The 55,085-nt window shown below is 41.8% G+C and carries 66 protein-coding genes (1 of these 66 only partly in view); 34 read left to right on the top strand and 32 right to left on the bottom strand.

Translation table 11 applies throughout. From position 1 onward, the window contains the following. Positions 1 to 5: 5 nt before the first annotated feature. The gene (gene purE / locus GSY63_RS06355) at positions 6 to 527 is read left to right on the top strand and encodes a 5-(carboxyamino)imidazole ribonucleotide mutase (RefSeq protein ID WP_166584951.1); all 522 of its coding nucleotides are present in this window, start codon (positions 6 to 8) and stop codon (positions 525 to 527) included. Between the two features lie 98 nt (positions 528 to 625). On the opposite strand, the gene GSY63_RS06350 is transcribed toward purE, so the two are convergent. After that, on the bottom strand, positions 626 to 1,189 hold the full coding sequence (locus tag GSY63_RS06350) for a YqgE/AlgH family protein (RefSeq protein ID WP_166584950.1): 564 nt from the start codon (positions 1,187 to 1,189) through the stop codon (positions 626 to 628). Between the two features lie 117 nt (positions 1,190 to 1,306). Here GSY63_RS06350 and pdxH point away from each other — a divergent pair, with 117 nt between their 5' ends. The 4 genes from pdxH to GSY63_RS06330 all read left to right on the top strand — a co-directional run bounded on the left by pdxH (position 1,307) and on the right by GSY63_RS06330 (position 4,114). Further along, the gene (gene pdxH / locus GSY63_RS06345) at positions 1,307 to 1,954 is read left to right on the top strand and encodes a pyridoxamine 5'-phosphate oxidase (protein ID WP_166584949.1); all 648 of its coding nucleotides are present in this window, start codon (positions 1,307 to 1,309) and stop codon (positions 1,952 to 1,954) included. Then, positions 1,951 to 2,448, top strand: coding sequence for an NADH-quinone oxidoreductase subunit C (locus GSY63_RS06340; RefSeq protein ID WP_166584948.1), 498 nt, complete (start codon positions 1,951 to 1,953; stop codon positions 2,446 to 2,448). Before pdxH ends, GSY63_RS06340 begins: the two co-directional genes overlap by 4 nt. Before the next feature lie 72 nt (positions 2,449 to 2,520). After that, a complete protein-coding gene (locus GSY63_RS06335) occupies positions 2,521 to 2,901 on the top strand; it encodes a four helix bundle protein (protein WP_166584947.1) in 381 nt (126 codons plus the stop codon). Positions 2,902 to 2,929: 28 nt separating this feature from the next. Beyond that, positions 2,930 to 4,114 (top strand): NADH-quinone oxidoreductase subunit D, encoded by a 1,185-nt coding sequence (locus GSY63_RS06330; RefSeq protein WP_166584946.1) that lies wholly within the window; start codon positions 2,930 to 2,932, stop codon positions 4,112 to 4,114. Positions 4,115 to 4,348: 234 nt separating this feature from the next. Here GSY63_RS06330 and GSY63_RS06325 read toward each other — a convergent pair whose 3' ends face one another. Both GSY63_RS06325 and GSY63_RS06320 read right to left on the bottom strand, forming a co-directional pair. Beyond that, entirely contained in the window at positions 4,349 to 5,455 is a 1,107-nt protein-coding gene (locus GSY63_RS06325; protein WP_166584945.1) for a trypsin-like peptidase domain-containing protein, read from the bottom strand. A 16-nt stretch (positions 5,456 to 5,471) separates the two neighbouring features. Then, entirely contained in the window at positions 5,472 to 6,041 is a 570-nt protein-coding gene (locus GSY63_RS06320; RefSeq protein ID WP_166584944.1) for an RNA polymerase sigma factor, read from the bottom strand. Positions 6,042 to 6,308: 267 nt separating this feature from the next. Here GSY63_RS06320 and GSY63_RS06315 point away from each other — a divergent pair, with 267 nt between their 5' ends. The 3 genes from GSY63_RS06315 to GSY63_RS06305 all read left to right on the top strand — a co-directional run bounded on the left by GSY63_RS06315 (position 6,309) and on the right by GSY63_RS06305 (position 7,191). Further along, positions 6,309 to 6,509, top strand: a complete 201-nt coding sequence (locus GSY63_RS06315; RefSeq protein WP_166584943.1) for a hypothetical protein — start codon at positions 6,309 to 6,311, stop codon at positions 6,507 to 6,509. A 98-nt stretch (positions 6,510 to 6,607) separates the two neighbouring features. Then, positions 6,608 to 6,871, top strand: coding sequence for a hypothetical protein (locus GSY63_RS06310; RefSeq protein ID WP_166584942.1), 264 nt, complete (start codon positions 6,608 to 6,610; stop codon positions 6,869 to 6,871). Positions 6,872 to 6,987: 116 nt separating this feature from the next. Next, the gene (locus tag GSY63_RS06305) at positions 6,988 to 7,191 is read left to right on the top strand and encodes a hypothetical protein (RefSeq protein WP_166584941.1); all 204 of its coding nucleotides are present in this window, start codon (positions 6,988 to 6,990) and stop codon (positions 7,189 to 7,191) included. 73 nt (positions 7,192 to 7,264) lie between these two features. Here the strand turns inward: GSY63_RS06305 and GSY63_RS06300 are convergent, their stop codons facing one another. The 3 genes from GSY63_RS06300 to GSY63_RS06290 all read right to left on the bottom strand — a co-directional run bounded on the left by GSY63_RS06300 (position 7,265) and on the right by GSY63_RS06290 (position 8,381). After that, entirely contained in the window at positions 7,265 to 7,570 is a 306-nt protein-coding gene (locus tag GSY63_RS06300; protein WP_166584940.1) for a hypothetical protein, read from the bottom strand. A gap of 97 nt (positions 7,571 to 7,667) precedes the next feature. Next, a complete protein-coding gene (locus GSY63_RS06295; protein ID WP_166584939.1) occupies positions 7,668 to 8,129 on the bottom strand; it encodes a PA2169 family four-helix-bundle protein in 462 nt (153 codons plus the stop codon). 72 nt (positions 8,130 to 8,201) lie between these two features. After that, positions 8,202 to 8,381: a hypothetical protein gene (locus GSY63_RS06290; RefSeq protein WP_166584938.1), complete on the bottom strand. Its 180-nt coding sequence runs from the start codon at positions 8,379 to 8,381 to the stop codon at positions 8,202 to 8,204. A gap of 247 nt (positions 8,382 to 8,628) precedes the next feature. Here GSY63_RS06290 and GSY63_RS06285 point away from each other — a divergent pair, with 247 nt between their 5' ends. From GSY63_RS06285 to GSY63_RS06275, 3 genes are read left to right on the top strand one after another with little or no spacing between them, the layout of a single operon-like run. Further along, complete coding sequence (locus GSY63_RS06285) at positions 8,629 to 8,907, top strand: PLD nuclease N-terminal domain-containing protein (RefSeq protein ID WP_166584937.1); 279 nt, start codon at positions 8,629 to 8,631, stop codon at positions 8,905 to 8,907. Between the two features lie 53 nt (positions 8,908 to 8,960). Then, positions 8,961 to 10,472, top strand: coding sequence for an ATP-binding cassette domain-containing protein (locus GSY63_RS06280; protein WP_166584936.1), 1,512 nt, complete (start codon positions 8,961 to 8,963; stop codon positions 10,470 to 10,472). A gap of 54 nt (positions 10,473 to 10,526) precedes the next feature. Then, on the top strand, positions 10,527 to 11,651 hold the full coding sequence (locus GSY63_RS06275; RefSeq protein ID WP_166584935.1) for a CofH family radical SAM protein: 1,125 nt from the start codon (positions 10,527 to 10,529) through the stop codon (positions 11,649 to 11,651). A 475-nt stretch (positions 11,652 to 12,126) separates the two neighbouring features. Here the strand turns inward: GSY63_RS06275 and GSY63_RS06270 are convergent, their stop codons facing one another. The 4 genes from GSY63_RS06270 to GSY63_RS06255 form a co-directional block, all read right to left on the bottom strand. Beyond that, positions 12,127 to 12,954 (bottom strand): ferritin-like domain-containing protein, encoded by an 828-nt coding sequence (locus GSY63_RS06270; RefSeq protein ID WP_166584934.1) that lies wholly within the window; start codon positions 12,952 to 12,954, stop codon positions 12,127 to 12,129. A gap of 23 nt (positions 12,955 to 12,977) precedes the next feature. Then, positions 12,978 to 13,673, bottom strand: coding sequence for a ferritin-like domain-containing protein (locus tag GSY63_RS06265; protein WP_166584933.1), 696 nt, complete (start codon positions 13,671 to 13,673; stop codon positions 12,978 to 12,980). A 452-nt stretch (positions 13,674 to 14,125) separates the two neighbouring features. After that, positions 14,126 to 14,950: a ferritin-like domain-containing protein gene (locus GSY63_RS06260; RefSeq protein WP_166584932.1), complete on the bottom strand. Its 825-nt coding sequence runs from the start codon at positions 14,948 to 14,950 to the stop codon at positions 14,126 to 14,128. A 9-nt stretch (positions 14,951 to 14,959) separates the two neighbouring features. Then, positions 14,960 to 15,646 (bottom strand): ferritin-like domain-containing protein, encoded by a 687-nt coding sequence (locus GSY63_RS06255; RefSeq protein WP_166584931.1) that lies wholly within the window; start codon positions 15,644 to 15,646, stop codon positions 14,960 to 14,962. A gap of 126 nt (positions 15,647 to 15,772) precedes the next feature. Here GSY63_RS06255 and scpB point away from each other — a divergent pair, with 126 nt between their 5' ends. The 3 genes from scpB (at position 15,773) to GSY63_RS06240 (ending at position 17,860) form a co-directional block, all read left to right on the top strand. Continuing rightward, positions 15,773 to 16,324 carry an SMC-Scp complex subunit ScpB gene (scpB, locus tag GSY63_RS06250; protein WP_317168548.1) on the top strand — a complete coding sequence of 184 codons (552 nt, stop codon included), beginning with the start codon at positions 15,773 to 15,775 and terminating at the stop codon, positions 16,322 to 16,324. 162 nt (positions 16,325 to 16,486) lie between these two features. After that, on the top strand, positions 16,487 to 16,642 hold the full coding sequence (locus tag GSY63_RS06245; RefSeq protein WP_166584929.1) for a hypothetical protein: 156 nt from the start codon (positions 16,487 to 16,489) through the stop codon (positions 16,640 to 16,642). 51 nt (positions 16,643 to 16,693) lie between these two features. Next, the gene (locus tag GSY63_RS06240) at positions 16,694 to 17,860 is read left to right on the top strand and encodes a GNAT family N-acetyltransferase (RefSeq protein WP_243749167.1); all 1,167 of its coding nucleotides are present in this window, start codon (positions 16,694 to 16,696) and stop codon (positions 17,858 to 17,860) included. Between the two features lie 78 nt (positions 17,861 to 17,938). On the opposite strand, the gene GSY63_RS06235 is transcribed toward GSY63_RS06240, so the two are convergent. Beyond that, a complete protein-coding gene (locus GSY63_RS06235; RefSeq protein WP_166584928.1) occupies positions 17,939 to 18,280 on the bottom strand; it encodes a helix-turn-helix domain-containing protein in 342 nt (113 codons plus the stop codon). A gap of 81 nt (positions 18,281 to 18,361) precedes the next feature. Further along, positions 18,362 to 19,729 carry a UDP-N-acetylmuramate--L-alanine ligase gene (locus tag GSY63_RS06230; protein WP_166584927.1) on the bottom strand — a complete coding sequence of 456 codons (1,368 nt, stop codon included), beginning with the start codon at positions 19,727 to 19,729 and terminating at the stop codon, positions 18,362 to 18,364. A gap of 157 nt (positions 19,730 to 19,886) precedes the next feature. On the opposite strand from GSY63_RS06230, the gene GSY63_RS06225 reads away from it, so the two are divergent. Next, positions 19,887 to 20,294: an RrF2 family transcriptional regulator gene (locus tag GSY63_RS06225; protein ID WP_166584926.1), complete on the top strand. Its 408-nt coding sequence runs from the start codon at positions 19,887 to 19,889 to the stop codon at positions 20,292 to 20,294. A gap of 53 nt (positions 20,295 to 20,347) precedes the next feature. Then, positions 20,348 to 20,986: an NAD(P)-dependent oxidoreductase gene (locus tag GSY63_RS06220; RefSeq protein WP_208094475.1), complete on the top strand. Its 639-nt coding sequence runs from the start codon at positions 20,348 to 20,350 to the stop codon at positions 20,984 to 20,986. Positions 20,987 to 21,170: 184 nt separating this feature from the next. On the opposite strand, the gene GSY63_RS24975 is transcribed toward GSY63_RS06220, so the two are convergent. Beyond that, a complete protein-coding gene (locus GSY63_RS24975; RefSeq protein ID WP_262887340.1) occupies positions 21,171 to 21,299 on the bottom strand; it encodes a hypothetical protein in 129 nt (42 codons plus the stop codon). A gap of 197 nt (positions 21,300 to 21,496) precedes the next feature. Here GSY63_RS24975 and GSY63_RS06215 point away from each other — a divergent pair, with 197 nt between their 5' ends. Continuing rightward, positions 21,497 to 21,673 carry a hypothetical protein gene (locus tag GSY63_RS06215; protein WP_166584925.1) on the top strand — a complete coding sequence of 59 codons (177 nt, stop codon included), beginning with the start codon at positions 21,497 to 21,499 and terminating at the stop codon, positions 21,671 to 21,673. A 34-nt stretch (positions 21,674 to 21,707) separates the two neighbouring features. Here GSY63_RS06215 and prmA read toward each other — a convergent pair whose 3' ends face one another. The 5 genes from prmA to mce form a co-directional block, all read right to left on the bottom strand. Next, positions 21,708 to 22,547: a 50S ribosomal protein L11 methyltransferase gene (gene prmA / locus GSY63_RS06210; protein ID WP_166584924.1), complete on the bottom strand. Its 840-nt coding sequence runs from the start codon at positions 22,545 to 22,547 to the stop codon at positions 21,708 to 21,710. A gap of 91 nt (positions 22,548 to 22,638) precedes the next feature. After that, positions 22,639 to 23,403 (bottom strand): triose-phosphate isomerase, encoded by a 765-nt coding sequence (gene tpiA, locus GSY63_RS06205; RefSeq protein WP_166584923.1) that lies wholly within the window; start codon positions 23,401 to 23,403, stop codon positions 22,639 to 22,641. Between the two features lie 47 nt (positions 23,404 to 23,450). After that, the gene (locus tag GSY63_RS06200) at positions 23,451 to 24,644 is read right to left on the bottom strand and encodes a GlmU family protein (protein ID WP_166584922.1); all 1,194 of its coding nucleotides are present in this window, start codon (positions 24,642 to 24,644) and stop codon (positions 23,451 to 23,453) included. 68 nt (positions 24,645 to 24,712) lie between these two features. After that, positions 24,713 to 24,961, bottom strand: coding sequence for a type B 50S ribosomal protein L31 (locus GSY63_RS06195; protein WP_166584921.1), 249 nt, complete (start codon positions 24,959 to 24,961; stop codon positions 24,713 to 24,715). 410 nt (positions 24,962 to 25,371) lie between these two features. Then, positions 25,372 to 25,800, bottom strand: coding sequence for a methylmalonyl-CoA epimerase (gene mce, locus GSY63_RS06190; protein WP_166584920.1), 429 nt, complete (start codon positions 25,798 to 25,800; stop codon positions 25,372 to 25,374). Between the two features lie 104 nt (positions 25,801 to 25,904). Here mce and GSY63_RS06185 point away from each other — a divergent pair, with 104 nt between their 5' ends. The 4 genes from GSY63_RS06185 to GSY63_RS06170 all read left to right on the top strand — a co-directional run bounded on the left by GSY63_RS06185 (position 25,905) and on the right by GSY63_RS06170 (position 28,907). Further along, a complete protein-coding gene (locus tag GSY63_RS06185) occupies positions 25,905 to 27,116 on the top strand; it encodes an IscS subfamily cysteine desulfurase (protein WP_166584919.1) in 1,212 nt (403 codons plus the stop codon). Positions 27,117 to 27,242: 126 nt separating this feature from the next. After that, complete coding sequence (iscU, locus tag GSY63_RS06180; protein ID WP_166584918.1) at positions 27,243 to 27,656, top strand: Fe-S cluster assembly scaffold IscU; 414 nt, start codon at positions 27,243 to 27,245, stop codon at positions 27,654 to 27,656. A 95-nt stretch (positions 27,657 to 27,751) separates the two neighbouring features. After that, on the top strand, positions 27,752 to 28,078 hold the full coding sequence (locus tag GSY63_RS06175; protein WP_166584917.1) for a HesB/IscA family protein: 327 nt from the start codon (positions 27,752 to 27,754) through the stop codon (positions 28,076 to 28,078). A gap of 70 nt (positions 28,079 to 28,148) precedes the next feature. Continuing rightward, positions 28,149 to 28,907 (top strand): DUF2625 domain-containing protein, encoded by a 759-nt coding sequence (locus GSY63_RS06170; RefSeq protein WP_166584916.1) that lies wholly within the window; start codon positions 28,149 to 28,151, stop codon positions 28,905 to 28,907. A 312-nt stretch (positions 28,908 to 29,219) separates the two neighbouring features. Here GSY63_RS06170 and GSY63_RS06165 read toward each other — a convergent pair whose 3' ends face one another. Continuing rightward, positions 29,220 to 29,816: a short chain dehydrogenase gene (locus GSY63_RS06165; protein ID WP_166584915.1), complete on the bottom strand. Its 597-nt coding sequence runs from the start codon at positions 29,814 to 29,816 to the stop codon at positions 29,220 to 29,222. A 122-nt stretch (positions 29,817 to 29,938) separates the two neighbouring features. Beyond that, on the bottom strand, positions 29,939 to 31,555 hold the full coding sequence (locus GSY63_RS06160; protein WP_208094474.1) for a hypothetical protein: 1,617 nt from the start codon (positions 31,553 to 31,555) through the stop codon (positions 29,939 to 29,941). 322 nt (positions 31,556 to 31,877) lie between these two features. Between GSY63_RS06160 and GSY63_RS06155 the strand changes: the two genes are divergently transcribed. From GSY63_RS06155 to GSY63_RS06145, 3 genes are all read left to right on the top strand, one after another. Next, positions 31,878 to 33,785 (top strand): AMP-dependent synthetase/ligase, encoded by a 1,908-nt coding sequence (locus tag GSY63_RS06155; protein ID WP_166584914.1) that lies wholly within the window; start codon positions 31,878 to 31,880, stop codon positions 33,783 to 33,785. A 200-nt stretch (positions 33,786 to 33,985) separates the two neighbouring features. Beyond that, positions 33,986 to 34,537 carry a sugar O-acetyltransferase gene (locus tag GSY63_RS06150; RefSeq protein WP_166584913.1) on the top strand — a complete coding sequence of 184 codons (552 nt, stop codon included), beginning with the start codon at positions 33,986 to 33,988 and terminating at the stop codon, positions 34,535 to 34,537. Position 34,538: 1 nt separating this feature from the next. Then, positions 34,539 to 34,853: a hypothetical protein gene (locus tag GSY63_RS06145; RefSeq protein ID WP_243749166.1), complete on the top strand. Its 315-nt coding sequence runs from the start codon at positions 34,539 to 34,541 to the stop codon at positions 34,851 to 34,853. Between the two features lie 104 nt (positions 34,854 to 34,957). Here GSY63_RS06145 and GSY63_RS06140 read toward each other — a convergent pair whose 3' ends face one another. Next, positions 34,958 to 35,695, bottom strand: a complete 738-nt coding sequence (locus GSY63_RS06140) for an SDR family oxidoreductase (protein WP_166584912.1) — start codon at positions 35,693 to 35,695, stop codon at positions 34,958 to 34,960. Between the two features lie 181 nt (positions 35,696 to 35,876). Between GSY63_RS06140 and lysS the strand changes: the two genes are divergently transcribed. Together lysS and GSY63_RS06130 are read left to right on the top strand one after the other, a co-directional pair. Further along, positions 35,877 to 37,601, top strand: coding sequence for a lysine--tRNA ligase (lysS, locus tag GSY63_RS06135; protein ID WP_208094473.1), 1,725 nt, complete (start codon positions 35,877 to 35,879; stop codon positions 37,599 to 37,601). A gap of 140 nt (positions 37,602 to 37,741) precedes the next feature. Further along, positions 37,742 to 37,972, top strand: coding sequence for a hypothetical protein (locus GSY63_RS06130; protein WP_166584911.1), 231 nt, complete (start codon positions 37,742 to 37,744; stop codon positions 37,970 to 37,972). Between the two features lie 54 nt (positions 37,973 to 38,026). On the opposite strand, the gene GSY63_RS06125 is transcribed toward GSY63_RS06130, so the two are convergent. Then, positions 38,027 to 38,572, bottom strand: a complete 546-nt coding sequence (locus GSY63_RS06125) for a DUF2892 domain-containing protein (protein ID WP_166584910.1) — start codon at positions 38,570 to 38,572, stop codon at positions 38,027 to 38,029. Between the two features lie 72 nt (positions 38,573 to 38,644). On the opposite strand from GSY63_RS06125, the gene ung reads away from it, so the two are divergent. After that, positions 38,645 to 39,322, top strand: coding sequence for a uracil-DNA glycosylase (gene ung / locus GSY63_RS06120; RefSeq protein ID WP_166584909.1), 678 nt, complete (start codon positions 38,645 to 38,647; stop codon positions 39,320 to 39,322). Between the two features lie 86 nt (positions 39,323 to 39,408). Here ung and GSY63_RS06115 read toward each other — a convergent pair whose 3' ends face one another. Continuing rightward, the gene (locus GSY63_RS06115; protein ID WP_166584908.1) at positions 39,409 to 39,879 is read right to left on the bottom strand and encodes an Lrp/AsnC family transcriptional regulator; all 471 of its coding nucleotides are present in this window, start codon (positions 39,877 to 39,879) and stop codon (positions 39,409 to 39,411) included. 121 nt (positions 39,880 to 40,000) lie between these two features. On the opposite strand from GSY63_RS06115, the gene GSY63_RS06110 reads away from it, so the two are divergent. Genes GSY63_RS06110 through smpB form a run of 3 tightly spaced genes read left to right on the top strand, consistent with a single transcriptional unit; the run spans position 40,001 to position 42,998 of the window. Then, positions 40,001 to 40,657 (top strand): metal-dependent transcriptional regulator, encoded by a 657-nt coding sequence (locus tag GSY63_RS06110; protein WP_166584907.1) that lies wholly within the window; start codon positions 40,001 to 40,003, stop codon positions 40,655 to 40,657. Next, positions 40,654 to 42,528, top strand: coding sequence for an Nramp family divalent metal transporter (locus GSY63_RS06105; protein WP_166584906.1), 1,875 nt, complete (start codon positions 40,654 to 40,656; stop codon positions 42,526 to 42,528). Before GSY63_RS06110 ends, GSY63_RS06105 begins: the two co-directional genes overlap by 4 nt. Before the next feature lie 20 nt (positions 42,529 to 42,548). Continuing rightward, a complete protein-coding gene (gene smpB / locus GSY63_RS06100) occupies positions 42,549 to 42,998 on the top strand; it encodes an SsrA-binding protein SmpB (protein ID WP_166584905.1) in 450 nt (149 codons plus the stop codon). Positions 42,999 to 43,138: 140 nt separating this feature from the next. Here the strand turns inward: smpB and GSY63_RS06095 are convergent, their stop codons facing one another. The 3 genes from GSY63_RS06095 to GSY63_RS06085 all read right to left on the bottom strand — a co-directional run bounded on the left by GSY63_RS06095 (position 43,139) and on the right by GSY63_RS06085 (position 46,795). Further along, positions 43,139 to 43,795 (bottom strand): protein-L-isoaspartate(D-aspartate) O-methyltransferase, encoded by a 657-nt coding sequence (locus tag GSY63_RS06095; RefSeq protein WP_166584904.1) that lies wholly within the window; start codon positions 43,793 to 43,795, stop codon positions 43,139 to 43,141. Between the two features lie 112 nt (positions 43,796 to 43,907). Further along, positions 43,908 to 46,394, bottom strand: coding sequence for a replication restart helicase PriA (priA, locus tag GSY63_RS06090; RefSeq protein ID WP_166584903.1), 2,487 nt, complete (start codon positions 46,392 to 46,394; stop codon positions 43,908 to 43,910). Between the two features lie 14 nt (positions 46,395 to 46,408). After that, entirely contained in the window at positions 46,409 to 46,795 is a 387-nt protein-coding gene (locus tag GSY63_RS06085) for a DUF423 domain-containing protein (RefSeq protein ID WP_166584902.1), read from the bottom strand. A gap of 84 nt (positions 46,796 to 46,879) precedes the next feature. Here GSY63_RS06085 and GSY63_RS06080 point away from each other — a divergent pair, with 84 nt between their 5' ends. Together GSY63_RS06080 and GSY63_RS06075 are read left to right on the top strand one after the other, a co-directional pair. Next, the gene (locus tag GSY63_RS06080) at positions 46,880 to 48,463 is read left to right on the top strand and encodes a hypothetical protein (RefSeq protein ID WP_166584901.1); all 1,584 of its coding nucleotides are present in this window, start codon (positions 46,880 to 46,882) and stop codon (positions 48,461 to 48,463) included. Between the two features lie 186 nt (positions 48,464 to 48,649). Next, complete coding sequence (locus GSY63_RS06075) at positions 48,650 to 50,077, top strand: DUF5723 family protein (RefSeq protein ID WP_166584900.1); 1,428 nt, start codon at positions 48,650 to 48,652, stop codon at positions 50,075 to 50,077. Positions 50,078 to 50,081: 4 nt separating this feature from the next. Here GSY63_RS06075 and tsaB read toward each other — a convergent pair whose 3' ends face one another. The 5 genes from tsaB to mscL all read right to left on the bottom strand — a co-directional run bounded on the left by tsaB (position 50,082) and on the right by mscL (position 52,184). Then, positions 50,082 to 50,774 (bottom strand): tRNA (adenosine(37)-N6)-threonylcarbamoyltransferase complex dimerization subunit type 1 TsaB, encoded by a 693-nt coding sequence (gene tsaB, locus GSY63_RS06070; protein WP_166584899.1) that lies wholly within the window; start codon positions 50,772 to 50,774, stop codon positions 50,082 to 50,084. A 15-nt stretch (positions 50,775 to 50,789) separates the two neighbouring features. Continuing rightward, positions 50,790 to 51,032, bottom strand: coding sequence for a membrane protein insertion efficiency factor YidD (gene yidD / locus GSY63_RS06065; RefSeq protein ID WP_166584898.1), 243 nt, complete (start codon positions 51,030 to 51,032; stop codon positions 50,790 to 50,792). After that, positions 51,007 to 51,411, bottom strand: a complete 405-nt coding sequence (locus GSY63_RS06060) for a ribonuclease P protein component (RefSeq protein WP_166584897.1) — start codon at positions 51,409 to 51,411, stop codon at positions 51,007 to 51,009. Before GSY63_RS06060 ends, yidD begins: the two co-directional genes overlap by 26 nt. 74 nt (positions 51,412 to 51,485) lie before the next feature. After that, complete coding sequence (gene rpmH / locus GSY63_RS06055; protein WP_074489881.1) at positions 51,486 to 51,644, bottom strand: 50S ribosomal protein L34; 159 nt, start codon at positions 51,642 to 51,644, stop codon at positions 51,486 to 51,488. Positions 51,645 to 51,791: 147 nt separating this feature from the next. Next, a complete protein-coding gene (mscL, locus tag GSY63_RS06050) occupies positions 51,792 to 52,184 on the bottom strand; it encodes a large-conductance mechanosensitive channel protein MscL (protein ID WP_166584896.1) in 393 nt (130 codons plus the stop codon). Between the two features lie 173 nt (positions 52,185 to 52,357). Here mscL and rpoN point away from each other — a divergent pair, with 173 nt between their 5' ends. Further along, positions 52,358 to 53,833 carry an RNA polymerase factor sigma-54 gene (gene rpoN, locus GSY63_RS06045; protein ID WP_166584895.1) on the top strand — a complete coding sequence of 492 codons (1,476 nt, stop codon included), beginning with the start codon at positions 52,358 to 52,360 and terminating at the stop codon, positions 53,831 to 53,833. Positions 53,834 to 53,955: 122 nt separating this feature from the next. Here rpoN and GSY63_RS06040 read toward each other — a convergent pair whose 3' ends face one another. Next, on the bottom strand, positions 53,956 to 54,402 hold the full coding sequence (locus GSY63_RS06040) for a response regulator (RefSeq protein ID WP_166584894.1): 447 nt from the start codon (positions 54,400 to 54,402) through the stop codon (positions 53,956 to 53,958). A gap of 121 nt (positions 54,403 to 54,523) precedes the next feature. Here GSY63_RS06040 and GSY63_RS06035 point away from each other — a divergent pair, with 121 nt between their 5' ends. After that, positions 54,524 to 55,085 carry the 5' portion of a sensor histidine kinase gene (locus tag GSY63_RS06035; protein WP_166584893.1) on the top strand. Its footprint extends 1,574 nt past the window's final position, so 562 of the gene's 2,136 nt are visible here — the first part of the coding sequence; its start codon is at positions 54,524 to 54,526; its stop codon lies beyond the right edge, outside the window.

The raw sequence follows: 55,085 nt of genomic DNA, 5'->3' as shown, positions 1-55,085 counted from the left end.
TCACCATGAGCATACAACCTAAAGTAGCCATTATTATGGGCAGCAAGTCTGATTTGAATATTATGCAGGACGCTGCTGATGTATTAAAAGAATTAGGCGTTGATTACGAAATTACCGTGGTATCGGCCCACCGCACTCCCGATCGTATGTTTAGCTACGCAAAATCAGCCGCAGACCGTGGTTTGAAAGTAATTATTGCCGGGGCCGGTGGTGCAGCGCATTTGCCAGGCATGGTGGCTTCGTTAACTCACTTGCCGGTGATCGGTGTTCCGGTAAAATCGAGCAATTCTATTGATGGTTGGGATTCGTTGTTGTCTATTCTGCAAATGCCTAATGGCATCCCGGTGGCCACCGTTGCTTTAAACGCAGCTAAAAATGCGGGCATACTTGCTGCACAGATTTTATCTACCGGCGACGAATACATCACCCAAAACCTCATTAAATACAAAGCTGATTTGGCAAGTAAAGTAGAAGAATCAGCTAAAGGGATGAAAGATGAGGGGTATCCGAGCAATTACGACGCGTGATGTTTTGCGTGTGCCCCATGCTGTCGCAAGTTTAGCGCAGCGTAACTTGTGACTAGTCTTATGTAAGCTTACTTACGTCTTACAACCGGCAACCGAACTCAATTCAACGCAGGATTCTCCGGAAAATTAGCGATATGTGCGTAACGCTGGCCCAAGCTTATCACCACTTCTTTCCAGAGGTTCTGCTCGTCGTGCGTAAAAACAACATCGCTATTAAATTTATTGGCTACTATCCAGGTATCTTCGGTTAATTCATTTTCCAACTGACCAGGTGTCCAACCCGAATATCCGGCGAAAAATTTAATCTCGTCGTCTTTTAATTGATAGGTGTTGATCAGCTCTTTTACCTGTTCAAAATCACCACTCCAATATATACCATCCGATATTTCTGTACCACCAGAAATCTTTTCCGGGCAACGATGGATAAAATGTAAGGTATTATTGGCTACCGGGCCACCTACATAAACCGGCAATTCGGAATAAGAAATATCCGGCAGCAGGTCCCCTATCATATATTCACTCTGGTGATTAAGCACAAAACCCATTGCGCCAAGCTCTGAATATTCGGTTAGCAGAATAACCGACCTCTTAAAATTCGGATCGGCCATAAATGGTTCCGAAATCAATAATCGACCTGCCGCGGCAGAAATGGTGCTAAGCATACAGTTTAAGTTTGATAATATAACACAACTGTTAAATTAATGTTCTTTTTAATAACGTTATACACAAGGTAACGGATTTATAAGATATTACTAAACCGTATTTGTAGATTTGCATTGATGAGCCAAAAAGACATACAAGATCTAAGACAAGAATACCTTGCTGCATCTTTATCAGAAAAAGACGTAAAGCAAGATCCATTCATCCAGTTTGATAGCTGGTTTAACCAGGCGCGCGCATCTGAGATGCACGAGCCCAATGCCATGAATTTGGCTACTGCCACTACCGACGGGCGTCCATCTTCGCGCATAGTGTTGCTAAAAGGCTATAATGCCGAAGGCTTCGTATTCTATACCAATTACTTAAGTCGCAAGGGAAAAGAAATTTCTAAAAACCCGTTGGGTGCTATCACTTTTTGGTGGGGGCCGTTGGAAAGACAGATCCGCATTGAGGGTACTATTGAAAAAGTAAGCAAGCAAGATTCTGAAGCTTATTTTATGTCGCGCCCTAAAGGCAGCCAAATCGGCGCTGTGGTGTCGCCACAAAGCCAGGAAATTGATGGACGCGATACGCTCGAAGAAAAGTGGCAGAAACTGGAGAAAGAATATGCCGATAAAGACGTTCCTAAGCCGGCTCATTGGGGTGGCTATATTTTAAAGCCCCGTATGTTTGAGTTTTGGCAGGGCCGCAGCAGCCGCTTGCACGATCGTATCGTTTACAAAAAGGCTGACAAAAACACCTGGAAAATCGTTCGTGTTGCGCCATGACGTTTGAAGAAATCAAGAATTTACTTATTGAAAAATTCGGCGCCGAGGTTATTGCAGGTGAAGAGGCCGGTGTTTTACAGCCTGCTCTACTTATAGCGCCAGCGTATATTGTTGGCGTTTGCCGTGAGCTAAGAGATAATGCCGGTACTTATTTCGACTTTCTATCGTGCCTTACTGGTGTCGATTACGGAGTCGAAGCAGGTAAATTCGGTGTGGTGTATAACCTGTCGTCTATCCCATACCAAACGCAGTTAACACTTAAAGTGATTAAAGAACATGGCCGTGATGTTAACGACCTTCCAGTATTTCCGAGCCTTGTAGAAGTTTATCGCACGGCCGACTGGCACGAGCGCGAGGCATATGACCTGGTAGGGATTTTCTTTGAAAACCATCCCGATTTGCGACGCATACTTTTGCCCGACGACTGGGAAGGCTTCCCGATGAGAAAAGACTACCAGGCAGCTGAATATTATAAGGGGATAAAGATTGATTAATTTCGGATTTCGGATGTTCAATTTCGGATTTTGTAAATGGAAGCCTATTTTCGATCATCATAATATCCGAAAATGAATAAGGAAGAACTTAAAAACAGAACTAAACTATTCGCTGTTCACATTATTAAATTCATCGAATCTCAGCCCGATAGTAGATCATTTCGAGTATTATCCAATCAACTAATAAGGAGTGCGACTTCAATTGGGGCGAATTATCGTTCGGCTTGCAAAGGAAAATCAACAGCCGACTTTATCAACAAGATCATCATAGTCGAAGAAGAAGCAGACGAATCATTTTATTGGCTTGAATTAATAGAAGAATCTGGATTAGGAAATAATACGGCAGTAGCCTACCTGAAAAAAGAAGCAAACGAATTAACAGCCATCTTTACTTCAATAGGCAAAACAGCTAAATTAAATCAACAAATTTCAAAGAATTCGAAATCAAACTAAATCCGAAATCGAACATCCGAAATCCGAAATGATAAATACCGCTTTCGATACATATCAAAAAAAGATTGCCACCGCCGCTACGCAAGACATGGTGCTTAACATGGGCCCACAGCACCCCTCTACGCATGGGGTTTTGCGCCTGGAGTTAATCACTGACGGAGAGATAGTTAAAGAGGCGATTCCTCATCTTGGTTATCTACACCGTTGTTTTGAGAAACATGCCGAAGCATTAACCTATCAGCAAACCATTCCGTTTACCGACAGGATGGATTACCTGGCTTCTATGAATAACAGCCACGCATGGGTTATGGGCGTAGAGCGTATGCTCGGTATCGATAAAGATATTCCGAAACGTGTTGAATACATTCGCGTGCTGGTTTGCGAGCTTAATCGCATTGCGTCGCATCTGATAGCAATTGGTACTTACGGTATCGATATTGGCGCCTTTACGCCTTTTCTGTGGTGTTTCCGCGATCGTGAGCATATCATGGGCATGTTAGAATGGGCTTCCGGCTCGAGGTTATTGTATAACTACATCTGGATAGGTGGTTTATTTTATGATCTGCCAGTAGGTTTCGAAGAACGCTGTGCCGAGTTTGTAACTTATTTTAAGCCCAAATTAAAAGAGCTTAACGAATTGCTAACCGATAACCAGATCTTTATTAAACGTACCGCCAATGTAGGTGTATTGCCTTTAGACGTAGCGATTAACTACGGTTGCTCCGGCCCTGTTTTGCGGGGCTCGGGCGTTAAGTGGGATCTACGCCGTATAGATAATTACTCTGCCTATCCGGAGCTTGATTTCGATATACCTGTAGGTAAAGGCGAAATGGGCACGGTTGGCGATTGCTGGGATCGTTACAAGGTTCGTGTGGATGAGGTTACCGAATCACTTAAAATAATAGAACAATGCGTTGAGCGCCTGCAAAAGGACCTGAAACGTACTTCCGACTTCGACCCGCGTGCTAAAATGCCGCGCAAGATTACCCCTAAAGCACAAGACTACTACATCCGCGCTGAAGGTGCACGCGGCGAACTGGGCTTTTACTTTATAGCCGATGGCCGCACCGAGATACCTTTCCGTGTAAAAGCACGTGGCCCAAGTTTCAACAATCTTTCTGTAATATCCGAAATGTCGAAAGGTGTAATGATAGCAGATCTTATTGCTATCCTCGGTTCTATCGATATTGTATTGGGGGAAGTAGACAGATAAAAAGAATCAGGAATCGAGATCCAAGAATCAAGATAATACCGTAGCGACACAATACTTTGTGTCGCTTTTTTTATTCCAAATCAAAACCGAGCGAGACACAAAGTATTGAACCTCTACTGCGTTTACTGCGTTGCTCATCAATTATAGAAAGTGATCAAACTAAAAAAGCCCCTGAATAAGGGGCTTTTCTGTATATAATTTATAATAGAGGGTTGCTTAGTAAGCGCGTACCGATTATTTAGAATATACTTTAATCTGGTACACGTAATTCTGTACTTTTTTAATTTGCTGCGCACGGCTCAGGCTAGCCAAGGTATTTTTACTGTTAAGTACAATCTTTTTATTTACCGAATCAGACGGCATGTTTTTTATTGCCTTTAGTAAGTATTCAGATTTTACAGCAAATGCAGCACCTTCCATTAACGATTGCTTTCCGCTGATGATACCGATGATATTACCCTTGTTATCTAACAACGGCCCGCCGCTATTGCCTGGATTAACCGGGATTGAAACCTGATATGCCGTAGTATCGTCGTGGAAACCGGTAGCTGATGATAAGTAACCTTTACCATATACTACATCGTTACGTGGATAACCAATAGTGTATACATCCTCGCCTAAATCGCTCTGGGCGCGTTTAAGTGTATAAGGTAAAGGATTTTGCGCTTTAAAAGTAGAATCATCTATTCTTAAAAGGGCCACATCGTACCCTGGCTCTGTGTATACAATACGAGCATGGTAAGAGTCGCCGGTTTCGTTTTGTACGTAAACAGAATCGGCATCTTTTACCACATGGTAATTAGTTACTATATAACCGTTAGCAGTAAGAGCAAAACCAGTACCGCCAAATTTAGCAGGCTCGATAATTCTTTTACTTGCTTTAATATCATGTATAAGCGCGTTGGTTGAATTGTTGAGCTTTTCTGTCGAGCGTTTGTAGCTCTCCATCTGCATCCTTAATTGCGTATAATTAGAATCGTGGCCTTTAAAATAACCTGTAAAGAATAAGGTAGCCAACATAGCAAATATAGCTATGGATGCTGCTACAGATATTTTAGAGTGATGATTACGCCACAGTTGTACAATCCACGACGGATGAACAGTTAATTCCTCTTTAAGTGAATGTACATCAATTTCATTATGGATAGCATTTAAGCGTTGCTCCAGCTCGCGGCGCTCGTTAAATTGTTTAAGCATACCGATAAACTGGCGATGTTCATTAACCTGGCGCTCAATATCGGCATTGTCCTTACGCAGTGCATCAAAGGCAGCGCGTTCTTCGCGGCTCATTTCGCCACTCAGGTAACGCTCTATCTCGTCGTGTAATTGCCTGTCGTTCATAATCTAGTCCCCCTATTTAATTGTGCTGAAAGAATAACTTTTTCAGCCTTTGCAAACATTTATATTTCTGCGTTTTGGCATTGTCTGCATTGGTATACCCAAAACGCTCACAGATATCCTGCATGGATCTGTCGTGCATGTAAAAATCTTCTATAATGGTTTTACAAGGTTCGCCCAGCAAAGCAAGTGCACTTTCCATCTTGGTATATTGCAAATCGCGGTCTGTCTGTTTCTCAACCTCATCCTCAACCGGCAAATAATCCTGAAAGTCTTTAATGTCGCCATCAAACCTGCTCATCTGGTTTAGCCGCTTAAGCCAAAGCCTGCGGCAAACCGAGTAAATAAATGTTTTAAGCTTACTGCTTAATTCAAAATCCCCACTCTTAATTTTATTATAAAGAACAATGATGGCTTCCTGGTAAATGTCCTTCGCATCATCGGCAGAGCCATTATTATTGATGATAAGCTGCATCACCATCGGGAAATATGCAACGTACAATCTTTCTAATACAACTTCCGAATTATTGAGGATACCTAAGATAACCTCGCTATCTGTTGGCGCTGAACCTTTTAACACTTTACTCACTATTAATACCTTTTAACGGGAATAGTAACCCATCTCCGCCAAAAATAATTATTTTTAATTCCGCAATTTGTTAATTAGCTAATTCGGCTATTTGCCGATGCATTATTACTATTGATCAACAATTTTAACTGATTGATTCTTTTGCCGTTAGCAAATTATCGAACTAGCTAATTAACAAATTAAAAATATTTTCACTTGCGAGGGTTACCTTTTAAAGTTTCCGGTATTAACAGATGGTAACTTTAAAAAACTTTTAAAATTTCAATTATGAAAAACATCGCAAAATTAGCTATCGCAGCAGTAGTAACTTTATCATTCGCAGCTTGTTCAGGTAGCAAAACTACTTCAACTACAGATTCAACTAAAGTTGATTCTACAGCTACTACTACTACTGTTGATACTACTGCTAAAGTTGATTCAACTGTTAAAGCTGATACAACTGTTAAGGATACTACTAAAAAAATGTAATTCCTTAAGGATCAGACGATCTTTGAAAAAGGTAACCCTCACAAGGGGTTACCTTTTTCTTTTTAGGGTATTAACATCAAATAAAAAATAATAATACCATGAAAAACTTAGTTAAAAACACCCTTGTAGTTCTAGCCGTATCGGCATCACTAGTAGCTTGTAAAGGTAACGGCTCTGCCAGCGGCAGCGACACTGCGAAAGCAGATTCGTCTGTATCAACAACAGCAGATACAACTGTTAAAGTTGACAGCATTAAAAAAGACAGCGTTTTGGCTGATACTTCAAAAAAAGCGGTTGACACCGTTTCTAAGAAAACTACTGTAAAAACTACCGAGAAAAAAGAGACAACTAAAAAACAATAATTTGCTTATTACAATAAAAGCAAACAATTGTTAATTTTTTTTCGATCAGCACGGTTACCTTTTTGGTTTACCGGTATTAAAGAGAAACTATTAATCACTTTTTTAAAAAATTCACAATGAAAAATTCATTAAAATTCGGTGCTTTAGCTTTAGCTATCTCTGTTTCTATGGTTGCTTGCAAAGGTAGCAGCTCAACTACTACTACTGACTCAACTAAAAAAGACACTACTGTAGTTGATTCAACTGTTAAAGTTGATTCAGTAAAAAAAGATAGCGCTGCTGTTGACACTACTAAAAAAGACACTACTAAGAAAATGTAATTTCCATTTCTTAGGAAAACAAAAAAGGCCCCTGATAATAATCGGGGGCCTTTTTTGTTTATAGCTAATTTGCTTATTTCTTCTTGGTAGTATCAGCTGGTGCAGGAGCAGCCGCGGGTGCGCTTGGCGCAACAGCAACCGACCTAACTTTCATGTGGGTAGTATCTTTAGCCACATCTACGCCACCAGATCCATCGTTAGAAACCTGAGTACCGTTGCTCATTTGGCTGGTTACTGCAGATGTATCCACATTTAACTGTCTGAAAGCTGCATTATCGGTAGTTGAATCCGGAGTGCTGTTTGGGCTATGATCTGCGCTGCAGGCACTGAAAGCGCAGGTTGCAACCGCTGCCAGTAATATAAGTTTGTAATTTTTCATCAATGTTGCTTGAATTATTAATCCTGCACAATATTAAGCACTTTTAACAAAAAAAAAGCATACTGGTTACCCAATATGCTTTTTAAACTTCATATTATTAAGCATTTTGATATTGATCGCGCAATTCTTTGATCTTATCGTGAGCAGCATCAATTGCCGCCTTCTCTTTGGTAAGGATATCTTTAATATAAGCTGGAATATGTTCTTGCTCTAAAGCATCTTTGTAAGCTTTTTTGATAGCATCTTCGCCAAACTCACATTCTTCCAGCACGCTTTTAGTGCTGCCGCTAGTGAAAGCAGCTTTAACCTGTAGCCAGGTGCGATGCAGCGCCCCGCTAGTACTGGTAGTATCTTCAATATCGGCGCCCAGCACTTCTATCTCCGTGCCCAGTTCCATTTTGTTTTGGTGGCTTTCGCCAATGAGGCTGGTAAAAAGCACTTTCAGATCACCTTGGTCGCCTTCCAGATCTTTAGTCGCTTTTTCATATCCTTCTATACGGTCATTATTGATCTTTACCAGATCATTTAATGTTTCGATTGTTGCTTTTGTATTTTCCATGGTTTAATAATGTTGTAAAAAAAATAACGGCAGGCTACTCTAATTGTTTATTAATAATTAATAAAATTTCGATTAAGATTTTCCCCTGAATAATGAGATCAACCAAACGATAATTAATATAACAACAACAACTGCAATAACGCCAACGGCCGCGCCTGCTTTAAATATGCCGCCGACAACTGCGCAACTTCCCAAAAACATCATTGTAAATGAGAACATGATTGCAAACAGTAATATAGGTAAACGTTTCATAGGTATTTTTATATAAAATGTAATAGATATGCATATACAAATACAATAATTATACCTGCGTTAATATTTGCACCTTTACATGCGTTATCATACTCTCTTTTCTATTCAAAACGTATTATTAAACCCAGTTTGGGCTCATATTAAGGCTGTTGAAAAATTCCTCAAACATATTTATGTAAGTTATTTAGGACAAACGCCTATAATCTTCCTTTATCAAACATATCGATGTTCGTAATGTATAGTTAATATGAGCGATACATCATCAACATTATTCAATATCATTGTCGTTTTATTTTTAGTGTGGCTGGTGGTGCTCATCGTCGCCATTATTACACTCTTAAACCGAAAGGATATTTCGACACTAGAAAAAGCATTTTGGGCAGCCGTCATTTTCTTTGCGCCGGTTGTGGGCCTTATATTTTATATTATCTACGGCATCAAAAAAAGTGACCGGAGTAGCGACCTGATTAAACATAAAACCGACCGACTTTACAAATCCATTTTTACAAAACATCCCCGCACATAGTAAAAAAGCCTTTTTTATGCAATTGTTAATATAGGTTTTGTAATTTGCCGGCAATGAATACTCCATTAGTCGACATCAATCGTATCAGTGCCGTTATACAGGGACAACAGGTTTTAAGTGATATTTCTATACAAATTAACACGGGCGGTCACTGGGCCGTAATCGGTAAAAGCGGCTCGGGTAAAAGTGTTTTGCTTAAAGCCATTGCTGGTAAACAGGGCATTACTGCAGGCTCTATCACCAATAATTTTAAGCCGTCGGCGGATAAACATACTGCAGAGCCATTAACCTCGCAGCGCGTTGCTCTCATTGAGTCGCGACATCATTTCAAGAATTTCTCAAACACCTCTGACTTTTATTATCAGCAACGCTATAACTCATCTGATTCGGAGGATGCTATGACGGTTGAGCAATACCTAAGCGCAATACTAGCTCATATAACCGAAGATCATTACTGGACATTGGAGAAAGCTGTAGACCGTCTGCGTTTAACGGATCTATACCAGAAACAACTCATCAAACTGTCCAATGGTGAAACCAAGCGGCTGCGTATTGCGGCCGCTTTGGTGAAAAATCCATCGCTACTATTGTTAGATCAGCCATTAACTGGTCTTGATGTTAATTCGCGCCAGTATTTTAATACACTATTGCAAGAAATCGCAGATTCGGGCATTACCATCGTGATGGCAACTTCGCCGCACGAGATACCTGACATGATACAAACCGTGGCTGTATTGCAAGACGGTAAACTGGTGCAAACCCTCAACCCGGCAGAAATTAAAGCGCACGAATTTGAGTGGGCCAGCAGCGTTCCGGATGTTGACGAGGCGGAAATAGAATCGCTGTTAAGCTTAACCGAGAACCCAACGTTTGAGTGGATCATTAAAATGAATAATGTAAACGTGCGATATGGCGACATACAGGTATTGCACAACGTTAACTGGCAGGTAAAACAGGGCGAGCGCTGGGCTTTATTGGGCCACAACGGTGCCGGCAAATCAACCCTGTTGAGCTTGGCGTATGGCGACAACCCGCAGGCATATGCTAATGATATAATTCTATTCGATAAAAAACGAGGCACCGGCGAAAGTATCTGGGACATAAAGCGCAAATGTGGCTTTGTATCGCCAGAGCTGTATCAGTTTTTCCCGATGGACAACAGCTGTTTGCAGGTGATAGAATCTGGCTTTTATGATACGTTAGGACTATTTCGCATGAGCGAGCCAAGCCGTGCAGCGATTGCTCTGCGTTGGATGAAGGTATTTAACATTGAGAAATACGCACGGCATTTACTTAAAAACATACCTGCAAGCGCACAACGCTTATGCCTTTTGGCGCGGGCCTTGGTTAAAAACCCCACCCTGCTTATATTAGATGAACCCTGCCAAGGCATGGATGACCAGCAACAGCAGTTATTTAAGCATTTGGTGGATACCATTTGTAGCAAAAGCAACATCACACTTATTTATGTAACGCACTATCAACATGAGATACCGAACGCGGTAGATCATTACATCCACTTGAAAAAAGGTGAAGTTGCGCAGGTAGAGAGCATATCAAGATAGTATCATATTTTGATCCGGATTGAATATTAAAGTAATTGCCCCTATCTTTGCTATATGAATACATCCGATCTGTTACAACGCGCACTGCAGTTTGATTTTTTGAGCCAGGAAGAAGGCGTTTATCTATACAACCATGCCTCTACACCCGACCTCATGTACACTGCCAACGAATTGCGCAAAATACAGGTACCTCATGGCAAAGTAACCTGGCAGATCGACCGTAATGTTAACACCACTAACGTTTGTATTGCCAACTGTAAGTTTTGCAATTTCTTCCGTCGCCCCGGGCACGAGGACAGCTACATTACAGATATTGAAACCTACAAACGCAAAATTGAAGAAACCTTTAAATACGGCGGCGATCAGCTCCTACTGCAAGGTGGGCACCACCCCGATTTAGGCCTTTCTTTTTATACCGATCTGTTTAAACAGCTAAAAGAGCTATATCCAACACTTAAACTGCATTCATTAGGTCCACCCGAAATTGCGCACGTATCTAAACTGGAAGGCATGAGCCATTACGATGTGCTAAGTGCCATGAAGGATGCAGGCCTCGATTCGTTACCAGGCGCAGGTGCCGAGATTTTGAATGACCGTGTACGTCGCTTGATTTCTAAAGGTAAATGCGGCGGTAAAGAATGGCTTGATGTAATGCGTGCTGCCCATAAACTAAATCTGCCGTCATCCGCTACGATGATGTTTGGCCATGTGGAAACTATAGAAGAGCGTTTTGAGCACCTGGTATGGATCCGCGAGGTACAGTCAGAAAAACCGGAAGGCCATTATGGTTTTACCGCGTTTATTCCATGGCCTTTCCAGGACGACGGAACCTTGCTGCGTAAAGTTCGTGGCATTACCAACAATGTAACCGGCGACGAATACATTCGCATGATTGCCTTGAGCCGCATTATGTTGCCTAACGTTAAAAACATCCAGGCATCATGGTTAACGGTAGGTAAACAGGTTGCACAAATTTGTTTACATGCAGGTGCTAACGATTTTGGTTCTATCATGATCGAAGAGAATGTAGTATCTGCCGCGGGTGCACCTCACCGTTTTACCGCTAAGGGCATACAGACTGCTATTGAGGAAGCCGGTTTCGAATCGCAATTACGCAACCAGAAATACGAGTGGCGTGAAATGCCTGCCGAGTTAGAAGAACAGGTTATTGATTATTAAGACCTCTCCCCAACCCTCTCCAAAGGAGCGGGAACTATATACCATAAATCGTCATGCTGAACTTGTTTCAGCACCCCACATGCCAGGTAGCCGATCTAAAAAGTTTACTACCTGTCCTGTGAGATCCCGAAACAAGTTCGGGAAGACGAGCGTGTAATTATAACTGAAATAACTTGTCGGTAATAAAAAAGGTCGGCTTCACTCTCGCAGTTAAACCGACCCTACATCTACCTATGAAAAACAGTCCTTTTGGAAGGACATATAGATATAGGCAAAACTTGCGCCAATCTGCCAAACATTGCGTAAAAGGCAACAGAACACACTTTTGTAGTTAACAAAATAATTACTGTGGAAATACCACCACTAAAATCGAGATAAATATTCCACAATTGGGTAAATCTCCTAATTTGATACAACATAAAAAAAGGGTCCCGATAAATCGAGACCCTTTTGCATTTATTAGTATAATATAGAATTAAGAAACTATAAAAGGACTAACTATAGCCAACACAGATGCTTTATCAAGCGGCTCGTCGAAAGCCTCAACAGCTGCGGCATAAGTAGTTTTGCCACTAACGGCATTAAGGCTGGTAATATCCACACCACCTTGAGATATGTTATTTTCGCCAAAGTACGATGCATTTACGGCAGAGATACCTGTATCATTATAAACAGTTGCGCTACCTGTAATCCATGGTTTAATGGTTGCGCCTTTGCTGGCACGCAGGTAACGGATAGCCGACGCATGGCGTGCCTCTACCGAGTGAATTTGCAAGGCAGCAGTTAACACAATCTGATTACCTAATAAGTTACCAGCCTGGCCTTTGTAAGCACGCACACCGGTATCTTCAAAAGTTTCCGCAACTGCTAAATATGTGTTGTAGTTGGTTAATACATCTGCAAAAGCGCCTTTTGCAGTAAGATCAAATGTTGGCGAAGATACTGCGTTACTACCCAAAACAGACTTTAGGAATGCTACGTGTGCATTTTCGTGGCCTGCTACAGTGGTAAAGTAACCTTTATCTGCAGACGGTATTAACGCACCTTGAGCTAAACCTTGATTGTAGAAATAAGCTTCCAGATACTCCAGCGTTAAAGCAAAGTTTAATACGTCATTCACGCTCGAAGTAGTTTGTCCATACGCTTTTTTAAATAAAGCACTAAAGGCGAAGGGCAAAGCAGCAGCTGCCAGTTTAGTACCAAAGCCGGTCATGTTTTTTATGGCGTCGCGGCGCGGGCTGATCCTTTCCTGAAACTCAGGATCAACATTTTGTATTTCGTCTATTATGTTAAATAAGTTCATGATTTTTCTGTTTTAGAGATAGATTAATAAATACCTAATGCTGGTGCAAGAATCTTTTTACCTGATAAAAAAGTATTGGCAATAGGCACAACATCTTTTGGCGACTTTGCGCCATCCAAGCCATTGGCGTCAACAGCAGTACTGTCAGCAAATGATCCCGGAGAAATCAGATTGCGGATCAAGGCTGCATGGCGTGCTTCAACCGAAACAATTTTACCTGCAAGCGCCAAATAATCTACCTTCTGAATCATGTAACCTGCACCATTATAAGCAGATACTCCTAAATCTTCAAATGCCTTCGCAGCAGCTAAAACGCTGGTACGGTCCGAAAAATTAATGGTACTAAAGTTTGGAGTTAAGCCTTCAATAGCAGCGGTTCCCAACGCTGCCTTAAAGAACTCGCGGTGTGCAACCTCATGATCACGGATGTCGGTAAATAAAGATTTCTCGTAAGTACTTTGATTTGCGTATGGTGATGCAGCTACCTGGATATAAAAAGCAGCTTCCAGTTGTTCCAAAGCATAAGCATAATTTAAAATTGCGATATCACCAGAGCCTAAGTCAACGTGATCATTGGTTACGGTGGCTGAGTGATCTTTTGAGCATGATGCGATGGTTAATACACCTGCAGCCATTGCTGCCCCAGTGCCGGCATAACGCAAAAACTGACGTCGTGCCATCCCTTGTTGCAAGGGACTTTCTTGTCCTAATGTTTTCATGGAGGAGTTAATAATAGAGGATAAATATTAAACTAATAAATAATTTTATTTACCTTAATATACGGGATGCCAGAACTATAGTTTTTGACGCGGACTATATATCGCATAGCAAAAAGCGCTAAGAATTATATATTATTATAAAACAAAAGAGAGACAATTGAATAGTTTAACGCATAAAAAAAGCCGGATCAACTCTCGCAGTTCATCCGACTCTACATCTACCTATGAAAAACATATCCTTTTGGAAGGATATTAATATATAGACAAAGCATATGCCATTGTGCCAAACATTGCTTTCTACGCAAAAAATACGCTTTTCTGGGTTTTATATTTTCTTGATTGGGGAATTTATTTCCCGACAGTGGTTATTTTTTCCACATTCCCGTTTTTTTTCCACACTATAGAAAAAACTTACAAGCAAATATTATTAGAAAAAATTAAATTACAGGATATCAGGCTGTGAAAAGGCTTAAAATATTTAAAACTGAGGCCTTATCCATGGGTTCGTCAAAGGCTTCTACAGCAGTAGAGCTGGAAACTGTGCCATTTAGGCCTTTTAACGTAGTGATGTCAATACCGGCCTGCACCAGGTTGTTTTCGCCGATATAATTTGCGTTAAATGCGGCAATGCCTGTATCATTAAATACAGTGGCGCTGCCTGTTATCCATGGGCTGATATTAACGCCGCGGTTCATACGCAAATAACGTATTGCAGAAGCATGGCGTGCCTCTACAGAATGGATTTGCATAGCGGCAGTTAAAATAATCTGATTCCCCATAAGTTTAACCAACTGCCCCTTGTAAGCGCGTACGCCGGTATCCTCTAAAGCATTAGCTACGGCAAGGTATGTATCGTAGTTTGAAAGCACGTCTTCAAAAACGCCCTTAGCAGTAAGGTCAAATTTGGGCGATGGAACAGCATTAGAACCGAGAGCCGATTTCAGAAAGCTTACATGCTCATTTTCATGGGCGGCAATGGCTGTAAAATAGGCTTTATCTGCATTGGGTATCAAATTGGCTTGCAGCAAGCCCTGGTTATAAAACCATGCTTCGAGATATTCGAAAGTAAGGGCAAAGTTAAGCACATCATTAACATCGGCTTCAGTTTGGCCGTAGGCTTTGTTCAATAACGATCCGAAAGCTAGAGGCAATGCAGCGAGGGCAACGTTTGCACCCATTTGCGCCATATTTTTAATTACGCTGCGCCGCGGACTTATCCTATCCTCAAATTCAGGATCAACGTTTTGTATATCTGCTATCAGTTTGGCTAAATTCATTTGTAGTGGTTAATAAATACCAAGGTCTGGCGCAATAACTTTTGTATCCTTCAACATGCTATTAATAAGAGGCACAACCTCCTGAGGCGATTTAGCTGCATCCAACCCATTATTATTAATCATCAGACTATCTGCAAATGAGGCAGGACTAATAAGATTGTCGATAAGCGCCGCATGCCTTGCTTCAACAGAAACAATTTTCCCTGCTAATAATAAATAATCGGATTTCTTAAACAGGTAAGCCGAACCGTTATACGCTGTTAAGCCAAGGTCTTCAAATGATTTTGCAGCCGCCAAAACACTGCCACGATCGGCAAAATTAATTGTACCGAAATTTGGCGTTAAAGCGCCTACCGCGTTGCCATTAAGCGCCGATTTAAAAAATTCGCGGTGTGCAACTTCGTGGTCGCGGATATCTGTTAACAATACCCTTTCCGTATTGCTCATATTAGCATATGGGCTGGCTACAACCCGTGTGTAAAAGGCAGCTTCGAGTTGTTCTATTACATACGCTAAATTAAGTATGGCAATATCTCCTACACCAAGGTCCACGTGGTCGTTATAAACAATACGGGTTGGATCTTTAGTACAGGAATTAAAGCCAACAGCACTTATAGCGGCCCCGGCTGCTATAAACCCTAAAAATTTTCGTCGTGCTATTCCCCCGGGAGGGGTTTCTGGTTTTTGTTTATACATTTATTCTATGCCGACACAAAATAAACAATCTAAATAAATATTCAACCTTTGTTTATTACTAAAGTTATTGATCCTTTATTTTCATAATGTTATCGCGCAAATAATATATTTGGGGAGATGGAAAACATGGATCAATACTTAGAGGCACTCATATTTGCCTCAGAACAAAGCATCAGGGTAGAAGAGTTACAGTATTGCTTGCAAAGCGTTTTTAATGAAGACTTTAGCGCCGAAACCATTAACACGTCAATCAACGCCATTAAGGAGAAATATGCAGATAGCCGCTTTGCCATCGAATTGATTAAAACGGGTAACGGCTACCAGTTTCTGACTAAAAAAGATTATCACCTTGCCATAAATCAGCTTCAATTGCAGCGTTCAAAAAAAAAATTAAGCCAGGCTGCAATAGAAACCATGGCTATTATAGCCTATAGGCAGCCTATCACCAAGGTAGAAATAGAACAAATACGCGGGGTAAACTGTGATTATACCGTGCAAAAATTGCTCGAGAAGGAGCTGATCAGCATAGCCGGAAAATCGGACTCGGTAGGTAAGCCTATACTATATGGTACTAGCCCACTGTTTATGGATTATTTCGGCATTAATGATATTAAAGAACTACCGCAAATAAAGGAACTAATAGCCGATAGCGACTCTATAGGTGAACAAACGGAATAATTTTTTTGATATTTTTATGCTGATCAATTTTAGTTATTTTTGAGAAACACTAAATTTGTGCTGTACGCAAAACACATAAAAATTAGTTTATTTGCTTATACATTTTCACATTAAGTTTTAAGTGCAATGGCAACGCCAAAAAAACCAACGAACAAAAAACCTGTGTCAAAAAACACAGTACAGAAGAAAGCCGACAAGCCGGGAGATTTAAAACCTAAAAAAAGGCCGATCGATGACGACGATGATGACTTTGATGCATCATATGATGATATTGATTACGATCAGCTGCAAGATTTTGATGAGGACGACGATTATTAAAGAGATTTAGTACATACTCATTTACAGGCATTCAGTTTTTTAACAAGCTGAATGCTTTTTTATTTTTATAGCCCCATCTACATCCAGCAAATGACCATTACTGAAGTTAATAATAAACAAACCCGTAACGCATTTTTAGATATCGCCAGGCAGATCTATAAGGACGACCCTAACTGGGTTTGCCCGCTTGATAATGATGTAGAGGCAATATTTGATCCTAAAAAGAACAGTTTCCATCAGCATGGAAAAGTTACGCGCTGGGTGCTGACCGATGATAATGGTAAATGTATTGGCCGAATAGCTGCTTTTATTAATGACAAGAAAGCTAATCACGATGGTGAACTCATAGGCGGTATGGGTTTTTTTGAGTGCATTAACGACAAGAACGCAGCCTTTCTACTATTCGACACTGCTAAAAACTGGCTTAAAGCAAACGGAATGCAGGCCATGGAAGGCCCTATTAATTTCGGCGAAAACGATACCAACTGGGGCCTGCTGATAGAAGGATTTGTGCCGCCATCATACGGCATGAATTATCACCTACCCTACTACAAGTCGCTGTTTGACGCCTATGGTTTTAAAACCGAATACGAGCAGATCACCAATAAACTGATTGTTTATGATGAGTTTCCGGAGCGTTTTACCAAAATAGCTAACTGGGTTGCCAAAAAACCGGGGTATGAATTTAAGCACCTCGAAATGGACAAAATAGACCAGTTTGCTGCCGACTTTATGGAAATCTACAATGATGCCTGGCGCGATTTTGAAAATTTTGTTCCCATAACCCGTGATGCCATTATGGACAGTTTTAGGCAAATGAAACAAATTGCAGATCCGAACCTGATATGGTTTGCCTACATCAACGGCGAACCCGCTGCGGCTGTGGTTATTTTGCCAGACGCCAACCAAATGATTAAAGGACTTAACGGCAAGCTGGACCTGATAGGCAAATTGAAATTTGTTTACAAGCGTTGGAAAGGCGTTGACCGCATGCGCGCTGTAGTAATGGGCACCAAGCAAAAGTATCAGAACCACGGGCTCGAGTCGGCCATATTTATTAAGTTGAAACAGTACGTTTACCCGCTAAACCAGTATCACGAACTAGAACTATCGTGGGTGGGCGATTTTAATGAGAAAATGCTGGCGATGCATCACGCTATGGGTGGTGTATTTAGTAAAAGGCACGCAACCATGAAATACAAATTTAACTCAAAGTAAAATTTTAAGAAATAAAAAAGCCCGTTATGCAATGTAACGGGCTCGTATTTTACTATGTAGAAAGGCGCTACGCGAAAATTAAGCAGTCGCTTTACTTTGACGCAGCTCTTCAAATAATTCGATAACTTTCTTTTGTAAATCGATAACCTCGGTTTCCCGATCCATCAACTTCTTGTTCACCGATTCAAGTTCGTTTGCATACTTCAATTCCCCCTCTGCATCATTAAACGTTAATAACTGAACCACTGACATTTCAAATAAATCAGCTATTTGCTCCAATCGAGACAGGTTGATATCTGTAATACCGGTTTCGATTTTAGAAAAAGCAGGTATTGAAATATCTAATCGTTTCGCAACATCTTCCTGACTCCAACCTTTTTGGTGGCGTAATAATCTGATCTTTTTTCCCAGTGTTTTCATTTTTAATTTAATTAGTTAATTAGGATATAGGTTTTCTCAATAGTTAATAAAGTTACAATAATATTTCAAAATAAAAAGTTCTTACTTAAAATACTTTTTTAAAATGTGCGCTGTTAGTTCGTTTAAGTTTAATCCACCAAAATTTCCTGAACTCATAAGCAAAATGCTGCTATCAACAGCTTCAAACTCATCCAACAATGTGCGCAACGACTCGGGCTTATCAAAAAAGATCAGGTCATCGCGCTTAAAAGCTTCTTTGACCTTATCTGCAGCATAAGGCTGCATTTTCTTTTGCTCGAAAGTTTTTTGATCTATAAATACTACAGCGGTATCAGCTCCATCCATAGTATTGGCGTATTCATTCAAAAAGTCGGCATTTAAACTGCTGAAAGTATGCAGCTCGATACATGCCAAAAGCTTCCTGTCTGGAAATTGTGTTTTAACCGCCTGTATCGTTGCCTGTAGCTTCGATGGCGAGTGCGCAAAATCCTTATAAATATTAACGTGCTTGTTACTCCCTAGCAGCTCCAATCGCCTCGCTGCTCCCTTGAAGCTACTAATATAATGATAAAACTCATCAGTAGTAATATCAAACATGCTACAAACATTCCTCGCAGCTTCGATATTTAACAAATTATGCTGGCCAAAAACATTTAGTGGATATGATTTACCCTCATAATCTATATAAGTAATCCCATCAGCAATGTGATAAGGCGGCAAGCCATATCCTAATTTGTTAATTTCCGAACTATCTTTAAGTACCACATCCTTTAATACCGAGTCGGTTTCACTGTAAAAAAGCGTTCCGGCAACAGTAATGGTCTCTAAAAAAATCTTAAACTGTTCGGTATAGCTATCAAACGTTGGGAATACGTTGATATGGTCCCAGGCAATACCGCTTAACACGGCAATATTTGCTTTATAAAGGTGAAACTTAGGCCGGCGATCAATCGGCGAAGCCAGGTACTCATCCCCTTCTATAACAATAATCGGGGCATCGCTTAGCTTTACCATGGTATCAAAACCTTCCAGCTGCGCGCCAACAAGATAGTCGAAATCTTTACCGGCAGCCTGCAAAACGTGCAGTATCATAGAGGTAATAGTGGTTTTACCATGACTGCCCCCTACTACAACCCGCAGTTTATCTTTAGACTGTTCGTAAATATACTCGGGGTAAGAGTAGATCTTCAGGCCCAGTTCCTGCGCTTTTAGCAACTCTGGATTATCAATGCGGGCATGCATACCCAGCACTACGGCATCCAGATCGGGCGTAACCCTTTCCGGAAACCAACCTTGTTCGGCAGGCAAAATGCCATACCTGGCCAAACGGGATACCGACGGTTCGAACAAAACATCGTCCGAGCCGGTAACTTTAAATCCTTTCTTGTGTAAGGCGATAGCCAGGTTATGCATTGCACTGCCACCAACGGCTATAAAATGTACTTTCATAGTTTAAACGTGTACAAAATTAACATAAAATAAAAATTATTTATAGCCTATTAACAGAGATTGTAAGCTTTAGGCAAAAAATTTCCAATTATTTGAAAATTTAATTTTAATTATTCGAAACTTTCATACCTTTGTACTGTAATAATATTTATTACAGATGAATGCCAGATTTCAAATAGCCGTACACATTCTAACTTTGCTGCATCATGCAAAAGGCGAACTATACCCATCTGAGTTTATTGCGGGCAGCATAAATGCTAATGCGGCGTTGGTTAGAAAAGAGTTAAGCAATTTGCGCAAACATGGCCTGGTGGAAAGCAAAGAGGGCAAAACAGGTGGCTATGCACTTGGGCGACCGGCAGAATTAATTACGTTAGCCGATGTTTACGCAGCAATAAAATCTGTAACTCCATTTGGGCTAGCTAAAAATCAACCCAACCCCGACTGCCCTGTTGGCAAACAGGTAAACAAACATGTAATGGCTTTATACCGGGATGTAGATCAGTCAATCAGCAAGCATTTATTTGGAATAACCCTTGCCGATTTTAGTAAGAATTTTGATTAAATTTTTTTTATACATAACTGTAACTATTTAAATTACATTTAACAATACACATTATGAAAATTGCATTAATAGGCGCAACCGGATACGTTGGCGCAAACGTTTTAAAAGAAGCCTTAAAACATGGGCACACTGTAGTTGCTATTGCACGCAACACTGATAAAGTTGAAGATAATGATGGTGTAACCAAAGTTGCCATAGACATAGCCGACGAGACTAAATTAGTTGAAGCCTTAGCTGGCAGCGATATAGTAGTAAGTGCTTTTAACGCCGGCTGGACCAATCCGGATTTATATAACGATTTTATTAAAGGCTCTGAAACTATACAGACAGCTGCTAAACAAGCTGGTGTAAGCCGTTTGTTGGTAGTTGGTGGTGCGGGCAGTTTATTTATTGATGGTAAACAACTGGTTGATTCGCCACAGTTTCCGGCCGAGTGGAAGACCGGTGCAACCGCTGCCCGCGATTACCTTACCGAATTAAGAAAAGAAGAAGAATTAGATTGGACCTTCCTGAGCCCTGCTATAGATCTGCACCCAGGCGAGCGCACCGGCCAATATCGTATCGGTACAGAAAGCCCAGTGTTTGACGATGCTGGTAAATGTTCGATAAGCGTAGAAGACCTTGCCGTTGCGATTGTTGATGAAGCCGAGAATAAGCAATTTGCAAAGAAAAGGTTTACTGTGGGATATTAAATCGCAACTTTTATCCACCCGTCGTGTCGAACTTATCTCAGCACCAACCCGCTAGGCATACCAACTGCCAGGTATACAACCTGTCTCGTGGGGTACCGAAACAAGTTCGGCATGACGTTTTGGAGATTTCAAATCGCTTTACTCATCAATAGCCATCAATCAAATTAATACCAGAACTGCCGCCTTACACTGAATTAATTTTCCACTGCATTTCAACCGGATTAAACTTATCGTAATAAAAAAACATTACCAGCATCGCATCGGCCTTACAAAACGTTTGATCGAGGTGCGCTTCTATTATACCGGAACTCATAAATGACATCAACTTTCTTTATCATCCGGTAAAACTCATTAACCGCCGCGTTGTTGTTAAACTATTGTTCCAAAATTTATCTGGTATAGTAAAGGTATCCACTCAATTAAAAGGTTATGAAAATTATTGAAGAACAACCCGGGCAGTCAGTTTTAAGCTTCGCTACCGATTTTACCTACAGCGATAATCAAACGGTTATGAATACCTACCCAGATGAAGAAGAGGCTGACTTTGAGGAGGAGGTTGATGAAGCCGAAATAGAAGTGGATGATGACCTAAATGAGCCGGACCCCGAAGGAGACTATACCACGGGCGAAGCCTATGATGATACAGATGATGAAGATGGACCAGATCCGGTTCCGTCGCCGTCCTAAAACAAACAGGGCTCTTGTAACAAGAGCCCCTTCTTTATGCTTTTACAAACCGGGCAGCTACCCAGTCTTTCATTTTTTTATGTTCGCGATAAGCCATACCATGTTTGGCGGCTTCTTCTTTGATAATATCCAGGTCAGGAGTTTCGTAAAAACCACTGAAATAGATCTCGCCTTCAGGCTTCAATACTTCACCGTAACGCTTCATCTGATCTATCAGAATGTTGCGATTAATGTTAGCCAATATAGTATCAAACTGGGTACCAGGGATAGCTTCCTTCGACCCATGTAGCGGTTCGATATTGGTGATATGATTTAGCTTCGAATTCTCGATTGTACTATCGAAACAAATTTTGTCGTAATCGATGGCTACCAGTTCTCCGGCACCAAGTTTAGAAGCCAGTATAGCTAAAATACCCGTGCCACAGCCCATATCTAAAACCTTTTTACCCTGCAGATCGGCATCCAGCAAATGAGCCATCATCATGGTAGTAGTTTCGTGGTGACCGGTACCGAAAGCCATTTTAGGGTCTATCACAATCTCATATGGAAAATCTTTGGCAGGCTCGTGGAAAGTAGCCCGCACCCAAACTTTATCACCAACCTGCATCGGTTGAAAATTACTCTCCCACTCCTCGTTCCAGTTTTTTTGCGGTATCAGGTTTACCTCATAACTAAATTCGAACATATCTTCAAAGGAGCTCAACACCTCATCAACCTGGTATTTATCAAAGCTTTCTGCAGGTGTATAGGCTTTAAAGCCAACTTCGGTTTCTTCAAACGTGTCGAAACCCAGTCCGCCCAACGCATCTATCAACAAATCTTGCTGATAGTCTTCCCCATCTGTAAGGGTAAATTCAAGTTCGTAGTAATTCATTATCAGTTACGAGTTAAATGTTACGAGTTGCGGGTAGAATAACAAATTTAGCAACTCGCAACTCATAACACCAAACTCTCAACAGATTTAATTAATTAAATACCTTAACGATATCTAAAAAGTCGCGCGATTTTAAAGATGCACCACCGATAAGGCCGCCATCTATATCACCTTGCTCAAATAACTCCTGAGCATTTTTAGGGTTGCAGCTACCGCCGTAAAGGATGGTAGTATCATCGGCAACTTGTTGATTGTATTGGTTAGCGATTTCGTTACGGATAAACGCGTGAACCTCTTGAGCTTGCGCAGCCGTAGCAGTTTTACCTGTACCAATAGCCCAAACTGGTTCGTAAGCCAAAACAACCTGAGCAAATTGCTCGGCCGATAAATGGAATACGCCTTCAACCAGTTGCTTTTTGATTACATCGAAGTGCACTTCGGTTTCACGCTCATCTAAAGTTTCGCCAATGCAGAAAATTGGTTTTAGGCCATTTTTTAAAGCTGTATCGGTTTTTGCAGCCAAAAGCTCGTTGGTTTCGCCAAAATACTGGCGACGCTCTGAGTGACCCAAGATTACAAATTCAGCACCGGTTGATTTAACCATTTTGGCAGAAATTTCGCCTGTGTAAGCACCACTTTCGGCCTGGTGTGCATTTTGTGCACCAATGGCAACTTTATCATAACCTTTTGCAAGTTGCGCCAGGCTATGCAAGTGAATAAAAGGGCTACAGATAACAGCGGTTTGCGTACCGGTTATTTCGTCTTTTACCATGTTTACTACTTCAGAAAACAGCGATAGACCTTCGTTATAGTCCATGTTCATTTTCCAGTTGCCGGCAACAATTTTCTTTCTCATTTTCTTTTAATTATTGAGTGTTGTGTTATTATTTAAGTTAATACCTGCTATTTAAGCCTGGCATTTCTGTATTGTGCAGTTAATTCAAAAACGTGTTCTAAAATATCCTGTTCGGTTTTATCAAACGGCCGATTTTCGCGTCGCGAATAAACCAGGGCAGTCGTTTCGAACATCTTTTTAAGCGTATATATCTCAAACCCGCCGGCGCCGCCCCAGCTAAAATCGGGCACGTAATTATGCGGGAAACCTGCACCAAATACATTGGCACTTACTCCTACAACTGTACCTGTATTAAACATGGTATTAATGGCGCATTTGGCGTGATCGGCCATAATAAGGCCGCAAAACTGAAGCCCCGTTTTGCGGAAATGCTTGGTAGTGTAATCCCAAAGCTTTACCTCGGCGTAATTGTTCTTTAAGTTGGAGTTGTTGGTATCGGCACCTATGTTGCACCATTCGCCCATTACCGAGTTACCTAAATAGCCTTCGTGCCCTTTTGAGGAATAGCCCCAAATGATTGAGTTGTTGATTTCGCCCCCTACCCTGCAAAACGGACCGATGGTAGTAGCACCATAGATCTTAGCCCCCATTTTAACTTGAGAATCATTGCACAAAGCGAAAGCCCCCCGGATATGGGCACCTTCCCAAACGTCGCTATTTTTACCTAAGTATATAGGTCCGTTTTTAGTATTGAAGGTCGAGCATTCGGCAGTTGCATCTTCTTCGGCAAAAAAATCAGTGCCAATAATGGTATTCGTTTCGCTTATGATGGCGCTGGTGCGGCCGTTAGTTAGGAGTTTAAAATCCTTACGAAGTTCGATATCATTTTTACGGAATATATCTTCCGGGTATTTTAAATATAATGGAGTTCGGTCGTAATCGATAGTCGAACCAAAATCTAAATCCGGAGTAAAAGCAGTGGCCTCGTCTGCATTCAGTTTTACAGCAACCAGCTGGCCGTTGTATTTCAAGGCCTGGCCATTTTTCAGCTTGGCAATAGCTTCAACCAGAAACTCGTCGGGGCAAAAAGCGCCGTTAATAAAGATATTTTCGTCCGCTACAACCTGTGGGTATTTAACCTGCAGGTATGGCCGGGTATGGTATGAGTAATAGGTATTCAAATGCTTAGCCCATTTTTCGGCTATAGTGAGTATACCTATGCGCAGGTTGGCAACCGGGCGCGTAAACGTTAAAGGAAGTAATGTTTGCGATGCGTTATCGTCAAAAAGAATGATTGCCATTGCGCAAAAATAAAAAAGTCCCCCGATGTACGGGGGACTTTCTAATATTTATATTATCCGGTAACTGATTACTTTTTGTTGTAACGGCTACGGAATTTATCGATACGTCCTGCTGTATCTACCAGTTTCATTTTACCTGTGTAGAAAGGGTGAGACGTATGAGAGATCTCTAATTTTACTAATGGATACTCATTACCGTCTTCCCATTTAACGGTCTCGCGGGTATCGATGCATGATTTAGTGATAAAAGAATAGTCGTTTGACATATCTTTAAATACAACTAATCTATAGTTTTTGGGATGCAGGTCCTGTTTCATATTAATATTTACTTTCTTTCTTAATAAAAGAGGTGCAAATATACGATTAAAAGTGAAAATTAAAAAGGGTTGGATAAAAAGTTTTTAACATTTGGCCTCACCCAGCCCTCTCAGCGGTAGAAGAGTGTTTTATTGCCCATTTCAGATAATATTAAGAAAAAGCCCTCTCCTTTGGGGAGGATTGGGTGAGGCTCTTTTGTAAACGAACGCTCAGAGTCACTTTGCTTCCTCCGGCCCTGCTTTCTGTTCTACTGCGTGCCGCGACAATCAGGTTTAGCAGTGAATAGCCTCTCCATTTTGTCATTCAGAGCGCCAGCGACGAATCTACTTCGATATACAAGTTCGAATTTTATAACGAAGAAGATTCCTCCTATCGTCGGAATGACAAACTTTTATTAGAGAATAAAAGATCAGTCTTGATTCTTGTCTCTTGATTCTTGATTCTCGTTCTGGCATAGCTCCACCAAAACCCCATTCGCACTCTTCGGATGCACAAAGCACACCAGCTTATTATCCGCACCGCGCTTAGGTTTATCGTTCAATAAGATGAAGCCTTCTTGTTTAAGTCGGGCCATCTCAGCTTCAATGTCGTCAACATCAAAAGCAATGTGGTGTATACCCTCCCCTTTGCGGGCTAAAAATGTAGCAATGGCGCTATCTTCAGAAGTAGCTTGTAGTAACTCAATTTTATTAGGTCCGCTTTGTAAAAAGGCTGTCAAAACATGCTCAGAGGCCACTTCTTCGGTTTTGTAGACGCCCGTATTGAGGAGCTTTTCATATATCTTAGAAGCTTCGGCAATGTTGTTTACGGCTATCCCAATATGTTCTACTTTTTTCATAGACTAAAAATTGCAAATTAATGACCCCCGGAGGCATATATAACCAAAGATTGAATATTTTCTCGGTAAAGTTTACTTATCTTTGTAATTGTAATTGAACAGCTATGAACATCCCTGTATATTTAGATAACAACGCTACCACGCCCATGGACCCAAGGGTCTTAGACGCAATGGTGCCTTACTTTGTGCAAAAGTTTGGTAATGCGGCAAGCCGTAACCATGCTTTTGGTTGGGTAGCCGAAGAAGCGGTTGACTATGCACGTGAGCAAGTTGCCAAACTAATTGGCGCAAACGAAAAAGAAATCATTTTTACTTCAGGCGCAACCGAGTCAGACAACCTGGCTATTAAAGGTGTGTTTGAAATGTATAAAGATAAAGGTAACCACGTTATTACCGCTGTTACCGAGCACAAAGCTGTATTAGATACCTGCAAACACATCGAGAAGTTAGGTGCACGTGTTACCTACCTACCGGTTAAAGAAGATGGTTTAATTGATCTTGCAGAGTTAGAAGCTGCAATGACCCCAGAAACTATCTTGGTATCTATTATGTATGGCAACAACGAGATCGGCGTTATACAGCCGGTTAAAGAAATATCTGCAATTGCCCACAAACACGGTGCTTTATTTATGACTGATGCTACCCAGGCGGTAGGCAAAATCCCGGTTGATGTTAATGCTGATGGTATTGACCTGCTGGCTTTATCAGCTCATAAAATGTATGGCCCTAAAGGTGTTGGTGCATTATATGTACGCCGTAAAGGACCACGTGTTAAAGTTACTGCCCAAATGGACGGTGGCGGTCACGAGCGCGGTATGCGTTCTGGCACCCTTAACGTACCAGGCATTGTTGGTTTAGGTAAAGCTTGCGAACTGGCTCGTTTAGAAATGACCGAAGAAGCTGCTCGTTTATCGAAACTGCGCGACAAATTAGAATCTGCTTTAACTGTGTTAGAAGAAAGCTATGTAAACGGAAACGTTGAACACCGCTTACCACACGTTGCCAATATCTCTTTCAAATATGTTGAGGGCGAAGGTTTAATGATGGCCATGAAAGATTTAGCTGTATCATCAGGTTCGGCTTGTACTTCGGCTTCTTTAGAACCATCATACGTTTTAAAATCGTTAGGTTTATCTGATGATTTGGCGCACTCTTCAATCCGTTTCGGTTTAGGCCGTTTTACAACTGAAGAAGAAATTGACTACGCTATTGAGGTAACTAAAAGATCGGTAACACACCTACGCGAACTTTCTCCGCTATGGGAAATGTTTAAAGAAGGTATCGACCTTAACTCGATTGAGTGGGCAGAACACTAAGATCAATTTCGGATGTCGGATTTTCGATTTCGAATTTATCTGGCATAGAATTAGAATATAATAACAGGTGAATCAGACAACTGATAACCGACAACTGACAACAAACACAAAGTAAAAAAGAAAGCCATGGCTTATTCAGATAAAGTAATTGATCATTACACCAACCCGCGTAACGTGGGTACCTTAGATAAATCGAGCAGCAAGGTGGGTACCGGCCTTGTTGGTGCACCAGAGTGCGGCGACGTAATGCGCCTGCAAATTGAAGTTGATGATAACAATGTAATCACCGATGCTAAATTCAAAACATTTGGTTGCGGGTCTGCAATTGCATCATCATCTTTAGCTACCGAGTGGTTAAAAGGCAAATCTATTGACGATGCGATGACCATCGACAACATGGACATTGTAGAGGAGTTGGCTTTACCTCCGGTAAAAATCCACTGCTCTGTTTTAGCCGAAGATGCTATCAAAGCTGCTATTAACGATTACCGCGTTAAAAATGGCTTAGCACCTATCGAAACTGAAAAATCACACCACTAAAAATAAGAGTCAAGAATCAAGAGCCAAGAAACGAGACTTCTTTTACGGAGTTTATCTTGACTCTCGATTCTTGATTCCTGACTCTATTTAACACAATGGTAACTGTAACTGATAAAGCAAAAGATAAAATAGATCACCTGATGACTGATGCCGGGCTGGATGCTTCGTATTTTTTACGCGTGTCTGTTCAGGGCGGAGGATGTTCGGGTTTATCATACAACCTTGATTTTGATAACGAAGAGAAAAAAGGCGATCAGTTTTTTGAAGACAAAGGCGTTAAAATGGCGCTCGATATGAAATCATTTCTTTACTTAGCCGGCACCGAACTGGATTTTTCGGATGGCCTAAATGGTAAAGGTTTCAATTTCAACAACCCTAACGCCAGCCGTACCTGCGGTTGCGGAGAGAGTTTCTCGGTATAAAAATCAGTTTGATTATAATATTGAAAAAGGCGCTTTTAGCGCCTTTTTTGTTTTTCTATATTTACAGATAATGAAAACCCTAAACCTAAGTCATAAAATAACGCTGATTGCAGTTCTTTTAATTTTATCTCAATTACCGTTGCTGGCTCAACTTAAAACACGAAATCTTGCCGAACTCACTGCTGATAAATCTGGTTGGGATTTAGTAAAGGACTGGGCTGTTTCATCTAAAAACAAAGTAGAATTCTTACCTGTCAATAAAATCAAAGCAGATACTGCTTTACATCAGTTGCAAATAACAACTCGATCTCCAATGGGTGCTATAGTTTATTTCACAGGTGGCGTAATAATCGATAATGGTTGGTTAAGAATTCTCGGTTCGGGGTCAGATAAATTAAATAGAAGTATCCCATCCTGGAATAAAGGAAAAACTTTTTCAAATTTCGGCGAGCAACCAAAGCTGTTGTTAGTAGCAGACGATGTTGTTGGAGGCCTATTCGCAATTAACGGTGGAGCGCTCGGCAATGACTTTGGTAAGATGTACTATTTTGCTCCGGAAAGTTTGTATTGGGAACCGCTAAACTTTACTTATTCTGACTTTTTAGATTTTTGCTTTAATGGCAATATAGCTAAATTTTACGCCACACTAAGGTGGAAAGGCTGGGAAAAAGACATTCAAGGAGTCGATGGTAATCAGGCTTTTTCTATATATCCTTTTTTATGGACAAAAGAGGGAAAAGACCTAAATAAAGTTTCAAAGAAAGCGGTACCGGTAGAAGAAGTATACAGCTTAAATCAAGACAATTTGAAGGCTATCAGCCATAATTAATACCATAAGGCTAACACAGCAAAACCGTTAATAACGATCTTCCTGTGGCATCTTGATTTTCGGGCAGCACAACTCCTGCCTAACCACTAACTTTAATAGAAAATAAAGCAGCCACGACTTTTCTTTTTGGTTCATTTTTCTTTTGAGAGAAAAGAAAAAGAACATCCACTGACATAAATATCACTTCCCTACCCTTCCTAATGGAAAATGGAAATGCGTTACTAAAGTTTCAGCGTGTCGGTCGGGGATTGCTTTCCCGATCGTTATCGGGACGGGCGGTATCTCGCAAAGACGATATCTGGAGAGAGGCAGTTAATGAACCGCTATCACCTGCCCTGTCCCTGCCCCTAAAACACTCTTCACGTAAGCCGCCACCACCTTATCCATTGCAACCGGAATATGTCCCGGAAAAGCATCAAAATACTCAGGTGAATCTTCTACTACACCGGGGCTAACGGCATTGATACGAATACCATTCTCCAAGTCGACTGCTGCGCCTATGACGAACGAATTGATAGCCCCATTTACGGTACTTAGATTTACGCCCATTTTTATTGGATCGCCACTAAGTGTGCCAGAGGTTAATGTAAACGAACCAGTAGGATTAATGTAATGTTGACCAACGAGCACCAGGTTCACCTGCCCCATTAGCTTATTGTCTATACCTTTCCTAAAATCAACATCCTTAATATCTTTTATCGGAGCCATGTGGGCTTCACCCGCAATGCTTACTACAGCATCGAACTTACCTAGTTCCTTGTAAAAACTCTCTATAGAGGCTACCGAACTGATATCTAGGCGTACATCGCCCGAGCTTCTGCCTGCTGTAACTACTTCATGCTTTTCGCGCAGCGCTTCCGCTACCTTTTTTCCAATGGTGCCCGATGCACCAACTATTACTATTTTCATGATGCTGTTTTGATTTGAATGATATAACACGCCAATTTAATATTGGTTGATCATCAATAAGTAATAAAAAAAGCGGCCACCATTACAGCAGCCGCTCCAAGCAAAGTAAATAGAAACAGTTATTATATAGCCTTGGCTAACCAAAGCGAAGCATTTAAATGCAATGCCGGATGCGAGGTATAACCAGATGGCGCATCGCCCGACCAGCCATTGAACAGACTATCATTAGGGTCGCCTGTACCGTCATCTGCAGGTGAACTGTCACCGATAAATACAACACGGCCTGAACCATAAGTTGACAACAATGCCATTACCCCCGTGCTACCTCCATTAGTTGAGCTACTGCGCCAGAATAATCCCTGCACGTTTGAATTGTTAGCTGAGTATAAGGTAGCAGTACAACCATCATAAAACGCAAGTTTTGAAGCACTACCTGCAGCACCATTCAACACCTTCTGAGCGTTGGCATTTGTGCCGGTATATACATTGCTGGTTGGCTGATCATTAATATCTACATAGTCAATATTGAAACCAAAGGGCTTGTTATTATTAATACCATTATTGGTCATCAGGTCATTCCATACACGTGGCGAATCGTAACCATCGCCGTCGCGGTCAGATGGATTATAACCGTTAGCATCCGTGCCTGCTGTGGTGGCAGCAGTATGGTCGGCAATCATCATTAAACCGCCGCCATTGGCAACAAAGTTCATTAGCGCGGTTTTCTCTGCAGCGGTAAATAAACGGTTAGGCTCAACTACTACAAACACATCGTAATTGCTGAGATCCTGCGTAGCGGAAGTACCATAAGTGATGGTAGATCCACTTGGCAGCGATTCAACTAATTCGCCTTTCTTCACCAGCTCAACCGCCCAGGCAGAAATAGCACCTTTCCAATAGGTTTCTGGTGTGCTGGCTGTAATGCCTGTATAAGACGGTGTTGGTGTACGTTGCGCTTTGGTTTCAACAGTAGTACCACCGGTATAGGTAGCTACGTTTTCGGTACCGTCGGCATCTATCTGCCAATCGGCGCTACCGGCGTTTTCGAGGTGACTTACATCAAATAAGAACTTCTTGCCTGTTACAACAGTTCCGCCGGTGCCGCCGCCTGCATTGTCGTTAATGGTGATATCGTCAATATTAATACGATTGCTGCCACCGGTTAACTTACGGATCTCTAAACGTGCCGTGCCGCTAAGTGTAAGGGTAAAGGTGCTTACCGCCAATGACGAGGTGGTGGTAACATTTGTGCCCGACTGAGCCCAGGTGCTGCCTCCGTCCACCGAATAAAATAAACCCCACTGGCTCGCGGTATCGCCAGTATAAGTACCGCTTTTAATGGTTACCGTGCTGATACCTGTAGTAACATCAAACAGCATGGTAATTTTACCGGTGTTACGCACACGGGCACTCCATGAGCCAGCTTTTAAATCGGCCGCCAGGTTACCAACCAGCGCATCATACATATTCCATGATTTTCCCGACAAGGTTACATTATCGCCGCTGCTAGAGCCTGTAGGCGAAACGTCATAAGCTGTTTTCGGGCTTGTTGAACCCACCTCAAAACCCTCGGAAGCCGAGATGGCCATTGTCTTAGTAGCTTTAACAGCATTGATTTTAACACTGTCTGAATGCACTGCAGCATCGGGTATTGCTGCATTTTTTGTACAACTGCCAGCCAGCATTGCCGCTGTGGCAATTGCCAATACCCATACACGTGGATTGGTAAATTTCTGCATAATGGTAATTTTTAGGTTATTATTTAAGAGTTAATAATAACAGGTTATACGGAACCAATCAGCAGAAGTTGAACGGGTTACATTGTTATTTTATTAATTAATCGTTAAATCATTTGGAGCCAAGAGTCGAGAATCATTAGTCAGGAAATTCTTAAAGCCCCTCTCCCACGGAGAGGGGTTGGGGAGAGGTTTACTTTTCTAAAACCATGCCCAGTTAACATTGTTAATATTATCGCCCCTTAATACCCCCCTATTTAGTCCTAATTTGTTTTTACTTTTAAATAACTAAATTTGCTGACTTTATAAACCCCGATTAAACTTAATGAACCTGAATAAAGATGTTGCAACCGTTCCTGAATTGATTAGAAACGTTGTAAAAAATATTCACCCGGACTCGCATACTTTTTTAATAGACAAGGTTAAGGATACCTGGCAAGAGATATCTTACCGGGAGACCCTTGACAAGGCTGATGCATTATCCGCCTGGTTTCTTGATATAGGTATAAAAAAGGGCGACCGCCTAGGTTTGCTGATAGAGAACGGGCCGGATTACATTTATTACGACCAGGCATTACAACAAATTGGAGCTGTAAATGCATCGATATACCCTACCCTTACCGAGGCGGAGATTGAATATATCCTGAACGATTCGGGCTCAAAAACGCTCTTAGTGGGTAATCCGTTTCTACTGCGCAAAGTGCTTAAGGTTGCTAACAACTGCCCCGACCTGATCCGCATTATTCCTGCGTTTAACGAATTTGACAAATATACCGATGGCCTGAACCTTAGTGCCGGTGTAATCAGTTTTGAAGATGCTATTGCTGAAGGTAAAGCTGTTGTTGAGCAATACCGCATGAAGATTAACATTGCACGAGAAGGTATTTTACCTTCGGATCTTTCGTGCCTTATTTACACTTCAGGTACCACAGGTACCCCTAAGGGTGTTATGCTTACCCACAGCAACTTTGTAGAAACGGTTCGTTATGGTTTAGATCAGATTTCGATTGTAGATGAAAACGATTTGTTCCTTTCGTTTTTACCGTTATCCCACGTGTTCGAGCGTTGCGCTACTTATTACATATGCTGCGGTGCTGGCTGTAAAATAGCCTTTGCTCAAAGCCTGGAATTATTAGCCAAAAACCTGATGGAGGTTAAGCCTACCATTATGAACTGCGTGCCACGTTTATTAGAACGCATACACGACAAGGCCAACAAAAACGGCATGAGCGCCGGCGGCATGAAAACCAAGATATTTTTATGGGCCATGGATATTGGCCAGAAATACCGCAAGGTTAAAGAAAGCGGGAAAAACCCAGGCTTTATTTTAACCCGCGAATATAAAATTGCCCACAAGCTGGTATTTAGCAAAATTATTGAGAAAACAGGCGGCCGTCTTAAATTCCTGATCTCGGGCGGTGGCGCTTTGCCACGCAATGTAGGCGAGTTTTTCGGCAATCTTGGTGTGCCAATTCTGGAAGGTTTCGGCTTAACAGAAACTACCGGACCTATGGCCGTAACCGAATTTGAACGCCAGGTTTATGGCACCGTAGGCCGTATTTTAAAAGGTACGGAAACCGCAATTCAGAATATCGAAACCGGCAAGATCTACACCATACAAACCCACGACAGTTTCGACCCCGAATTTGAATCGGAAGAAGGTGAGATTATTATTCGCGGTGTATGCGTGATGAAAGGCTACTGGAATAAACCCGAAGAAACCAAAGTTGCCATCGACGCCGACGGCTGGTTTCATACTGGTGATATCGGCCGTTTCCATAAAGGCTATCTGCAAATTACCGATCGCCTTAAAAACATGCTGGTTAACGCTTACGGCAAAAACATATACCCTACCCCGGTTGAAAACACCTATTTAAAAAGCCCTAAAATTGAGCAGGTATTTTTAGTTGGCGATAAACGCGAATATGTAACTGCTATCATCGTTCCATCGCGCGAGGGCTTGCAGGAAACTTTCGGCTTAACGGAGCAATACTTCGAACAGCCCGAGCAATTCATTAGCGATAAGCAGGTAACAGACTGGATAGGCCAGGATATTAAAAAGTTATCCAACGAGCTGGCCAAGTTCGAGCGTATTAAAAACTTCAAGGTAAAACGCAACCCTTTCAGCATGGAAGAAGGTGAAATGACCGTTACCCTAAAAGCTAAGCGTAAAGTTATTGAGAACAAATACGCAGGTGCCATTGATGAGATGTATGTAGAGGAGGCTCTATAACGCGAAATGATAAAATTGTCATGCCGACGTAGGAGGAATCTTCTGCATTGTGTAAATCCATTATGCATAGTGAAGAAGATTCTTCGCTATCGCTCTGAATGACAAGGTTAAGGTTTTAAGTAACCCTCTTACGCGCGTTCATAACGGCTACTTAAAACTTCATTGCGTCTGCGACGCATCTTCGCTATCTTAGCTTCACCATGAAATCAGAAAAACAAAAAATGCTCGATGGCGAAGCCTACCTCGCTAACGATCCCGAACTGGTGAAAGGTCGTACCGATGCTAAGAAACTGCTTCACCGTTTAAACGTTACCGAGTATTTGTTTAATGATGCAGCTAAAGAGATCGTCAGAGAACTTATCCCAAACGCAGGTGAGGGTTTATATATCGAGCCACCATTTCATGCCGACTATGGCTATAATATCCATTGTGGCATCAACGTATATTTCAATGTAAACTGCGTGGTGTTGGATGTTTGTAAAGTAACCATCGGCAACAATGTGTTTTTCGCCCCTGCAGTGCAGGTTTACACCGCAAGTCACCCTTTAAATGCTATTGAGCGCCGCAGCACCGAATTTGGCAAACCCGTAACCATCGGCGACGATTGCTGGATTGGTGGCGGGACGGTAATTTGTCCGGGTGTAACTATTGGTAACCGTTGTGTTATCGGCGCGGGCTCTGTAGTTACTAAAGATATTCCGGATGATAGTTTGGCGGTAGGGAATCCGGCGAAGGTGATCAGGAAATTGTGATATGATATGGAAACCGATATCATTCGAAGATATTTCTACTGAAATAGCAAAAGCCGAATCAACTATGCCCACCAAGTTGCTAAGTTTTTGGCAACTAATTAAAATAATCCCTGAGAAATGGCAGGAAGAAAATTATGGACAAGCAGGCGGAGGATTTTGGGCAGTCGCAATTCTCGACACACAAGTTATTTGGTACAATGATATCGAGGATGGATTTAATATTTCGCCTTATAAAACTCCGGGGACAATTGCGAAGTATTACTGCGACCAATACTCATTAACGGAAATACTCTTTCAGATATTAAATTCAAAATAAATTTTGTCATATTGAGCGATAGCGAAATATCTTCTTCGCCTGTGATGTTCGATAAGCAATTGTAAAAGATTCTTCGCTATCGCTCTGAATGACAAGGTCAACATCTACCAAGGACTAATCCCTGTCTCCGGCGAATTATCATCGCTAAAGAACTGACCGGTTGGGCCATCAGCTTCTAAAACGGCAGCCTTTACTACGCGCTTTGCAGCATCTTCTACCGTACCAGGGCCATTGTGATTGTTAAAATCTGTGGCGGTATAACCTGGGTCTACGGCATTTACTTTAAAGTTGGTGTCTTTAAGTTCGTAAGCCAACACTACGGTATAAGCATTCAAAGCAGATTTCGACGGGCCGTAAGCAGCACTCTTTACCTGGTAATATTTCCAATTCGGGTCAGTGTGCAAGGTTATAGAGCCCAGTCCGGAGGTTACGTTTACAATGCGCGGCTCAGCCGATTTTTGCAGAAGCGGTAAAAATGTAACGGTAACCTTTGCTACGCCGAACACATTAGTCTCAAAAACTTCACGAAGTACATCGGGAGAAGTAGTTAACGCAGTTTGCGGAAATCCGCCGCTGATACCAGCATTGTTAATCAACACATCTAACACATCTGTCTTTGCAGATAATTCCTTAAACGCAGCATCTACCGATGCATCATTGCTTACGTCAATTTGTAAGACTTCGACATTGCTTAGGCCTTCGGCTTTTAATTTATCTACAGCTTCAGTGCCTTTTTGCAGGTCTCTGCTGCCTAAGTATACATAATAGCCTTGCTGTAATAGTTGGCGGGTTGCCTCAAAGCCAATGCTTTTGTTGGCCCCTGTAATCAGTACTTTTTTCATAAAACGTAGGTGTGAATTTTAAAGTTAGTCATTACTCAGGGATAGAACCAAGAGGATGAAAGACAAATGACCATTGACTGATGGTAAATGACAATTGACAAATCAACAAATCACCTCATCAACAAACTTTTTCGGCCAAAAAATCCTATTTTTGCAACCTTATAATTTTTAGCGTTTTACTATGAGTATTGCAGCATTATCTGAGCAGGAAATTTTACGCCGCGAATCGTTACAGCAGCTACGCGCCTTAGGCATTGAGCCTTACCCGGCCGAAGCTTACGCCGTAAATGCCTGGGCTCAGGATATTAAAGATAATTTTAATGCAAACCCGGAGGCTTACCAACAGGTACAGCTTGCCGGCCGTATCATGACCCGCCGTATTATGGGTAATGCCTCTTTTTTAGAGCTGCAGGACTCAACCGGCCGTGTGCAGGTTTACCTGAAGCGCGATGATATTTGCCCTGGCGAAGATAAAACGCTTTACAACACTGTATTTAAGAAGCTGTTAGATATTGGCGATTACATCGGCATTAAAGGCTACGTGTTTTTAACCCAAACCGGCGAAATTTCTGTGCATACGCAAGAAATGACTGTTTTGGCTAAATCATTAAAACCACTTCCTATCGTTAAACGCGATGAGGAGGGTAACACTTTCGACGGTTTTACCGACCCTGAGTTGCGTTACCGTCAACGCTATGTGGATCTGACCGTTAACCCGGATTTCAAACAGATCTTCATGAAACGCACCAAGGTGATCAGCACCATGCGTAATTATTTTAACGAGCAGGGCTGGTTTGAAGTAGAAACCCCTATTCTGCAGCCTGTACATGGCGGTGCTGCAGCACGGCCATTCGCTACGCACCACAACACGCTGGATATGCCGCTGTTTTTGCGTATCGCCAACGAGCTTTACCTGAAACGTTTGATCGTAGCCGGTTTTGATGGTGTTTATGAGTTTGGCAAGATGTTTCGCAATGAGGGCATGGACCGTACCCACAACCCGGAGTTTACCATGATGGAAATCTATGTAGCCTACAAGGATTACATCTGGATGATGGCCATGTTAGAGCAATGTTTGGAAAAAGTTGCACGTGCGGTAAATGGTGTACCAACTGTACAGGTGGGTGCTAACGAGATTAATTTTGCCGGGCCGTATGAGAAACTGTCGATGTATGATTCTATTTTAAAATACACAGGCATCGATGTATCTGCTATGGACGAAGCTGCCCTGCGCCAAACCTGTCGTGATTTGGCTATTGAGGTTGATACCACTATGGGTAAAGGTAAGCTGGTTGACGAAATCTTCAGCGCTAAAGTTGAAGCTAACCTGATACAGCCTACTTATATTACCGACTACCCGGTTGAAATGTCGCCATTGGCCAAAAAGCACCGGACCAAAGAAGGTTTGGTAGAGCGTTTCGAGTTATTCGTTAATGGTAAGGAATTAGGTAACGCCTATTCTGAACTGAATGATCCGTTGGATCAGCGCCAACGCTTGGAAGATCAGCTGATCTTAGCCGGCCGTGGTGATGACGAGGCTATGGCTATGGACGAGGACTTTTTACGTGCTTTAGAATACGGTATGCCACCAACATCGGGCCTAGGTATCGGTATCGACCGCCTGGTGATGATGTTAACCAATCAAAGCACTATTCAGGAGGTATTATTCTTTCCTCAAATGCGCCCTGAGAAAAAAGCAAAGGTTGCTACAGCCGATGACTTTATCGAAGCTGGTGTGCCCGCAGAGTGGGTACCGGTGGTAAATAAAATGGGCTTCAATACAGTTGAAGAATTAAAGGCCGCTAACCCTAATAAAGTATTTAATGATTTAGGCGGAATGCGCAAAAAAATGAAACTGGATATTACCATGCCGGCTAAAGAAGCCGTGATGGCTTGGTTCGAATAAAATCGGCTCCCCAATTCAAAACATAACATAAAAAGCCATCCGAACGAACGTTGGGATGGCTTTTTATGTTATATGAATGTCTTATTTAACCGAAACTTAAAGTCGACATAACTTTTTGTTTAATCTGCTGTTTTAACTTTATGGAAGAACAACATAAATACAAGCATATGACTTTAGAGATTACAGAGCAGGAATACCTGATCAAATTGGATCGCAAAAAATTCGGCCTTTCTTTCATACGCAGCTTACTGAAGCAGGTAGAGATCGCAAACCCGACCGAGGATGATCTTTACATTCCGGACAGACACATTTCGCCTAGCCAAAATCACTCTTCAGAGCCAGACTATTTTGGTTCTATCGAAGAAAAATAATCCGTTCTCTTTTTTCCTTATTTTTTACAGATCAACGAATATTACAACTACCGTTTAGTAGTTGCGATATCCTCTTTGTACCTGTTTATCCATTTGGGCAAGCTGTCCTTTCATCATTTTTATCTGATCTGCCAATAGCTTGTTTTTATCCTCTTTAGTTGCCTCAGATAAATATTGCTGCGCCTCGCGCTTGTTGCGCTTAGCAATGCAAATACCCGCCAGGCTCAGTTTAGCCAATGCCGTATTGTGCGACATTTTCATACCTAACGACAAAGCTTTCTTAAAATACTTTTCAGATTTCATTGGCGCCTTGCGCGATTCAATTAAACCTAAAAGCATGTTGTAATAACCATGTTGGGTTTTGTACAACTCTTTTTCGTAATCTTTAATTTTAAGCAGCCATTTTTCGGCCTCATCGCTATTTTCTTTACGCAGATAATATTGCGCAATAATCATGTTTTCGTTAAAAAAGAAGCTTAGCAGTATAATACCACCAATTAAAAGTACCAGTATACCCCATCCCCAGAAACCAAATCCCGCCAGAGCGATGGCCGCTCCAAGTACCACACAGGCTATAATAAGCCGAACAATATTTGACATAATTGTTTATGAATATATTAAAGCGCAAATATCCGTTTATTTGTACGTTAAATCAACAATTACTAAATATTTATGGCGATAGATTTGGAACCCGGCTGGCTTAATGTTCTGAAGGATGAATTTGATAAACCTTACATGCTTAAACTACGCGAATTTTTGAAGCAGGAGCACGATAATGGACAGGTTGTATACCCCAGAAACAAGGATATTTTTAATGCTTTTAACACCACGGCATGGGATAAAGTTGAGGTAGTAATACTTGGGCAAGACCCCTATCACGGGCCAAACCAAGCCCACGGCTTATCCTTCTCGGTACAAAAAGGTATTGCCATACCCAAATCGCTGCAAAATATTTATAAAGAATTATTAACCGATATCCCCGGCTTCACCAAACCAAGCCACGGCAATCTCGAAGAATGGGCGCAACAAGGGGTGTTACTACTTAACGCAACACTCACCGTTCGCGCAAGCGAAGCCGCATCGCATCAGAAAAAAGGATGGGAAGTTTTTACCGACGAGGTGATTCGCAAACTATCGGAAGAGAAAAAGGGATTGGTATTTATTCTATGGGGCAATTATGCGCAATCAAAAATCAGTTTGATAGATCAGACTAAGCATCATATTATCAAATCTGTACACCCTTCTCCCCTGTCAGTAGAACGAGGGTTTTATGGTTCCAAGCCATTTTCAAAGGCCAACGCCTATTTGATACAGGAGGGTAAGAAGCCTATTGACTGGCAGATAAATTAATTAATTTGTTAATGAGATAATTTGTCAATTTGTTAATTACTCAACCAGAAGGGCGTCATTAACAAATTGACAAATCAACAAATTAATTAATACTCCAAAGGTACTATCGGCTCCTTTTTGCTGGTAGACATGATCATCATGGTTTGGAAAGTTTTAACCACGGTAATGCGGCTGATTTTTTCCATAATCAACTGCTCGTACGATTTTATGTCGCGTACGTAAACCTTTAGCAAAAAATCACATTGCCCGGTTACATGGTGGCACTCCGTCACTTCTTTAATTTTCTGGATCTCGTCTAAAAATATCTGAATGGTGTTGTTCTTATGAAAATCAAGCGAGATCTGTATAAAGGTTTTGATTCCCAGGCCAAGCTTTTCCTCATCCACCAGGGCATGATAACTCTTAATGTACTCGGCATTTTCCAGTTTACGCACACGCTCAAGGGTGGGTGCCGGCGATAAACCGATCTCGTTTGAGAGTTGCAGATTGGTTATCCTGCCATTTTCCTGTAATATTTTTAAAATCTGTAGATCAATCTTATCTAATTCTGCTGCCATGTTGCAAATATATAACCCCTCGGCAACAAAATATAATTTTTTTAAAATGGCATTACACAAATAATAATTCTAAGCTAATAAATATTTAGATTAGTCTAATAATTTATTTAGATTTGATTAAATGCAAACGTTTACAGAAGAGAACTATCTTAAAACTATCTATAAATTATCAGAGGGTTCGGCACCGGTTAGTACCAACCAACTTGCTGCTATACTGAACACTAAGGCCGCCTCAGTTACCGACATGTTGAAAAAACTATCAGAAAAAAAACTGATAGACTACACCCGATATTACGGTGTTACCTTAACAGAGGTAGGAAAAAAAATTGCAGTTGATGTAGTGCGCCGCCACCGTCTATGGGAGTATTTTTTAGTAGAAAAACTCAATTTTAAATGGGATGAGGTACACGACATGGCTGAAGAACTGGAACATATCTCTTCCACCGAGCTTGTTGACCGTCTCGATCAGTTTATGGACTACCCCGCATACGACCCACATGGCGACCCTATCCCCGACAAGCATGGCCGAATAAAGCACCACGAATTTAAACCAATAAGCCAGTTGGATGTTGACGAAAGCGGAGTGATATCGGGTGTACGAGAGCATTCGCCTCCATTTTTGCAATACCTGGAAAAACTGAACCTGATGCTGGGAAACCAGATCAGGGTGATAGAGATCCTCGCTTACGATCAATCGGTGGTGTTAACAGTTAATCAATCAGAAAACAAGATCAGCATCAGTAAAGAAGCTGCCAAAAATATTTTAGTAACCTCATGAGCGAATCTCTAGGTAACGTACACGGCTCTGTAGCAACCGACGGTAATACCGGGTGGAAACGGTTCTTAGCCTTTATTGGCCCTGCCTATCTCATTTGCGTAGGCTATATGGACCCGGGTAATTGGGCAACCGATCTGGCTGCAGGCAGCCAGTTTGGCTACCGGTTAATATGGGTATTACTTCTTTCTAATCTCATCGCTCTTTTACTACAATCACTAAGCGCCCGATTGGGTATTGTGCGAGGCTTGGATTTGGCGCAGGCCTCCAAACACGCTTATTCCAGGTTTGTAAATTTTTGCCTGTTTATACTGGCGCAGATTGCAATAATAGCTTGCGACCTAGCGGAGATCATCGGCATGGCCATCGGCTTAAACCTTTTATTCGGTTTGCCTTTGGTTTGGGGCATCTCTATAACCATGCTGGATACCCTTTTGCTCCTGTTTTTGATGAATAAGGGTATGCGTAAACTCGAAAGCTTTATTGTATCGCTGATATTTATAGTGGGGTTCTCTTTCCTGATAGAAATGTTTATTGCCAAGCCAGATATTGTTGAAATTGGCAAAGGCTTTTTACCGAATGAGCTCACCGGCAATGCGCTTTATATAGCTATAGGTATTATTGGGGCTACCGTAATGCCGCACAATTTATACCTGCATTCTTCGCTGGTACAGACACGCAAAATAGAACGCACAGAAAAAGGCATCCGCAATGCTATTAAATATAACCTCTGGGATACCACCATTGCCCTGAACCTCGCTTTTTTTGTTAATGCCGCCATATTGATACTAGCCGCCAGTGCCTTTTTTAGAAATGGTTACCACCAAATTGCCGAGATACAGGATGCTTATAAACTACTGAGCAAAATATTTGGCAATATGGCCCCTACGCTGTTTGCCATAGCGCTGATAGCGGCTGGGCAAAGCTCGACCATTACGGGCACCCTTGCAGGCCAAATTGTAATGGAAGGCCATATTAACCTGCGCGTTGCACCCTGGTTGCGCCGTTTGCTTACACGTATGCTGGCCATTATCCCGGCTTATTTAACCTTGATATATGTTGGCGGCGACGCTTTAGGTCACCTGTTGGTATTAAGCCAGGTAGTGCTGAGCTTGCAGTTGGGCTTTGCAGTTATCCCGTTGATCCACTTTACGTCAGACAGAGCACGGATGGGTAAATTTGTGATCGGTCCCTGGATAAAAGGCTTGGCCTGGGTGTTTGCGGCGCTTATTATCGCGTTAAATGTTCAGTTGGTTGTGCAGGAAGTTGAGGGCTGGGTTACAAGTGGGGCTGTTTCGCCAATTGTGCTTTATGGGTTGATTATGCCGGTTATTATAGCTATTGCTTTGTTGTTGTTTTACGTTACCATCCGCCCGCTACTGTTTCGCACACCGGATAAAGCTAACGACGTGCCACACGGCATCGCAAGCGCCGTGCACGAGATAGAGCGCATTAATTATAAACACATCGGTATAGCTATTGATTTTTCCAAGAACGACTGGGAGTCCATCCGGCACGGTGTGATGGAAGGGGGAAAAAATGCCCGCTATACGCTGATGCACGTGGTAGAGACTGCGGGGGCGCGTTATCATGGCACACAGGTAATGGATATGGAAACTCAGAGCGATGCCGATAACCTGCAAAAGTATGCCGACGAGATTCGTAGCCTAGGCTACGATGCTTACGCGCATATTGGCTATGGCTCTACAGGCACGGCAATTGCCGAGATAGTAAAAGAAGAAGGAATAGATTTTGTGGTAATGGGATCGCACGGGCACAAGTTTTTAAAAGACCTTATTTTCGGCACTACTGTAAATGATGTACGCCACAAGGTTAACGTGCCTGTATTAATTGTGAAACCCCAACCTAAATAATTTGCATATTTGCAGCAGTAATGGCAGAAGACTTATATATAAAGAATAAAAAAGCATATTTTGAATATCATGTGCTTGACGAGTATGTGGCTGGTTTAAAACTATTGGGGACCGAAATTAAATCGATCCGTGATGGTAAGGCCAACCTTAATGATGCTTTCTGTACATTTATTGATAATCAATTGTACATCCGCAACCTGCATATTGCAGAATACTCGCACGGCTCATTTTACAACCACGAGGCCAAGCGCGACCGTGTGTTGCTTTTAAATAAAAAGGAACTCAAAAAGCTTAAAACCCGCACCGAAGAGAAAGGCTTCACCATAATTCCACTGGCTATTTTTATCAGCGAGCGCGGTTTCGCCAAATTAAAAATCGCCCTTGCCCAAGGTAAAAAGACCTACGACAAACGCGAAACCCTAAAAGAACGCGACACCAAAGTGGAGATGGATAGGGCGATGAAAAGATAGCCCCCCTGCCCCCTAAAGGGGAAGAAAGAGAAGCAAGAATCAAGACTTTGGAACCATAACAAGAAAGGCGACGATAGCTATCGTCGCCTTTCTTGTTATTTTTTGTCCTGATTCCTGACTCTCGATTCTCGACTCTCTAACTACCACGCTTTATCCCCTACCAGCGGTACAAACCTGAAGGTATCTAGCACAACTTTTTCATAGTCGTTTTCGGCAACTTTGAGGATTGTTACCATTTTCTGCTGTTCTTCGTCACCTACTGGGATAACCAAGATACCGCCTACTTTAAGTTGTTTAAGCAAAACATCTGGCACGGTTGGAGCGCCGGCAGTTACGATGATCTTGTCATAGGGTGCATGGCTTTCTATGCCTCTGGAGCCATCTCCTAAAAAGAAATTTGGTTTGTAGCCCATATAAGGCAGCACCTGTTTAGTGCGCTCGTAGAGCTTCTCCTGGCGTTCTATGGTATAAACTTTGGCACCGAGTTCTAATAAGATACAGGTTTGATAGCCCGATCCGGTGCCGATTTCCAATACTTTATCATTTCTGCCCACATGAAGCAACTGTGTTTGATATGCGACGGTGTAGGGCTGTGAAATAGTCTGCCCCTCGCCTATTGGGAAAGCGATATCCCGGTACGCCTGATTCCAGAAAGTTTCGTCGAAAAAGTAATGGCGAGGCACTTTTCCAATGGCTTGCAATAAACGTTCGTCTTCTATACCCTTCTTAACTAAAATATCAACCAGTCTTTTACGGGCACCTTTTTCGCGATAATTGTCTATAAACTTGTAGGCCATTGTTAGTACAAATCTAGGCAAATTAAGGCACGCTTAACCCTGCTATAATTTAATGTTAATCTTGACAAGTTTAAAGCCTGTTGTTTATCAGTCTTTTATTTTTACCACACTGTTAATACGGATCAACATCCGGCTGTATCACACAACCCTTACTAAGCTTGGTAGTTTGAAACTGTAGCACAACATTCCGGATAATATCCTTGGCCTTATTTAACGATAAGGTATCCCGCTCAAACTTGAGCATAATGGTTTTGATGTAGAAGTTCCGGATCCGGCTCACCAGTGGGTATTCCGGACCGATAACCCGTTCGCCGAAATGTTTCCTTAATTCGCCGGCAATGTATTCGGCCTGCTGATAAAGCAGATCGGGATCTTTATGCTTGATATCCAGTTGAATCATGCGATAAAACGGGGGATATTTAAACGTTTTTCGTTCGTCTATCTCGTTGGTGTATAGGTCGGCATAATTATTATCTATAACCTGTTGTATTACTCGGTGACTAGGGTCGTAAGTCTGAATAACCACCTTGCCTTGTTTACCCCTGCGCCCTGCCCTTCCGCTTACCTGCGCCAACATCTGGAAGCTGCGTTCGTTTGCACGAAAATCGGGGTATTTTAGCAGGCTGTCTGCATTGATGATACCAATAACGGTTACATCGGCAAAGTCTAAACCTTTGGCTACCATCTGGGTGCCTACCAGTATATCCAGGCGCTTCTCTTCCAGATCATTCATAATATTCTGAAAGGCATTTTTGGCACGGGTGGTATCGAGGTCCATGCGCATAATGCGGGCATCGGGTAGCAGAACGCTAAGTTCATCTTCTACCTTTTCCGTACCGAAACCCTTGTATTCCAAATGCGCCGAACCGCAGGCCGGGCAGGTAGTAGGGCTATCTTCCTTATAGCCGCAGTAATGGCAATGCATTTTACCGCTGCTTTTGTGATAAGTGAGGCTCACGTCGCAATTAATGCATTTAGGAGTAAAGGCACAGGTCTTACAAAGCATTACTGGTGCATAGCCTCGACGGTTTTGAAACAAGATAATCTGCTCCTTTTTCTCGATAGCCTGCTGCATATCATCCATCAGTACACTGGTAAAGTGCGAGCTCATGGTTTTCCTCTTCAGCTCTTCGGCTATGTTTACCACCTGTATCTCGGGCATTTCTACGCCTCCGTAACGGGTTTTCAATTCGGCAAAACCATATTTATTGGTTTTCGCGTTATAGTATGATTCGATAGATGGTGTGGCCGAACCAAGCAATACCTTGCCCTGGTACATAGCGCCTAAATAAATTGCGGCATCGCGGGCATTATAACGGGGTGCTGGGTCGAACTGTTTGTAGGAGGTTTCGTGCTCCTCGTCAACTACGATCAGCCCTAAATCATTAAACGGCAAAAATACTGACGAACGTGCGCCGAGCACAATCTTATAACTACCATCGAGTACTTTTTGCCATACCTCCACTCGCTCCTGATCATTAAACCGGGAGTGATAAACACCTATGGATTCGCCAAAATACCTGCGCAGGCGCTCTATAATGTGCGTGGTTAGGGCAATTTCCGGCAACAGGTATAGCACCTGCCTGCCGGAGGCAATCATCTCCTCTATCAGTTTAATATAAAGTTGGGTTTTGCCCGAGGACGTAATACCATGCAGCAAAACCACGTCCTTTTGCTCAAACTGCGTGCGGATTTCTGTTAAAACAGTTTCCTGCTCATCGCTCAAAACGGCGGCAAGCTCAGGGTCGGTATCATTTTCAAAAAAGAGGCGACTTACATTAACATCTTCGGCAAATAAGATCTCTTTTTCTACCAATGCCTTCACAACCGCGGAAGTGGCGCCTGATGCCTCGAGTAAATCATTTTTGGAAACCTTTTTACCGCCGCGTGCCAGGTTAATGTAAGCCAGCACCACGTCGGCTTGTTTGGGTGCCCGCTTTTCCAACAGTTCAAAAAGCTCCTGCATTTGCTCGCCCTGGTAAAAAGGGTTCAGTTTAATATAGGCGCGTTTGCGTGGCTTATACCGCTCGTTTACTGTTTCCGATATCATAATGAGGTTCTTTTCGAACATCAGCTTTAATATCGGCATTACCGTTTTTTGCCCAAGCAATTTGGCAATATCACTCACCGTAAGCTCGGGTTGAATATCGAGTGCGTCTACAATCAGATATTCTTTATCGTGCAGTGCTGTACGGTCTATCTCATAATCTTTGTTAAGAACAATCTTGGTTTCGCTTGCCAGCTTTAAGGCCGATGGCAGCGCCGCGTTCATTACCTCGCCTGTATTGCACAGATAATAGTTGGCCATCCATTGCCAAAACGACAGCTGCACTTCGGTAACAACAGGCTGCTCGTCGAGAACATCCATCAAGTATTTAGCCTCGTATTTTTCGGGCGCGTGCTCGCTTATACCGGCAATAATAGCGGTATATAATTTGCTCTTACCAAATTGTACCACCACCCTCTTGCCTATAGCTACAGCATTGTTCAGTTCAAACGGAACGCGGTAGGTATAGTTTTTGGCAATGGCCAACGGTAAAATAACGTCAACAAAAAGCGTTTTACGGCCTGCGTGATATGAATCCGCAAATTCGAGCATTTCCAAAAATAGATCTATCTGTGCCTAATGGCGGCAACGGCAAGCGTTATCCATCCGGCTATAAAAAGTAAACCACCTACGGGCGTAACCGGACCGAGCCAATGCAACCAGCTCCAGCCCAAAACATCACGGCACGACAATAAATATAACGAGCCCGAAAAAAGCAGAATACCGAAAGTAAAAAGCCAGTATCCGGTAAAAATTACGTTATTTTTGAATCGTCCGAAAGTAGACAAAAATAGCAATGCAAAAACGTGGTAAAAGTGGTATTGAACCGCCGTATGCCAGGTTTCGAGTTGTGATGATGTTAATACTGCCTTTAGCCCGTGTGCGCCGAAAGCGCCGGTAATTACTGCAAGCGCACCAAACAATGCGCCTGTTATTACTATTTGTTTATTCATAATGGTATTGGGCTAAATTAACCATTTGAAATAATTACTTTATGGGCATTGCGTAAAAATCTAAATTTGCCGTAACTAAAAATAATGAAACACCTGATTACCACCCTTATCTTGCTTATTGCTACAGCAGTGGTAACTGTATTTTACTTCAAAAATTTAAATCCACCGGGCAAACGCCCTGTAGAAGTGATGCAGCATATACCTGCAGATGCATCGCTGATAGCCGAATTTAGTAACGACGAAGGCTTTTATGAAGCTTTTAGCGGCAACCAATTGCTCACTGCTATTGCCGGCCAAACTAAAACTACGGAGCTTGATGCCTTACGTAAACACCTGCTTAACAATGCAGCGCTAAAGCCTTATTTTGAGAACCAACCTATTTACGTATCCATACACCCATCAACTGCAGATCGCGTTGATTTTCTATTGACTACATCCTTTGATAAATCACCAAAGGGCTCGTTAATTGACCTGCTTAAAGGTATTGACAGCGTTAAGGTACAGCAGATAAAACGGGGAGATAAGCAAGTTTTTGAAATAGATATTACCGGCTTAGGCCGCCCTTTTTATTTGATAGAATCTGAGCATCATATATTTAGAGGGAGCTTTGCTGAAGAGTTGATAGACAAAAGTGCCAATTACGATTATAAAAAAGAAAAGCATAGCTTTTTACAACTATCAGAACAGCAGCATAACAATGCTATGGCCATATTGTATGTAAACTATACACAGCTACAGCCTTTGTTTCAGCAATTGTTTATCAGTAGTAATCCCGATCTTTTCAGAGCGTTTCGCATATTGCCGGGGCAGGCAGCATTGAGCCTTAACTATAAGTCAAATGCCTTAATGTTTAACGGCCTTACCCGACTCGATCTAAAACAACCGATAAGCTACCTTAACTTGTTTGCAAGCCAGCAGCCTGTGGAAAATCATTTAAACGAGATCTTTCCAGCCACTACTGCTTACAGTACAACCTTTGCGGTGTCGAACCCCAACAAGTTTATCAAAGACCTTGCTGCATGGAATGAAAAAAGCGGCAATAAGCAAAAAAAGCAAGACCTCTTTAAGCAAATTAAAACAGAGACGGGAGTAAATTTCGACAAGGAATTTAATGATCAATTGGGTAAAGAATTTACAGTGCTCACCACTCGTTTTCAGGAAAAGATAGCCATTATCGAAGTAAACAACGGGCAGCAGCTTTTCCCCTCGTTGATGAACATAAGTACCGCAGTAAGCGACAATATCGGCCAGCTTAACTACAGCAAAGTGCCCTTTTACTTACTGGGCGACGCTTTCGGAATTTTTAATAAGCCGTATTTCACGGTGATTAATAACTACCTGGTATTGGCAAACACGGCATCAGAAATCCGCTCATATTATGAAAGCTACAATAACCAAAAGTTTTTGAACAAGACAGAATCTTACAATGATTTCGACCTTTTGTTGTCAGAGCGCAGTAACGTAGCCTTCTTTATTAATTTCAAGAATATGAAACAGGTATTTAAGCGCGACTTGAAACCTGGGTTCTACGACACCTTTCAGAAAAATGATCCAGGCTTTAAAAATTACTATGCTGCTTCGTACCAGTTAATCGCTTCTGATAAAAATTTCTACACTAATTTTTGCATGAAACTGGCTAAGGCAGATTCGACAAAAACCAGCGAGTAACCAATTTCTTAATAGATAATATACCTATCGCCTCAAGAAAAATAACTACACCATATTTCACATAAAACTGGCGAAAACTACTTCGGGCGGATAACGTCAAACTCCTTTTCTGTTTAATATATATATTCAATAACGGAAACTATTTGATGTTTTCGGATATTATATTATCTGATTAGCCAGTACCTAATGAAGAGGTTGTTGTTAGCTATTTTCTTATGTGTACTATTGACTACCCCGACTTTAGCACAACGATTTAATCAGTATTTTAGTAATACACTGTATGAGTCTTTTGAGAACCCGGCCCAGGGAGCTTTCATTCCCGATTCGAGCAAAAAATATGCTTTCAACTTTCTGCTTTCAAATATAAGCGCCAACGTTAGCGTAAGCGGTAACGCGCAAAACGCATTAAGGCAATACCTTTTTTTACCCAACAGAACTACCCGCCCGCGGCTACCTATTAATAGCGGATATGTTAACGAGGCAAAGGTAGATGCCAACGTATACCTTGCCATGTTCAGGATATTTACGAGCTTAGATGGCAATCAGGAGCTTGGTTTTGCAGCCCAGATAAAAGGTGAAGGTAACTTGCGCTTTAATAATGAAAGCGTGGCTCTGTTTGATGGCGGCTCGAGGTTTCCGAATGGCACCTACGACGATATTTTAAACGACAAATATAGATATCAAACCTACCATCAATTTAGCCTGCTTTACCGTAAAGAACTCAACAATAATTGGGCGGCTGGCTTTAAGTTTAGTGTCCTATCGGGTATCCTTTATAACCAGATTAAAATAGATCAGTCGGCCGTTACGTTCGACAAAACCAACAACCAGATAAGTCTTACGTTACGCGGTAAATATCAGGCCAATCTCGATCAACGGCTTCTATCTGTAAATGATGTAATGCCGCTTTTTAAAAACCCCGGAGCTTCGGTAAGTTTTGGTTTAGCACAAACTACCGAGGGGGGCCTCAAATTTCAGTACAATCTTAAAGATCTCGGTTTTATACATTGGAACAGCGACTCCTATAACACCCATTTTGGTGGCACGCGTGTGTTAACCAATGCCCGGAGTAGTGATGTGGGAACCAGAATTTACAATTCGCTTTATAATATTTTCGGATCAGGACATGCACGTGGCTCATTTTATTCGCCGACAGATGCCCTGATTGAGGTAAGTGCAACTAAAGTATTTGGGCTTGATGAGAATAACAACTTCAGATATCAACCTATATTAGTGGGCTCTAAAGAGCTGTTTTACAAGGGCTATGTGGGCGCATTTGTAAATAATATCCAATACAAAAAATGGGTACTGGGCCTCTCCAGCAGTTTTGACGATCTGCAGCAGTACAATCTCGGGGCACAGCTAATGTATAAAGCCCCGAATTTTGAGTTTTTTATCGGCACGGAGCAATTACTGCAGGATAGTAATGTATTACAATCAGCGTTTGGAGATAACAGCTCTATTATGAAGGTAAAATCATATACCGATGTCGGGATCTACCTCGGCTTTTCGGTTAAATTTGGCCCCGATATCGAAACAGCAGCTAACGCAAGCCACATACCAATGGGCGAACAGCCAGGATTTTTTGGCCGGTTGTTTCAAAATATATTTTGATTATCTACTTCGCGCCTTTTACGCCAGCTATAAATTCTTTGAGGTAGTACGGTTCGAAATAAGCCACATCTTCAAATTCTTTGTTGGCAAACTTTTGCGCCGCAAGCTGAGTAAGTTGACTGGCCGAGTTTTCAAATTGTGAAAGGAAAGCCAATTTACCGCGATGCGCCAAAGCCTGAATGCATTTTTCGGCACCATCCCCAAATATTACCAGTTGCTGTTCTGAGGGAAGTTCTGCAAAGCTATTGTCGTCAATTATTTCAGCAGCGGTAGGTCTAACCAATTCGCCAGTGGTAGTAAACATGGCTGTATAAACCTCCATGCGGCGGGCATCAATCATGGGGCAAAGTATAGCGTTGCTATCATACTCGCCTGCAAACGTAGCTGCGCCAGTTGCCATAGCGGCAAGGGTATCAACAGCTATTAATGGCTTATCCAGCCCGAAGCAAATTCCTTTTGCGGTAGATACTCCAATGCGCAAACCGGTGTATGAGCCAGGGCCTTTACTCACGGCAACAGCATCAATATCTTTCAGCTGCTTGCCTGCCATCGCACATACATCCTGAATAAACAGCGTAATCATCTCTGCATGCACATTACGTTCCTTTACTTCCTTAACGGCAAGTAGCTCTCCGTTTTGCGCCAATGCTACAGAACATACGGTGGTGGCGGTTTCTATTTGAAGGATCAAACTCATTTTTACTATAGGTATTTATGGTACCGGATCGTGCCCATGCCCACCCCAGGGATGGCAGCGCCCAATCCGTTTCAAAGTTAACCATCCGCCTTTAAACGGACCATATTTTTTTATGGCTTCTACCCCATATTGCGAACACGTAGGCGTATAACGGCACGATGCCCCCAGCAATGGCGACAATAAGTACTGATAAACTTTAATCAGTACGATGAAGATATATCCGAAAACGGCTTTAATTAATTGGCTGAGGCTTTTCATTAGCTACCAGATCGCAAAGTTGCACAAACAGCTTTAGCATTTTTTTTTCCATCACGGGGTAAGGCTCTATCTCCTTACCGATATAACTTAACGAAAGCGAGAGCTTAATATTAGCTTCGTTTAAAAAACTGTAAAGGTTTTGCTGCTTATGGAGCCTGTAGGCTTCGCGCATGCGCCGGCGAATGAGATTGCGATCTACAGCGTGCTTGTAGCGCTTTTTAGGCACAGGGAAAACAACCTGTACAGGTACGGGTTGTTCGGCTTCGGCCATTATCCATGATACCCGGTAAGGGTAACATAAAAAAGAAGAACCCTTGTGAAAAAGCTTTTCTAAAAGCCTTTTATTACACAAACGTTCTTCTTTTTTGAAAGTATACATGTTGCTTAACTATTGAACCGAACTTAAATTAATAACCGGTTCAAACCCAGTTACGGAAGAAAGCAACCTAAAAACTATGCTTTGTGACGTTTTTCGTCAGATACGCTTAATCTTTTTCTGCCTTTAGCTCTTCTTGCAGCTAAAATTCTTCTGCCGTTAGCAGTTGACATACGCTCACGGAAACCGTGTTTATTTCTTCTTTTACGCTGAGAAGGCTGAAACGTTCTTTTCATAACTGTATTATTGTTGTATTCGTTGCTTTAAAAAATAAGAGTGCAAATCTACTGTTTAATTTTTGTTTTTCAAATAGATGCATAAACAATTTATTAACATTTGCAGTTATGCGCTCAACAAGCAATTAAACACACAAATATACGTATTTAAACGCTTTTTTTGGCCAAAAGGTCTCTTATCTCCGTTAATAACGTTTCTTCTGCAGTAGGTGGAGGTGCAACAGTTGGCGCTACTGCTTCTTTTTTCTTGAAACGATTTATAGCCGTAATTATAACAAATAATGAAAGGGCTACGATAAAAAACGAGATTACCTGTGATAAAAAGTTGCCATACTTAATTGCCGTACCCGGCACTACCAATTGGCTAAGATTGGATAAGTGAGCAGCTTTAAGCGCCGGTGTTAAAATAGCCGGCGTGATTATATCTTCTACCAGCGAGCTTACTATTTTACCGAAAGCACCACCTATAACCACAGCTATTGCCAGGTCTAACACATTGCCTTTAACGGCAAATTCCTTAAACTCTTTAACAAATCCCATAAGCTAATTTTTTAATTTACACTAAGATATAATTATCAGTTTAAAAAAACTGTCACAACTTCTATTAATTCCAAAACAATTATGGTGTATTGTGTTTACACATTGATACACACGTTAAACAATACGCCCTTTTATATTCTACTAAATTGATGTAATTTTGGCTTTATCTAATTATGCTTAAACAGAATCTTCAACAAAAACTTTTACAAAAACTTTCGCCCCAGCAAATACAGTTTATCAAATTGTTACAGGTACCCACTGTTTCACTAGATACCCGTATTAAAGAAGAGCTGGAGGAAAACCCTGCACTCGAAGATCTGAGTTTAACAAACCTAAACGAGCCCGAAGAACAATACCCCGACCGCGATCCGGATGAGGATAACTATAACAGCGATGACGAAGGCGGCGAATACGATGAGTTTAACATTGACGACTATTTACAGGAAGACAATGTTAACGACTATGGATCGCGCTATGACCAAAATGGCGACGATGAGGATGACCGCAAGGAAATTCCAATAGCTATACAAACTTCTTTTTTTGAGAGCCTGCAAGCGCAGTTAGACTTATTGCCTGTGTCTGATAAAGACTTTATGATAGGCCAGCAGATCATCGGCAGTTTGGATGATGATGGTTACCTGCGCCGCCCTATCATGTCTCTTACCGACGATCTGGCTTTTTCACAAAACGTGATGGCCGAAGACGAAGAGGTTGAAGAAATGCTGAAGGTAATTCAATCTTTCGATCCTCCGGGTATTGGTGCACGTACACTGCAGGAATGCTTATTACTGCAACTGCGCCGTAAAGACCTTACCGACCCGATTGTTAAAAAGGCTATCCTGGTGGTACAAAACTACCTCGACGAGTTTACCCGTAAGCACTACGATAAGCTGGAGCGCTCGCTGAATATGACATCGCAGGAACTGCGTGCCGTAATTAACGAGATCTTAAAACTGAACCCCAAACCGGGCGACTCTAATGCAGTAAACACCAAGCAGCTGCAGGTGATTCCCGATTTCCACATTGTGAATGATGACGGGCGGCTATTACTTACCCTGAATGCCAAAAATGCCCCTGACTTACGCGTAAGCCGCTCATACATGGACATGTTTGAACATTACGACAAGGCATCGCAGAAGGATAAAAAGATGAAAGAGGCCGTGCAGTTTGTAAAACAAAAGCTCGACTCGGCCAAATGGTTTATTGATGCCATTAAACAGCGCCAGCAAACCTTACTGAAAACCATGAATGCTATTATGCAGTATCAGTACGATTTCTTCTTAACCGGCGACGAGCGTAACCTTCGCCCCATGATATTAAAAGACATTGCCGACCGCATTGGTATGGATATATCAACCGTATCGCGCGTAGCTAACTCTAAATACGTACAAACCGAGCATGGTACATTCCTGCTGAAATCATTCTTCTCCGAAGCGATACAAACCGAAAGCGGTGAAGAGGTATCAAACAAAGAGGTTAAGAAAATTTTGGAGGACTGCATCGGAGGTGAAGACAAACGCCATCCGCTTGCAGATGAAAAACTAACCGAAATACTGAAAGAGCGTGGTTACAACATCGCCCGCCGTACCGTAGCAAAATACCGCGAACAAATGAACATCCCGGTAGCGAGGCTAAGAAGAGAGGTATAACAGTAGTTTATAGCTGATGGTTCATAGTTATAAAATATGGACTACTAGCTTCCTGCCATGAACTATCAACCATAAGCTATAAACATAACAAAAGAGGCTTCCATTCAGGAAGCCTCTTTTGTTTACTGCGATTTAAGCAGGTTTTCGAGTTCTATATTGGCTTGCTTTAGCTTTTGGGCAAGCTCTTTGTTCTCCCGGCGCAGGTGATAAATCTCGAGCGCGTTTTGGATGTACATTTTTAGCTCTTCGTTGTGCCATGGTTTTACCAGGTATTTATAAACCTGGCCACGGTTAATGGCATCCATTACGGCATTAATATCGGCAAAGCCAGTTAGCAAAATGCGGATGGTATCTGGATATACCGGCAAAATAGATTCCAAAAATTCGATGCCTGTCATAGTAGGCATGCGCTGGTCGGTAATGATTACCCCGATTTCATTATTATCCAATATCTTACGCCCTTCTTTGGCAGACTGGGCAGTAAAAATTGTAAAATCGCGCCTGAAAGCAGCTTTAAAGCTGTTTAGGTTATTTATTTCGTCATCGACATATAATACGCCGTATTGCATATATGATTAGTTGTTTAGATTACAAATCTGGAGCTTTTTATAAATTAAAACAGTATTTATTTTATTTTTATAGCGCACAGCCATACATCGCCCAAGAAATTCCTTTCCGTTACTATAAGAAATGAAAGCCATTTTAGTTTTTTTATTTATTGCTATCCAAGGTTTTTCAGCCTACGCCATTGATACACTGACGGTTAAAGAAGACGGCTCAAAGTTTATTACCAATACCTATTATAAACTTCTCGAAGACTCAGATGGCACCATCAAAATAGATAATATTATTAATAACCCCAACTTTCATACTACAACGCAAACGTTGCCTTTTATTAATTACACAACTAAGGCTATCTGGCTTAAAATCACGATAAAAAACAAAACCAACCAACCCTTTCTGCCAATTACGATCACCAGTAGTGTTATTGATAATTTCGATCTCTATTATAAAGACGCCGGTAACAATAAAATAGTACACCTTTTTTCAGATTTCCCGCATACAAACCTAAGGCATGTATCGCAAAATCTCATCCATATAAATTGCTCTATTTTGCCCGACTCGGCCCGTACTATTTACCTGCGGGTACAAAGCAACTCAAATACAGTTATACCTATACACGTATACAGCGCTAACGAATTTTTGCAAAGCACCAGCAGCCAAACGCTGGCCATGGGTGGCTTTATAGGGA

It is taken from the genome of Mucilaginibacter agri, from assembly GCF_009928685.1.
Lineage (GTDB): Bacteria > Bacteroidota > Bacteroidia > Sphingobacteriales > Sphingobacteriaceae > Mucilaginibacter > Mucilaginibacter agri.
Note: the sequence above shows the minus strand (reverse complement) of the source record. Positions and strands in the feature narration are given on the sequence as shown.

Coding starts and splice junctions, on each gene's coding strand:
- purE (WP_166584951.1), top strand. CDS start 6: ATGAGCATACAACCTAAAGTAGCCATTATTATGGGCAGCAAGTCTGAT.
- GSY63_RS06350 (WP_166584950.1), bottom strand. CDS start 1,189: ATGCTTAGCACCATTTCTGCCGCGGCAGGTCGATTATTGATTTCGGAA.
- pdxH (WP_166584949.1), top strand. CDS start 1,307: ATGAGCCAAAAAGACATACAAGATCTAAGACAAGAATACCTTGCTGCA.
- GSY63_RS06340 (WP_166584948.1), top strand. CDS start 1,951: ATGACGTTTGAAGAAATCAAGAATTTACTTATTGAAAAATTCGGCGCC.
- GSY63_RS06335 (WP_166584947.1), top strand. CDS start 2,521: ATGAATAAGGAAGAACTTAAAAACAGAACTAAACTATTCGCTGTTCAC.
- GSY63_RS06330 (WP_166584946.1), top strand. CDS start 2,930: ATGATAAATACCGCTTTCGATACATATCAAAAAAAGATTGCCACCGCC.
- GSY63_RS06325 (WP_166584945.1), bottom strand. CDS start 5,455: ATGAACGACAGGCAATTACACGACGAGATAGAGCGTTACCTGAGTGGC.
- GSY63_RS06315 (WP_166584943.1), top strand. CDS start 6,309: ATGAAAAACATCGCAAAATTAGCTATCGCAGCAGTAGTAACTTTATCA.
- GSY63_RS06310 (WP_166584942.1), top strand. CDS start 6,608: ATGAAAAACTTAGTTAAAAACACCCTTGTAGTTCTAGCCGTATCGGCA.
- GSY63_RS06305 (WP_166584941.1), top strand. CDS start 6,988: ATGAAAAATTCATTAAAATTCGGTGCTTTAGCTTTAGCTATCTCTGTT.
- GSY63_RS06300 (WP_166584940.1), bottom strand. CDS start 7,570: ATGAAAAATTACAAACTTATATTACTGGCAGCGGTTGCAACCTGCGCT.
- GSY63_RS06295 (WP_166584939.1), bottom strand. CDS start 8,129: ATGGAAAATACAAAAGCAACAATCGAAACATTAAATGATCTGGTAAAG.
- GSY63_RS06290 (WP_166584938.1), bottom strand. CDS start 8,381: ATGAAACGTTTACCTATATTACTGTTTGCAATCATGTTCTCATTTACA.
- GSY63_RS06285 (WP_166584937.1), top strand. CDS start 8,629: ATGAGCGATACATCATCAACATTATTCAATATCATTGTCGTTTTATTT.
- GSY63_RS06280 (WP_166584936.1), top strand. CDS start 8,961: ATGAATACTCCATTAGTCGACATCAATCGTATCAGTGCCGTTATACAG.
- GSY63_RS06275 (WP_166584935.1), top strand. CDS start 10,527: ATGAATACATCCGATCTGTTACAACGCGCACTGCAGTTTGATTTTTTG.
- GSY63_RS06270 (WP_166584934.1), bottom strand. CDS start 12,954: ATGAACTTATTTAACATAATAGACGAAATACAAAATGTTGATCCTGAG.
- GSY63_RS06265 (WP_166584933.1), bottom strand. CDS start 13,673: ATGAAAACATTAGGACAAGAAAGTCCCTTGCAACAAGGGATGGCACGA.
- GSY63_RS06260 (WP_166584932.1), bottom strand. CDS start 14,950: ATGAATTTAGCCAAACTGATAGCAGATATACAAAACGTTGATCCTGAA.
- GSY63_RS06255 (WP_166584931.1), bottom strand. CDS start 15,646: ATGTATAAACAAAAACCAGAAACCCCTCCCGGGGGAATAGCACGACGA.
- scpB (WP_317168548.1), top strand. CDS start 15,773: ATGGATCAATACTTAGAGGCACTCATATTTGCCTCAGAACAAAGCATC.
- GSY63_RS06240 (WP_243749167.1), top strand. CDS start 16,694: ATGCTTTTTTATTTTTATAGCCCCATCTACATCCAGCAAATGACCATT.
- GSY63_RS06235 (WP_166584928.1), bottom strand. CDS start 18,280: ATGAAAACACTGGGAAAAAAGATCAGATTATTACGCCACCAAAAAGGT.
- GSY63_RS06230 (WP_166584927.1), bottom strand. CDS start 19,729: ATGAAAGTACATTTTATAGCCGTTGGTGGCAGTGCAATGCATAACCTG.
- GSY63_RS06225 (WP_166584926.1), top strand. CDS start 19,887: ATGAATGCCAGATTTCAAATAGCCGTACACATTCTAACTTTGCTGCAT.
- GSY63_RS06220 (WP_208094475.1), top strand. CDS start 20,348: ATGAAAATTGCATTAATAGGCGCAACCGGATACGTTGGCGCAAACGTT.
- GSY63_RS24975 (WP_262887340.1), bottom strand. CDS start 21,299: ATGAGTTCCGGTATAATAGAAGCGCACCTCGATCAAACGTTTTGTAAG.
- GSY63_RS06215 (WP_166584925.1), top strand. CDS start 21,497: ATGAATACCTACCCAGATGAAGAAGAGGCTGACTTTGAGGAGGAGGTT.
- prmA (WP_166584924.1), bottom strand. CDS start 22,547: ATGAATTACTACGAACTTGAATTTACCCTTACAGATGGGGAAGACTAT.
- tpiA (WP_166584923.1), bottom strand. CDS start 23,403: ATGAGAAAGAAAATTGTTGCCGGCAACTGGAAAATGAACATGGACTAT.
- GSY63_RS06200 (WP_166584922.1), bottom strand. CDS start 24,644: ATGGCAATCATTCTTTTTGACGATAACGCATCGCAAACATTACTTCCT.
- GSY63_RS06195 (WP_166584921.1), bottom strand. CDS start 24,961: ATGAAACAGGACCTGCATCCCAAAAACTATAGATTAGTTGTATTTAAA.
- mce (WP_166584920.1), bottom strand. CDS start 25,800: ATGAAAAAAGTAGAACATATTGGGATAGCCGTAAACAACATTGCCGAA.
- GSY63_RS06185 (WP_166584919.1), top strand. CDS start 25,905: ATGAACATCCCTGTATATTTAGATAACAACGCTACCACGCCCATGGAC.
- iscU (WP_166584918.1), top strand. CDS start 27,243: ATGGCTTATTCAGATAAAGTAATTGATCATTACACCAACCCGCGTAAC.
- GSY63_RS06175 (WP_166584917.1), top strand. CDS start 27,752: ATGGTAACTGTAACTGATAAAGCAAAAGATAAAATAGATCACCTGATG.
- GSY63_RS06170 (WP_166584916.1), top strand. CDS start 28,149: ATGAAAACCCTAAACCTAAGTCATAAAATAACGCTGATTGCAGTTCTT.
- GSY63_RS06165 (WP_166584915.1), bottom strand. CDS start 29,816: ATGAAAATAGTAATAGTTGGTGCATCGGGCACCATTGGAAAAAAGGTA.
- GSY63_RS06160 (WP_208094474.1), bottom strand. CDS start 31,555: ATGCAGAAATTTACCAATCCACGTGTATGGGTATTGGCAATTGCCACA.
- GSY63_RS06155 (WP_166584914.1), top strand. CDS start 31,878: ATGAACCTGAATAAAGATGTTGCAACCGTTCCTGAATTGATTAGAAAC.
- GSY63_RS06150 (WP_166584913.1), top strand. CDS start 33,986: ATGAAATCAGAAAAACAAAAAATGCTCGATGGCGAAGCCTACCTCGCT.
- GSY63_RS06145 (WP_243749166.1), top strand. CDS start 34,539: ATGATATGGAAACCGATATCATTCGAAGATATTTCTACTGAAATAGCA.
- GSY63_RS06140 (WP_166584912.1), bottom strand. CDS start 35,695: ATGAAAAAAGTACTGATTACAGGGGCCAACAAAAGCATTGGCTTTGAG.
- lysS (WP_208094473.1), top strand. CDS start 35,877: ATGAGTATTGCAGCATTATCTGAGCAGGAAATTTTACGCCGCGAATCG.
- GSY63_RS06130 (WP_166584911.1), top strand. CDS start 37,742: ATGGAAGAACAACATAAATACAAGCATATGACTTTAGAGATTACAGAG.
- GSY63_RS06125 (WP_166584910.1), bottom strand. CDS start 38,572: ATGTCAAATATTGTTCGGCTTATTATAGCCTGTGTGGTACTTGGAGCG.
- ung (WP_166584909.1), top strand. CDS start 38,645: ATGGCGATAGATTTGGAACCCGGCTGGCTTAATGTTCTGAAGGATGAA.
- GSY63_RS06115 (WP_166584908.1), bottom strand. CDS start 39,879: ATGGCAGCAGAATTAGATAAGATTGATCTACAGATTTTAAAAATATTA.
- GSY63_RS06110 (WP_166584907.1), top strand. CDS start 40,001: ATGCAAACGTTTACAGAAGAGAACTATCTTAAAACTATCTATAAATTA.
- GSY63_RS06105 (WP_166584906.1), top strand. CDS start 40,654: ATGAGCGAATCTCTAGGTAACGTACACGGCTCTGTAGCAACCGACGGT.
- smpB (WP_166584905.1), top strand. CDS start 42,549: ATGGCAGAAGACTTATATATAAAGAATAAAAAAGCATATTTTGAATAT.
- GSY63_RS06095 (WP_166584904.1), bottom strand. CDS start 43,795: ATGGCCTACAAGTTTATAGACAATTATCGCGAAAAAGGTGCCCGTAAA.
- priA (WP_166584903.1), bottom strand. CDS start 46,394: ATGCTCGAATTTGCGGATTCATATCACGCAGGCCGTAAAACGCTTTTT.
- GSY63_RS06085 (WP_166584902.1), bottom strand. CDS start 46,795: ATGAATAAACAAATAGTAATAACAGGCGCATTGTTTGGTGCGCTTGCA.
- GSY63_RS06080 (WP_166584901.1), top strand. CDS start 46,880: ATGAAACACCTGATTACCACCCTTATCTTGCTTATTGCTACAGCAGTG.
- GSY63_RS06075 (WP_166584900.1), top strand. CDS start 48,650: ATGAAGAGGTTGTTGTTAGCTATTTTCTTATGTGTACTATTGACTACC.
- tsaB (WP_166584899.1), bottom strand. CDS start 50,774: ATGAGTTTGATCCTTCAAATAGAAACCGCCACCACCGTATGTTCTGTA.
- yidD (WP_166584898.1), bottom strand. CDS start 51,032: ATGAAAAGCCTCAGCCAATTAATTAAAGCCGTTTTCGGATATATCTTC.
- GSY63_RS06060 (WP_166584897.1), bottom strand. CDS start 51,411: ATGTATACTTTCAAAAAAGAAGAACGTTTGTGTAATAAAAGGCTTTTA.
- rpmH (WP_074489881.1), bottom strand. CDS start 51,644: ATGAAAAGAACGTTTCAGCCTTCTCAGCGTAAAAGAAGAAATAAACAC.
- mscL (WP_166584896.1), bottom strand. CDS start 52,184: ATGGGATTTGTTAAAGAGTTTAAGGAATTTGCCGTTAAAGGCAATGTG.
- rpoN (WP_166584895.1), top strand. CDS start 52,358: ATGCTTAAACAGAATCTTCAACAAAAACTTTTACAAAAACTTTCGCCC.
- GSY63_RS06040 (WP_166584894.1), bottom strand. CDS start 54,402: ATGCAATACGGCGTATTATATGTCGATGACGAAATAAATAACCTAAAC.